Source organism: Corynebacterium tapiri, from assembly GCF_006334925.1.
GTDB lineage: Bacteria > Actinomycetota > Actinomycetes > Mycobacteriales > Mycobacteriaceae > Corynebacterium > Corynebacterium tapiri.
The window spans coordinates 167,867-219,648 of the sequence record NZ_VDHJ01000001.1 but is presented as its reverse complement, the minus strand read 5'-3'; the positions used below and the strand labels follow the sequence as shown (position 1 = coordinate 219,648).

The 51,782-nt window shown below is 61.7% G+C and carries 50 protein-coding genes and 1 tRNA gene (1 of these 51 cut by a window edge); 20 read left to right on the top strand and 31 right to left on the bottom strand.

The window, feature by feature from the left end; genetic code table 11:
• Both FHE74_RS01105 and FHE74_RS01100 read left to right on the top strand, forming a co-directional pair.
• The coding region (locus tag FHE74_RS01105; RefSeq protein WP_139464568.1) for a glycosyltransferase at positions 1–328 on the top strand (328 nt) is incomplete at its 5' end.
• 53 nt (positions 329–381) lie between these two features.
• Positions 382–1,800 carry a GH32 C-terminal domain-containing protein gene (locus tag FHE74_RS01100; RefSeq protein WP_139464567.1) on the top strand — a complete coding sequence of 473 codons (1,419 nt, stop codon included), beginning with the start codon at positions 382–384 and terminating at the stop codon, positions 1,798–1,800.
• Here the strand turns inward: FHE74_RS01100 and FHE74_RS01095 are convergent.
• Both FHE74_RS01095 and FHE74_RS01090 read right to left on the bottom strand, forming a co-directional pair.
• Complete coding sequence (locus FHE74_RS01095; RefSeq protein ID WP_139464566.1) at positions 1,797–2,657, bottom strand: methyltransferase domain-containing protein; 861 nt, start codon at positions 2,655–2,657, stop codon at positions 1,797–1,799. The two genes, FHE74_RS01100 and FHE74_RS01095, sit on opposite strands and share 4 nt — an antisense overlap.
• 67 nt (positions 2,658–2,724) lie before the next feature.
• A complete protein-coding gene (locus FHE74_RS01090; protein WP_139464565.1) occupies positions 2,725–2,892 on the bottom strand; it encodes a DUF3117 domain-containing protein in 168 nt (55 codons plus the stop codon).
• 107 nt (positions 2,893–2,999) lie between these two features.
• On the opposite strand from FHE74_RS01090, the gene FHE74_RS10600 reads away from it, so the two are divergent.
• Positions 3,000–3,161 (top strand): hypothetical protein, encoded by a 162-nt coding sequence (locus FHE74_RS10600; protein WP_180339638.1) that lies wholly within the window; start codon positions 3,000–3,002, stop codon positions 3,159–3,161.
• A 66-nt stretch (positions 3,162–3,227) separates the two neighbouring features.
• Here FHE74_RS10600 and FHE74_RS01080 read toward each other — a convergent pair whose 3' ends face one another.
• Together FHE74_RS01080 and dapE are read right to left on the bottom strand one after the other, a co-directional pair.
• A complete protein-coding gene (locus FHE74_RS01080; RefSeq protein WP_180339637.1) occupies positions 3,228–4,022 on the bottom strand; it encodes an LOG family protein in 795 nt (264 codons plus the stop codon).
• A gap of 34 nt (positions 4,023–4,056) precedes the next feature.
• Entirely contained in the window at positions 4,057–5,148 is a 1,092-nt protein-coding gene (gene dapE, locus FHE74_RS01075) for a succinyl-diaminopimelate desuccinylase (RefSeq protein WP_139464563.1), read from the bottom strand.
• 32 nt (positions 5,149–5,180) lie between these two features.
• Here dapE and FHE74_RS01070 point away from each other — a divergent pair, with 32 nt between their 5' ends.
• From FHE74_RS01070 to FHE74_RS10595, 6 genes are all read left to right on the top strand, one after another.
• Entirely contained in the window at positions 5,181–6,098 is a 918-nt protein-coding gene (locus FHE74_RS01070; protein WP_139464562.1) for a DapH/DapD/GlmU-related protein, read from the top strand.
• Between the two features lie 48 nt (positions 6,099–6,146).
• Positions 6,147–7,535: an amino acid permease gene (locus tag FHE74_RS01065; RefSeq protein ID WP_139464561.1), complete on the top strand. Its 1,389-nt coding sequence runs from the start codon at positions 6,147–6,149 to the stop codon at positions 7,533–7,535.
• Positions 7,536–7,551: 16 nt separating this feature from the next.
• Positions 7,552–8,523: a 2,3,4,5-tetrahydropyridine-2,6-dicarboxylate N-succinyltransferase gene (gene dapD / locus FHE74_RS01060; RefSeq protein ID WP_139464560.1), complete on the top strand. Its 972-nt coding sequence runs from the start codon at positions 7,552–7,554 to the stop codon at positions 8,521–8,523.
• Between the two features lie 325 nt (positions 8,524–8,848).
• Entirely contained in the window at positions 8,849–9,055 is a 207-nt protein-coding gene (locus FHE74_RS01055; protein WP_139464559.1) for a helix-turn-helix transcriptional regulator, read from the top strand.
• Positions 9,052–9,522: a hypothetical protein gene (locus tag FHE74_RS01050; RefSeq protein WP_139464558.1), complete on the top strand. Its 471-nt coding sequence runs from the start codon at positions 9,052–9,054 to the stop codon at positions 9,520–9,522. The genes FHE74_RS01055 and FHE74_RS01050 overlap by 4 nt, the downstream gene beginning before the upstream one ends.
• An 11-nt stretch (positions 9,523–9,533) precedes the next feature.
• Positions 9,534–9,686 carry a hypothetical protein gene (locus tag FHE74_RS10595; RefSeq protein ID WP_180339636.1) on the top strand — a complete coding sequence of 51 codons (153 nt, stop codon included), beginning with the start codon at positions 9,534–9,536 and terminating at the stop codon, positions 9,684–9,686.
• On the opposite strand, the gene FHE74_RS01045 is transcribed toward FHE74_RS10595, so the two are convergent.
• Genes FHE74_RS01045 through typA form a run of 8 tightly spaced genes read right to left on the bottom strand, consistent with a single transcriptional unit; the run spans position 9,683 to position 17,476 of the window.
• Positions 9,683–10,288, bottom strand: a complete 606-nt coding sequence (locus FHE74_RS01045) for a GtrA family protein (RefSeq protein WP_425456307.1) — start codon at positions 10,286–10,288, stop codon at positions 9,683–9,685. The two genes, FHE74_RS10595 and FHE74_RS01045, sit on opposite strands and share 4 nt — an antisense overlap.
• The gene (locus FHE74_RS01040; protein WP_139464557.1) at positions 10,285–11,160 is read right to left on the bottom strand and encodes a pseudouridine synthase; all 876 of its coding nucleotides are present in this window, start codon (positions 11,158–11,160) and stop codon (positions 10,285–10,287) included. The genes FHE74_RS01045 and FHE74_RS01040 overlap by 4 nt, the downstream gene beginning before the upstream one ends.
• A 3-nt stretch (positions 11,161–11,163) precedes the next feature.
• A complete protein-coding gene (gene dapC / locus FHE74_RS01035; protein ID WP_139464556.1) occupies positions 11,164–12,270 on the bottom strand; it encodes a succinyldiaminopimelate transaminase in 1,107 nt (368 codons plus the stop codon).
• A 1-nt stretch (position 12,271) separates the two neighbouring features.
• Positions 12,272–12,604 (bottom strand): ferredoxin, encoded by a 333-nt coding sequence (gene fdxA, locus FHE74_RS01030; RefSeq protein WP_139464555.1) that lies wholly within the window; start codon positions 12,602–12,604, stop codon positions 12,272–12,274.
• Positions 12,605–12,655: 51 nt separating this feature from the next.
• Positions 12,656–13,045 carry a hypothetical protein gene (locus FHE74_RS01025; protein ID WP_246049083.1) on the bottom strand — a complete coding sequence of 130 codons (390 nt, stop codon included), beginning with the start codon at positions 13,043–13,045 and terminating at the stop codon, positions 12,656–12,658.
• Positions 13,046–13,058: 13 nt separating this feature from the next.
• The gene (gene mshB, locus FHE74_RS01020) at positions 13,059–13,931 is read right to left on the bottom strand and encodes an N-acetyl-1-D-myo-inositol-2-amino-2-deoxy-alpha-D-glucopyranoside deacetylase (protein ID WP_139464554.1); all 873 of its coding nucleotides are present in this window, start codon (positions 13,929–13,931) and stop codon (positions 13,059–13,061) included.
• Positions 13,932–13,934: 3 nt separating this feature from the next.
• Entirely contained in the window at positions 13,935–15,545 is a 1,611-nt protein-coding gene (locus FHE74_RS01015; protein WP_180339635.1) for an ABC transporter family substrate-binding protein, read from the bottom strand.
• A gap of 11 nt (positions 15,546–15,556) precedes the next feature.
• Positions 15,557–17,476, bottom strand: a complete 1,920-nt coding sequence (gene typA, locus FHE74_RS01010; RefSeq protein WP_139464553.1) for a translational GTPase TypA — start codon at positions 17,474–17,476, stop codon at positions 15,557–15,559.
• 241 nt (positions 17,477–17,717) lie between these two features.
• On the opposite strand from typA, the gene FHE74_RS01005 reads away from it, so the two are divergent.
• Both FHE74_RS01005 and FHE74_RS01000 read left to right on the top strand, forming a co-directional pair.
• Positions 17,718–18,395 carry an Rv1157c family protein gene (locus FHE74_RS01005; protein WP_139464552.1) on the top strand — a complete coding sequence of 226 codons (678 nt, stop codon included), beginning with the start codon at positions 17,718–17,720 and terminating at the stop codon, positions 18,393–18,395.
• Positions 18,396–18,398: 3 nt separating this feature from the next.
• The gene (locus tag FHE74_RS01000) at positions 18,399–18,929 is read left to right on the top strand and encodes a ribonuclease FAU-1 family protein (protein WP_139464551.1); all 531 of its coding nucleotides are present in this window, start codon (positions 18,399–18,401) and stop codon (positions 18,927–18,929) included.
• Positions 18,930–18,973: 44 nt separating this feature from the next.
• Here the strand turns inward: FHE74_RS01000 and FHE74_RS00995 are convergent, their stop codons facing one another.
• The 8 genes from FHE74_RS00995 to FHE74_RS00960 form a co-directional block, all read right to left on the bottom strand.
• On the bottom strand, positions 18,974–20,617 hold the full coding sequence (locus FHE74_RS00995; protein ID WP_139464550.1) for a dipeptide ABC transporter ATP-binding protein: 1,644 nt from the start codon (positions 20,615–20,617) through the stop codon (positions 18,974–18,976).
• Positions 20,614–21,576 carry an ABC transporter permease gene (locus tag FHE74_RS00990; protein ID WP_139464549.1) on the bottom strand — a complete coding sequence of 321 codons (963 nt, stop codon included), beginning with the start codon at positions 21,574–21,576 and terminating at the stop codon, positions 20,614–20,616. Before FHE74_RS00990 ends, FHE74_RS00995 begins: the two co-directional genes overlap by 4 nt.
• Positions 21,569–22,495 (bottom strand): ABC transporter permease, encoded by a 927-nt coding sequence (locus tag FHE74_RS00985; protein WP_139464548.1) that lies wholly within the window; start codon positions 22,493–22,495, stop codon positions 21,569–21,571. Before FHE74_RS00985 ends, FHE74_RS00990 begins: the two co-directional genes overlap by 8 nt.
• Positions 22,496–22,624: 129 nt before the next feature.
• Positions 22,625–24,196, bottom strand: coding sequence for a peptide ABC transporter substrate-binding protein (locus tag FHE74_RS00980; RefSeq protein ID WP_139464547.1), 1,572 nt, complete (start codon positions 24,194–24,196; stop codon positions 22,625–22,627).
• A gap of 193 nt (positions 24,197–24,389) precedes the next feature.
• On the bottom strand, positions 24,390–24,875 hold the full coding sequence (locus FHE74_RS00975; RefSeq protein WP_139464546.1) for a nucleoside/nucleotide kinase family protein: 486 nt from the start codon (positions 24,873–24,875) through the stop codon (positions 24,390–24,392).
• Positions 24,875–25,633, bottom strand: coding sequence for an energy-coupling factor transporter transmembrane component T family protein (locus FHE74_RS00970; protein WP_139464545.1), 759 nt, complete (start codon positions 25,631–25,633; stop codon positions 24,875–24,877). Before FHE74_RS00970 ends, FHE74_RS00975 begins: the two co-directional genes overlap by 1 nt.
• Complete coding sequence (locus FHE74_RS00965) at positions 25,630–26,937, bottom strand: ABC transporter ATP-binding protein (protein ID WP_139464544.1); 1,308 nt, start codon at positions 26,935–26,937, stop codon at positions 25,630–25,632. Before FHE74_RS00965 ends, FHE74_RS00970 begins: the two co-directional genes overlap by 4 nt.
• Positions 26,938–27,528, bottom strand: coding sequence for an ECF transporter S component (locus FHE74_RS00960; RefSeq protein WP_139464543.1), 591 nt, complete (start codon positions 27,526–27,528; stop codon positions 26,938–26,940). It lies immediately after the preceding gene.
• Positions 27,529–27,880: 352 nt separating this feature from the next.
• On the opposite strand from FHE74_RS00960, the gene FHE74_RS00955 reads away from it, so the two are divergent.
• Entirely contained in the window at positions 27,881–28,861 is a 981-nt protein-coding gene (locus FHE74_RS00955) for a DUF808 domain-containing protein (RefSeq protein ID WP_139464542.1), read from the top strand.
• A 3-nt stretch (positions 28,862–28,864) separates the two neighbouring features.
• On the opposite strand, the gene zupT is transcribed toward FHE74_RS00955, so the two are convergent.
• The gene (gene zupT, locus FHE74_RS00950) at positions 28,865–29,659 is read right to left on the bottom strand and encodes a zinc transporter ZupT (RefSeq protein WP_139464541.1); all 795 of its coding nucleotides are present in this window, start codon (positions 29,657–29,659) and stop codon (positions 28,865–28,867) included.
• An 11-nt stretch (positions 29,660–29,670) separates the two neighbouring features.
• Positions 29,671–31,482, bottom strand: a complete 1,812-nt coding sequence (locus tag FHE74_RS00945; RefSeq protein WP_139464584.1) for a BCCT family transporter — start codon at positions 31,480–31,482, stop codon at positions 29,671–29,673.
• A 201-nt stretch (positions 31,483–31,683) separates the two neighbouring features.
• Between FHE74_RS00945 and FHE74_RS00940 the strand changes: the two genes are divergently transcribed.
• Together FHE74_RS00940 and FHE74_RS00935 are read left to right on the top strand one after the other, a co-directional pair.
• Positions 31,684–34,020: an ATP-binding cassette domain-containing protein gene (locus tag FHE74_RS00940; RefSeq protein ID WP_139464540.1), complete on the top strand. Its 2,337-nt coding sequence runs from the start codon at positions 31,684–31,686 to the stop codon at positions 34,018–34,020.
• A gap of 79 nt (positions 34,021–34,099) precedes the next feature.
• Complete coding sequence (locus FHE74_RS00935) at positions 34,100–34,798, top strand: hypothetical protein (RefSeq protein WP_139464539.1); 699 nt, start codon at positions 34,100–34,102, stop codon at positions 34,796–34,798.
• Here FHE74_RS00935 and selB read toward each other — a convergent pair.
• From selB to FHE74_RS00920, 3 genes are all read right to left on the bottom strand, one after another.
• Entirely contained in the window at positions 34,795–36,570 is a 1,776-nt protein-coding gene (gene selB, locus FHE74_RS00930) for a selenocysteine-specific translation elongation factor (protein WP_139464538.1), read from the bottom strand. The genes FHE74_RS00935 and selB overlap by 4 nt on opposite strands.
• The gene (selA, locus tag FHE74_RS00925; protein WP_139464537.1) at positions 36,567–37,859 is read right to left on the bottom strand and encodes an L-seryl-tRNA(Sec) selenium transferase; all 1,293 of its coding nucleotides are present in this window, start codon (positions 37,857–37,859) and stop codon (positions 36,567–36,569) included. The genes selB and selA overlap by 4 nt, the downstream gene beginning before the upstream one ends.
• Before the next feature lie 44 nt (positions 37,860–37,903).
• Positions 37,904–37,998, bottom strand: a tRNA-Sec gene (locus FHE74_RS00920).
• Between the two features lie 38 nt (positions 37,999–38,036).
• On the opposite strand from FHE74_RS00920, the gene selD reads away from it, so the two are divergent.
• From selD to FHE74_RS00900, 5 genes are all read left to right on the top strand, one after another.
• Positions 38,037–39,020: a selenide, water dikinase SelD gene (gene selD, locus FHE74_RS00915; protein ID WP_139464536.1), complete on the top strand. Its 984-nt coding sequence runs from the start codon at positions 38,037–38,039 to the stop codon at positions 39,018–39,020.
• A 128-nt stretch (positions 39,021–39,148) separates the two neighbouring features.
• Complete coding sequence (locus tag FHE74_RS00910) at positions 39,149–40,495, top strand: dicarboxylate/amino acid:cation symporter (protein ID WP_139464535.1); 1,347 nt, start codon at positions 39,149–39,151, stop codon at positions 40,493–40,495.
• A 111-nt stretch (positions 40,496–40,606) separates the two neighbouring features.
• A complete protein-coding gene (locus FHE74_RS10795) occupies positions 40,607–40,732 on the top strand; it encodes a hypothetical protein (RefSeq protein ID WP_281279379.1) in 126 nt (41 codons plus the stop codon).
• A 225-nt stretch (positions 40,733–40,957) separates the two neighbouring features.
• Positions 40,958–41,209, top strand: coding sequence for a hypothetical protein (locus FHE74_RS00905; protein ID WP_139464534.1), 252 nt, complete (start codon positions 40,958–40,960; stop codon positions 41,207–41,209).
• A 169-nt stretch (positions 41,210–41,378) separates the two neighbouring features.
• Entirely contained in the window at positions 41,379–42,623 is a 1,245-nt protein-coding gene (locus FHE74_RS00900; protein ID WP_139464533.1) for an NRAMP family divalent metal transporter, read from the top strand.
• On the opposite strand, the gene FHE74_RS00895 is transcribed toward FHE74_RS00900, so the two are convergent.
• The 5 genes from FHE74_RS00895 to FHE74_RS00875 form a co-directional block, all read right to left on the bottom strand.
• Positions 42,620–43,234, bottom strand: coding sequence for a GntR family transcriptional regulator (locus FHE74_RS00895; RefSeq protein ID WP_139464532.1), 615 nt, complete (start codon positions 43,232–43,234; stop codon positions 42,620–42,622). The genes FHE74_RS00900 and FHE74_RS00895 overlap by 4 nt on opposite strands.
• 24 nt (positions 43,235–43,258) lie before the next feature.
• Positions 43,259–44,986, bottom strand: a complete 1,728-nt coding sequence (locus FHE74_RS00890; protein ID WP_139464531.1) for an acetyl/propionyl/methylcrotonyl-CoA carboxylase subunit alpha — start codon at positions 44,984–44,986, stop codon at positions 43,259–43,261.
• Complete coding sequence (locus tag FHE74_RS00885) at positions 44,983–46,503, bottom strand: 5-oxoprolinase subunit B/C family protein (RefSeq protein WP_139464530.1); 1,521 nt, start codon at positions 46,501–46,503, stop codon at positions 44,983–44,985. The genes FHE74_RS00890 and FHE74_RS00885 overlap by 4 nt, the downstream gene beginning before the upstream one ends.
• Positions 46,500–47,258: a LamB/YcsF family protein gene (locus tag FHE74_RS00880; RefSeq protein WP_139464529.1), complete on the bottom strand. Its 759-nt coding sequence runs from the start codon at positions 47,256–47,258 to the stop codon at positions 46,500–46,502. The genes FHE74_RS00885 and FHE74_RS00880 overlap by 4 nt, the downstream gene beginning before the upstream one ends.
• A gap of 122 nt (positions 47,259–47,380) precedes the next feature.
• On the bottom strand, positions 47,381–48,142 hold the full coding sequence (locus tag FHE74_RS00875) for a creatininase (protein ID WP_139464528.1): 762 nt from the start codon (positions 48,140–48,142) through the stop codon (positions 47,381–47,383).
• Positions 48,143–48,203: 61 nt separating this feature from the next.
• Here FHE74_RS00875 and FHE74_RS00870 point away from each other — a divergent pair, with 61 nt between their 5' ends.
• Complete coding sequence (locus FHE74_RS00870; protein ID WP_139464527.1) at positions 48,204–48,950, top strand: spermidine synthase; 747 nt, start codon at positions 48,204–48,206, stop codon at positions 48,948–48,950.
• A gap of 3 nt (positions 48,951–48,953) precedes the next feature.
• Here the strand turns inward: FHE74_RS00870 and FHE74_RS00865 are convergent, their stop codons facing one another.
• On the bottom strand, positions 48,954–51,782 hold the 3' portion of the coding sequence (locus tag FHE74_RS00865) for a proline dehydrogenase family protein (RefSeq protein ID WP_139464526.1). Its footprint extends 513 nt past the window's final position; 2,829 of the gene's 3,342 nt are visible here — the last part of the coding sequence; its start codon lies beyond the right edge, outside the window — the gene reads right to left on this strand; it ends in the stop codon at positions 48,954–48,956.

Genomic DNA, 51,782 nt, shown 5'->3' with positions numbered 1-51,782 from the left:
GGCCGACGTATTCGTGTGCCCGTCCATCTATGAGCCCCTGGGCATCGTCAACCTTGAGGCAATGGCGTGTTCCACCGCAGTGGTTGCCTCGGACGTCGGCGGAATCCCCGAGGTGGTGGTCGATGGCGAGACCGGAACGCTCGTGCATTACGACGAAAACGACACCCGGGCGTTCGAAGCCGACCTCGCTGCCGCGGTTAACGCTATGGTGGCGGATCGTGAGCGTGCGGCCGCCTTCGGTCGCGCCGGCCGCGACCGCGCAGTGGACAAGTTCTCCTGGCTGGAGATCGCTCGCCAAACGGCCGATGTTTACCGCAGCCTGATCTAGTTTTCGACTCTTCTTTCCTATCGACTCCGAGACGCTAAAGGACGATTCACCCCATGCCAGTTCAGTATCGCCCCGAGCTCCATGTCACCGCTGAGACCGGTGTTCTCAACGCCCCCGCCGGCGTGGTTCGTGACGGTTCAACGTGGCACGTCTTCTACCAGTTCCAGCCCAAGGTTGACGCTCCCCCGCGCTGGGGTCATGTGGTCGCAGACGACGCACCGTTCTTCTTTAGCGAGTGCGACGACGTGCTCGCCCCGGCCGGAGGAGAAATCGCCGTGCGCGCAGGCTCCGTTCTGCCTAATGGGCAGGGCGCAGACCTCTACTTCACGTCGGTGACGTCTGCGGGAACAGCGGTAGAACTTGCCCGCATCGACGAGTTGGAGAGCTCGTGTTCGGTGTCCGACGAGCCCTCCACAATTGACTCTTCGTGCCGTCGCTTGTCGACGGTGGTTTCCGACCACGAGGGATGGACCAACTTCCGCTCCCCGTGCGTGGTCCGCGGATGGTCTGAGGTGGATAACCGGGAGGCCGGCCACGAGGGCTGGCTCATGCTGGCAGTGACCGGCGAGGTCGAGGATCCGACCCCGGTAATCCTCACGAGCCCTGACTCCCGTGATTGGACGGTCGTCGGCCCGCTGACCTTTGAGGGCGAGCACGGGCTGAGCTCGACGACGCATATGGTCGCCCCGCGTCTCCTGCGTCTGCGCGACGAAGTCGATGGGGTGATCTACGACGTTCTGCTGCTTACCCTCGAGCGCGACGGGGCCGATATTTCCGGCTACCTCGTGGGCCAGCTACATGGCTCCACTTTCTCGGTGACCACTGGCTTTACACAGATCGACCACGGCTACGACTTCACCCGTCCGCGCAACGTCTACTACTCCCCCGGCACGCTGCCGGATGAGCAGCGCTTGGACCAGGCTGTCATTTTTGGCCTGCTTAACCGGGCGGGCCGCGCTGACCAGCCGGCTGAGCACCTCTCACTGAAGGAGAGCGACTGGGCCAATGTCTTGTCCCTACCGCGTGTGCTGACTCTCCAGGGCGGGCTGATCTACCAGACCCCGTTCGCCGGCCTGCCAGAGGCGATCTCCCAGTCAACCCGCGCTCGCGGCTGGGTTGGCCTGTGCGAGATCCCCGCCGAATCGATGGTCGAGGTGGAGGTTCGCGACGAGGACGATCGGGTGTGCTTCACCGTTTGCCACGCCGGCTCCTCGCTCACCATCGATCGCTCGATGAACCCGTATCACGATGCCGAGGACAAGCCGACGAGCGTGTCCCTTCGCGAGGACGACTCGGACACCCTGTCCATCTTCGTCGACGGCTCTGTAGTGGAGGTCTTTGCCGACGGTGGCCAGGTGGCCATGGCATCACGCGTCTATATCAAGGGGTCCCCGAAATTTACGGTGACAACTACCGGTGAAGCCCACGTAGAGCGTGCTTACGAGCACACTCCGGGCAGCACTGGGATCTAGACCTTCACCCACTGCGTGAGGTGGGCACGCGCGGTGACCGTCATGGTCTCCGGCAGCTTCTCCACCCTCGCCGGTAGATCCTCGATGTGGCGCGCCGAGGGGCTCATTCCCACCTGAGCAGCGATGGCGGCCTTGTCCAGCGTCATGTCGAACTCGATCGGCGCCGGCTCACCTGCCATGGTCAGGTAGCCCTCGGCCTGCGTGCGCATGCGTTCCAGCTTGGAATCCTCCACCCCGATGATTCCCAACGGCTCGCGGAGCTGATCAAGGTGCCCGGACGACGGAGTCAGGGTGATAACCCGCCCGCCCGGCTTGAGCACACGCGCGAACTCGGCAGGGTTGCGCGGAGCAAACACCACAGAAATCACGTCCACGGAGGCATCCTGTACTGGGATTCCGGCCCAGATGTCAGCCACCACGGCCCCACAGCGCTGGTGCGATTTGGCCAGCAGCTTGGCTGCGGCGGTGGATACGTCGATGCCCACGCCGCGCGCGCCGGCAATGCGATCCAAAGTGTGGGCAAGGTAGTAACCAGTGCCCGCGCCTACCTCAAGGATGACAGGTGCGGCCTCGTCGGGGATTCCAGCTTCCTCCACGGCATCGAGAGCGGCATGGGAGACCGACTCAACAAAGGGCGCAAAATGCCCCGCGGACAGGAAGGTTTCGCGAGCGGCCACCATCTCGGCGCTGTCGCCGTCGTGATTCAACCCCTGCCCCGGGGCGAGAGTGACATAGCCCTGGCGGGCAACGTCGTAGCTGTGCCCGGTCTCAGAAACCAGGCGAGTGAAATTGTCAACCCCGCTGAGCGCGGAGCCGTCAGCGGGGTCGGCGAGGACGTCGATGACACTGGAAAGCATGCTCCCTAGCGTACCTAGTCATCCACAGCAAGCAGGTATTCAGTACCGGCGAGCAGAGGTCAGGTTGCTACTCGGCGGCCTCGGTGAGGAGGCGACCCAACTCGCCGGCCTCCTCCTTGGTCATCTCCACCACGAGACGCCCTCCGCCATCCGCGGGAATGCGGGTGACAATCTTCCGGTTCTCTTCGACGGCCTCCATCGGGCCGCTTCCGGTCCGCGGCTTCATTGCTGCCATGACTGGCTCCTCACAAGGTGGACAAAGTACTAACTCGCTCCATAATAGTCTTTTCCTGCTTTTGCCCGCGCCAGCTCCATGGTTAAGGCATCTATGACCGCGTCCACTTGATCAGGACGATAACCGCGCGGAACGAGCTCAAACTGCAGGTCATCGAGTCGGCGATCGAGCACGGCCGCCACATTGCGAGCTCGGTGATCCACGTGGTCATCGATGGGCCTAACTACCTCACCCCGACCCAAGAGGTGTCCGAAAAAGTAGGTCCCTAGGACCGTCAGCGCCACCAAGGCAATGACTAACAAGATCCACGAAATCACGGCCCGCTCCCAGTACTTTTAGTTTTCCACCTGGTCGGTGGTGGTGGGTTCTTTGAGCCGCCCGTCCGTCATCACGTGATGCCGGTGGACGATGTGATGAACGGCCTCCTCCACAGAGTCGGTCAGCAGGTACAGATCAGTGTCGACCTCGCTGATCAGCCCCTTGCCCAGCAGTTGGTCGTGCGCCCATTCAAGCAACCCGGAGTAGAAGTCGACCCCCAGCAGAACGATCGGGAAGTTAGTCACCTTCCCGGTCTGCACCATGCACAGAACTTCAAAGAGCTCGTCCATGGTCCCGAAACCACCAGGCAAAGTGACAAACGCTTGGGAGTACTTCAAAAACATCGTCTTGCGAGCAAAGAAGTACCGGAAGTTCAATCCCAGGTCGACCCACTTGTTCAGACTCTGCTCGTGCGGAAGCTCAATACCGAGCCCCACCGACAGGCCACCGGCTTCGGAAGCTCCCCGGTTGGCGGCCTCCATCAGCCCTGGTCCCCCGCCGGTGATCACGGCGTATCCGGCCTCGGTGAGAGCCGCTCCCAGCTTACGGCCCAAGGCATACTCCGGGGTGTTCTCCCCCAGCCGCGCGGAACCGAACACGGTGACAGCCTTGGGCAGGCCGGAAAGGGCGTCGAAACCCGAGACGAACTCGCCCTGGATACGCAGAATGCGCCAGGGGTCGGCGTGCTGCCAGTCGTGATCGGCCCCCAGCTCGAGCAAGCGCTGATCGTAGGTCGAGGCTTGCGCTCCCTCCGAGCGCATGAGCACGGGGCCGCGTAGCATCCGCGAGTTGGTTTCAGGTGTCTCAGTCATGGGGTCATTCTCCTAACGCACGCTTGTCGACGCTCTACTTCACCGGGGAAGTGCAGAAGCGGTAGAGAACGTCGGCAACCTGCGTGATCTGGTCAACCGGGCAGTGCTCCTCCGGCTTATGCGCCAATCCCGGATCACCGGGTCCGTAATTCACCGCAGGAATTGCCAGAGTAGAAAAGCGCGAGACATCCGTCCATCCGAACTTAGCGCGGAAGTTTCCCCCTACGGCGTCGAGAAGCGCCTGTGCTGCCGGCTTGTCCAGGCCCGGGCGCGCGCCGCCCACCGCGTCGTCGACTTCCACCGTCACGTGTTCACCATCCACCGCGAGGACCCCATAGAGGTGCTCCAGCGCCTCATCGAGAGTGCGGTCCGGAGCAAAGCGGAAATTCACCAACATCTCTGCCTCATCGGGCAGGGTGTTGGTGGCCACGCCAGCTTTCAGGCCCACCACGTTGAGTCCTTCGCGGTACTCGCAGCCTTCCACCGTGACAGTGCGTGGTTCATAGGACGCCACGCGGGTGAGTACCTCCGCCAGACGATGCGCTGCGTTGTCGCCCAGCCACGCGCGAGCGGAGTGGGCGCGCACGCCGTGCCCGGTGACCTTCACACGGATCGTTCCCTGGCAGCCTGCCTCGATGACTCCTCCGGAGGGCTCGCCGAGCAGCGCCAAATCACCCACCAGCCACTCGGGAGCCTCGCGTTCGAGGATTCCCAGGCCGTTGTACTCCGAGGAGACTTCCTCTCCCTCGTAACAAATCAGCGTTAGATCGCGCTTCAGATCAGGCGAATTGGCCAGGCGCGCGAAGGTGTGCAGATACACCGCCAGCCCGGACTTCATGTCTACCGAGCCACAGCCGTAGAGCATGTCGCCTTCCATGTGGTGCGGCACGTTATCAGCAATGGGGACGGTATCGACATGCCCGGCGAGGATGACCCGCGAGCCCAAGTCTCGCTGGGTTCGCGCCACCACCGTGTTGGAGACGCGCTTGACCTCTACGCCCTCCAGCTCGCGGAGTGCCTGCTCGATGGCATCTGCGATTCTGCTTTCGTGATGAGACGGGCTCGGGACGTCGACAAGCGCCGCAGTCAGCGCAACGGGATCGGAACTCAGTGCAAGCGAAGACATGATTTCACACTAGCGATAGAGTAAAGCCCGCTATGAGTACACGCGGAGCAGAGGCGATTGGACTCGCCAACATCGCCATGGACGGCACCGTTTTGGACACGTGGTACCCCGAGCCACGCCTGTGCGAGGCCGGCACATCCGGGACGCATCGACTCGGAGCGGCCGACCTGCCGCAGAGCCTGTATCGATTGGTGGGCATCGACGAGCAGCGCGGAGTGGAATACGTAGCGGTGCACACCACGATCGCAGACCTCGACGCCGAGCCCATCGATGTACACGATGTCTATCTCCGCCTGCACCTGCTCTCCCACCGCATGGTCAAGCCTTTAGAGGTCAACCTCGACTCCGCGATGGATCACCTCAACACTGTCGCCTGGACCAACAAGGGGCCGTGCAAGCCCGACAACTTCGAATACTTGCGCACCCACCTGCGCTCCCGGGGCCTCATTCACGTCTATGGAATCTCCAAGATTCCACGGATGGTCGACTACGTCGTCCCCGCTGACGTCTCCATTTCCGAGGCCGACCGCGTTGCTCTAGGTGCCTACCTCGCGCCGGGCACCACGGTGACGCGGGAAGGATACGTGTCCTTCAACGCGGGAACGCTGGGCCCGTGCCGCCTCGAAGGACGCCTGAGTTCCGGCGCCGTCGTGGGCACCGGGTGCGACATCGGACCATCTGCCACTATCACCTCGCCCACCGACGAGCAGGGCAATCGCCCGCCCACGATCATCGGCAAGAACTGCCACATGGGGGTGGGCTCTGGTGTGGTGGGAGTTTCGCTTGGCGACGATTGCCTCCTCGGCCCGGCCATCGTCCTCGAAGCAAACACCCAGCTTGTCGACCCAGCGGATGGGCGCACACTGACCGGCGCGGAGATTTCCGGTCGTTCCCACATGGTCGTTGCAATGGAAGCGGGTTACTCCGTGCCCACTGTCCGCCAGCGCTAGACCCCCTACCTGCCATGTTATTGGTATAGGCCAGTAGACTCGGCGGCTATGACCTCCTCAACCACGCTGGGTAATGGGCTTAAGACCCGCCACCTGACCATGATGGGTTTGGGATCCGCCATTGGTGCCGGACTGTTCCTCGGCACCGGTGTGGGTATCCAAGCCGCTGGGCCGGCCGTCCTCATCGCGTATCTCCTCGCGGGTGTGCTCGTCGTGCTCGTGATGCAGATGCTCGGTGAGCTGGCAAGTGCCCGCCCCTCCTCGGGTTCCTTCTCCACCTATGCCCGCCAGGCTTTCGGCCACTGGGCTGGATTCCTCATGGGCTGGCTGTATTGGTTCATGCTCACCATGGTCATGGGCGCGGAGATGACCGGCGCTAGTGCAATCATGGCCTCCTGGTTTGGGGTTGCCCCCTGGATTCCGGCACTCGTGTGCGTGGTGTTCTTTGCCATCGTCAACTTCGCGGCCGTGAAGGGCTTTGGCGAGTTTGAGTTCTGGTTCGCCTTTATCAAGGTCGCCGTGATCACACTGTTCCTCGTCATTGGCGTGGCCCTGATCTTCGGGCTCGTTCCGGGCACCGAATTCGTTGGGCTGAACAACCTGAAGGAAACGGGATTCGCACCCAACGGCATCACCGGCATTGCCACCGGATTGCTGGCCGTCGCCTTCGCCTTCGGCGGCATCGAGCTGGTCACCATCGCCGCGGCTGAGTCCGAGGACCCCGCGCAGGCTATCGCTACGGCCGTGCGCAGCGTGATCGTGCGCATCTCCGTGTTCTACCTCGGTTCGGTAGCAGTCATTGCCACCCTTCTGCCCTACGAGGAGATCTCGGGCGCCGAGTCCGCTGCTGAATCGCCCTTCACCCGCGTCCTGGAAATGGCTAACATCCCGGGCGTTGTGGGCTTCATGGAGGCCGTCATCGTGCTGGCGCTGTTGTCCGCATTTAATGCGCAGATCTACGCCACCTCCCGCCTCATTCATAACCTGGCACAGCAGGGCGATGCCCCACGAATCCTGACCAAGACCTCGCACGCGAACGTGCCTGTCAATGCAGTGGTCCTGTCGATGATTTTCGCTTTCCTCTCCGTCGCGCTGCAGTGGTGGAACCCGGAGGGCCTGCTGAACTTCCTGCTTAATGCCGTGGGCGGCTGCCTGATCGTGATTTGGTTGATGGTGGTATTCAGCTACCTCAAACTGCATCCAGAGCTCGAGCGCAATGGTGAGCTGTCGTCGGTACGTATGTGGGCCTACCCCGTTGGCGCATGGGTAACGCTGGCCGGACTGTTCGGTTTGATCGTTCTGATGCTCTTTGACGAGGCGGCTCGCTCGCAGCTGATCTCCGTTGCTGTGATTGTTGGGGTTATTGTGGTTTTGTCGTTTCTCACGCGGCGCAGGACGACACGTGACACCACAACGACCGAAGAATCGTCTCGCTAGGAGCTAATTTTCAATTATGACCACTGCATTTGCTCGCGGAATCGCCACCGTCACGCATGACGGCACCGTCCTCGACGTGTGGTACCCCTCCCCGGTTCTCGACCACCAGGTCAGTGCCGCAGGTACCGAACGCCTGGAAGAAACGCCTCAGCAATTCGCTTCTCTGGTCGGCCCGGACGAGGAGCGCGGTGTTGCACGGATCGCAGTAGCAACGTCGATCGCTTCGCTCGACGACGCCCCGCTGGACACCTACGACGCATACCTGCGCCTCCACCTGCTCTCCCACCGACTCGTTCGTCCGCACGGCCTCAACCTGGACGGCATCTTTGGCAAGCTCGCCAACGTGGTGTGGACCAACTATGGCCCCTGCCCCGTCGCCGACTTCCAGATGATCCGCGGCCGCTTGTCCTCCCGCGGCCCGGTCACCGTCTACTCGGTGGACAAGTTCCCGCGCATGGTCGACTACGTAGTCCCCACCGGTGTGCGCATCGGCGATGCCGACCGCGTTCGCCTGGGAGCCCACCTGGCCGAGGGCACGACCGTCATGCATGAAGGCTTCGTGAACTTCAACGCCGGCACCTTGGGCAACTCCATGGTCGAGGGCCGCATCTCCGCCGGCGTCGTCGTCGGAGACGGTTCCGACATCGGTGGCGGCGCCTCCATCATGGGCACCCTGTCCGGTGGCGGCAAGGAAACCATTTCCATCGGCGAGCGCTGCCTGCTGGGCGCTAACTCCGGAGTGGGTATTTCGCTTGGCGACGATTGCGTCGTCGAAGCCGGCCTGTACGTCACCGCCGGCTCCAAGGTGGCTGTGTTCGGTGCCGTTGCCCGCGCAGCAGGAGTCGAGGAAGGCTCCACGGTCAAGGCCGCTCAGCTGTCCGGGGCCTCGGGCGTGCTCCTGCGTCGCAACTCCGTCAGTGGCCAGGTTGAGGCCACCGAGTGGAAGGCCGAGGCCGTCGAGCTCAACGCGGAGCTGCACGCAAACTAACTCCTCCTAGGGCTTGATCCAGGGGCCTGATTCCAACGTCGAGTTGGGGTCAGGCCCTTTTGTTGTAGCTATGCGATTACTGACGACCGGAAGGGCGGGGTGGCGTTTCCGGTCGACAGCAAAACCGAATTAGTTACGCGCGACCTGGGGTTTTAGGTGTAGCAACCCGTTTTACTGACGACCGGAAGAACGGGGTGGGGCTTCCGGTCGACAGCAAATGTGAAACCCCAACTTTTGACACAATGTAAAGTCGGGTTTACATTTAGTCATGCAACCGCGACATGGTGAAAAGTAAAGCCGTCGCAAAGCAAAGGAAAGGACCCGCATGGAAAACATGGTCCGGAAGTTTCGCCGCTGGGAGGAACTCTCCCAGGCGGAGTTGGCTCAGCAGGCGGGGGTCTCGAGGCAAACGATCTCCAACATCGAAAAGGGCGACTACTCCCCGAGCGTGTATCTCGCCCTAGCGATCTGCAGGGCCCTGGGCAAAACCGTTGAAGAAGTCTTTGGAACCGATGAGGAGAACGAACAATGAACTACCTGGACTCAATCGTGAAGCGTTACGACGCCGCCGTCGACGACGAGCGTGAGCGCCAGCTGCTCCACCAGTCATCCACGGTGTATGTGCGTGTACACGCGTTTGCCACAATGGCGACCTTTGCGATCATGTGCTGGATCTTGCCTGACGCGTATTCCGCCGCTGCCTTGCTCCTACTCCTACCAATCATCGTCGCCGAACTCGCCGGGGTTTTCTGGCTGCGCAAGCGCATGCCCTATCCAGGCCCACTGAAGGTCCTGCCCATTGAATGGGCCACCTGTGCGGCCTTCATCCTCATTGCGGTGGTCGGCTACATGGTCCGCTCAAATGCGGGCTCTCCGGATTGGAGTGTGGGCCTGGGCGCAGTAGTTGGAGCTATAGCGGCGGCATTGTTCGTCCCCCGCTTCGCCAAAAGAATGCGCCGCCGTGATCAGCGCCGAGTCGACGCCTCGCTGGATGAGTAAACTAGGGCGCCATGACGAGCATTGCCCTTCCCCTAGCCGCCATCGCCCTAGGAGCGATCTACGCTGCCGGGCTTCCGAATTGGGTGGCCCTACTGGTCATCATCGCTGCGGCGGCCGTGGTTGTGGGCCTGGACGACCGCAGCTCCGCGCAGCAGAACTCCTAAGCCTCTGACCGGGGCGTCGGCTCCACCATGTCTACGATGGCCGCGGTCTTGGGCTTCCGAAAAGCCCACAGCTTGTTGATCATAAAGTTGACAGGCATCGCCACCACGATCGAGATGGCTGCCGCCCAATAGAAGCGCGTGCGCAGGCCGCTGGAATCGTCAAGGTAGGCCGGAAGGGCCAGCGGCGAGGTGGGATTCATCAGTAAGGTTGCCACAATCTGGGAGACTGCCAGCGAGACCAAGCCCGAGGCCAGGAAGGGCAGGAAGCCGCGCAACCAGGAGCGCTTGGGCACTCCGCGGAAGGTCCACATGCGGTTCAGCTGGTAGTTCCAGGTGTTGGCCACCAGGAACGCGATGACCATGAACACGTGGTACCAGCGGATATTGAACTGCGTCCCAAACAGATTGCTGAAGACGTCGTGTTCCAGAATCCCCCAGCCGTGTTCAGCAATCTTCTTGCTGAGGTACACGACGGCGAGGTTGACGATGGTGCCCGAGCCACCGACCACACCAAACATGATGAACTGGCGCATGCCATTGAGGAGTCGCTCGGCATCGTAACGCCGGGCCGCGGACGAGCCGCCGACACGGGGCTGGGTCATTCGAGCCTCTCAGTTGAAGCGTGTGCAGGTAACAGATAAATCCTAGCGGGCAGCCCCCGCGGACTCCGAAACGATCGCCGCTCACCACTGAACGGATCCAAAAACTCCAACCCGGCAGCAACGAGATGCAGTGGCAAAGTCGCTGAGGAAACCGCATGACCGTATACCGGGTCTCCCACGATTGGTGCTCCCAGCCAAGCCGCCACAACCCGCAGCTGATGAGTAAATCCAGTTAGCGGAGAAAACTCCACGACGTCCGTCTCGACTTGGCGCGCAATGGTCACCGTCATTCGCCCCGTTGGATTGACCTCTACCCGGCCGCCCGGGTGCTTGAGCAGCGGCAGCCGAATCTCATTCCATCCCGCGCGCAGACGCGGCCAGCCCGAAACTCGGGCATAGTACGTCTTGTGCACCCGCTTATTGGCAAAGAGCTGTTGATAATCCCCGCGAGTCTGCGATTCGCGCGAACACAGCAATAAGCCAGCGGTAAGCACGTCCAGGCGATGCAACACGGTAATGTCCTCCCCCTCGCGCGCCCGCAATCGGGTTTGCACGGTGTTGGCCACCAGCCGCCCATTGGGGGTCGCGGGGAGGAAATGAGGCTTATCGACGACCATGATCCGCTCATCGCGAAAAATCACCTGATAGTCGAGGTCCACCGGCGTTTCCGCATCCACGTGCGGAAACGTCCACGCAGGCACTGCACCCGGCAGGGTCATACCGCTCGGTAAGAGCTCCCCCGGAATGAATGGGCTATCGCCGGCGCGTGCGGCAAAATACTCGCCCTCCGGAACCCGGTCACGCAAAACTACCCGCCGGGCTACAACGCCCCGGCGGGCAGGAGGTCGCCCATCCGGGCGTGGGAAGTTCACAGGCTAGGCGGATGCAAGACGACGGCAGGCCGCCTCGATGCGCTCATCAGTTCCGGTCAGCGCAACACGCACGTATTCTTCACCGCGCGGGCCGTAGAAGTCACCGGGAGCGACCAGGATGCCCAGGCCAGCCAACCAGTCGAGCGTCTCCCGGCAGGGCTCCCCGCGGGTGGCCCAGAGGTATAGTCCGGCGTGGGATTCGTCGATACGCATCCCTGCCTCGGACAGTGCCCGCATGAGCTGAGCGCGTCGAGAAGCGTAGCGCAGCCTCTGGGCTTGCTCCTGTTCGTCGTCGTTGAGGGCGGCGACCATAGCGTGCTGTACAGGCGCCGGCATCATGAGACCGGCGTGCTTGCGCACCTGCAGCAGCTCCTGGATCAGGGACTCGTCACCCGCCAGGAAGCCGGCTCGGTAACCGGCCAGGTTCGATGACTTGGACAACGAGTGAATGACCAGCAGGTTGGTCATGTCACCATCGGTGACGCGGGGGTCGAGCAGTGAGATCGGCGGGTTCTCATCGTCCCAGCCAAGCCCGATGTAGCACTCGTCGGCAGCAATGATCACGTTGCGTTCGCGGGCAAACTGGACCACCTTGCGCAGGTGATCGATGCCCAGCACCTTGCCGGTCGGATTGGACGGCGAGTTGATGAACATCAGGTCGGGGCTCGAGGGCCCGAGCTGCAACAGCGAGTCCGCGCGCTGCACGCTGGCTCCGGCCAGCCTGGCGGCGACCTCGTAGGTCGGGTAAGCCACCTCGGGGATGACTACCTTTCCCGAAACGCCCAACAGGGTGGGCAACCAGGCAATGGCTTCCTTCGTGCCCACCACCGGGAGCACAGACTTTTCCGTCAACCCTGACACACCATAGCGACGCTCCAACCACGCCACGATGGAGTCACGCAGCTCCGGCGTACCCATGGTCTGCGGGTAACCAGAGATGTTCGAGGACTCCGCAAGCGCTAGCTGGATGGACGGAGCAACGTCATCGACCGGCGTACCGACCGACAGGTTGACGATCCCGTCCGGGTGCGCCTCCGCCTTAGCCTTCGCGTCCTTGAGGGAATCCCAAGGAAAATCCGGCAAACGTGTGCTCAGAGGTTGACGTGCCATGTTATTCCCCAGAGTCCTGGTTCTGCGGGGGCAGGCCCGCGATCATCGGGTGGTCGAAGTCCTGCGGGCCCAGCTTGGCAGCTCCACCCGGCGAGCCGAGGTCATCGAAGAAGGCCGCATTGGCCTCGTTGTAATCCCACCACTCGTCCGGGACATCGTCCTCGTAGAAGATTGCCTCCACCGGGCAGGCGGGCTCGCACGCGCCGCAGTCCACGCACTCGTCGGGGTGGATGTAGAGCATGCGCTTGCCCTCGTAGATGCAGTCGACCGGGCACTCCTCAACGCAGGCGCGGTCGAGAACGTCCACGCAGGGCTGCGCGATGGTGTACGTCATATCTCTTTTAACTCCTCAGCAAAATCCCAAAAGTCTCTATACTGCAGTATGTCACTGCGGGCGAATCAGCGGCCACATGCCTCCCGCGATCCCCGCCATGAGCAGCACAACTACCCGCATATTAGTGCCCAGCAATTGGTTACCCGTCACCGCCGGCCACATGAGAAGGATGAAGAAGCCTACGCACCACACAATCAGGGGAACCGCCGCCAGTACCGGGCGCTCAGACCACAGCCGCGCTGTGCGTGTGAGAACCATATTGAATCCGAACGCAACCGGGATGGTCCAGGGAAATGGCAGGGCCACCTGGCCCACATGCAGCCAGGTCCCCAGGTAGACCACCTCGAGGATCAACGAGGCGATAGCACCAACGCCTAGCCACGAAAGCCCACTGATGAGCTCACCGGTGGAGAACTCTGAGCGATAGATGGGACTCGACACTTCCTGAATCCCCCTAGAGGCCAGCGAAAAGGTCCGTGCCACTGACGGGCAAGCCTACCCCTGAGCGGTAGTGCTCCCGCCGCAGCAATGGCTGGGCGATGAGGTTGGACAGCGCAAACACCGTGTGGCCATCGGAGGCGTGACCGTAAGCAGCCTGCGGATTGGTGGCAGACACGCTGCCATCGGCCAGCCACAGTTGGGTAGCGTGTGCCCGCATCGCGGCCGACTTGGCGTAGTAGTCCTGATCGCTCAAGTCAATAACTGCGTCAAAGCCATCCACCGCGGCGATCTCCTGGTCCTGCGCCACGCGCCAGCCAGCGGGAATCTTGTCGATCGCAGCAAGCGCCTCATCCATCTCTGCCCGATCCGCGCAGGCCCACACCACTCGGGGAACGTCCACGATCTCGGCGGCCGCGTGCGTGATTCGGTGGGCCTGAATGTGGTCCGGGTGACCGTAACCCCCATCCGGGCCGTAGGTGATTACGACCTCGGGGCGAATCCGGCGGAAAACCTCGACCAGGCATTCAATGGCCTCATCGGTGCGCCGTACGAAGGCCCGCGGGTTGTCGTGAGCAGGCGAGCCAACCATGCCGGAGTCGCGGAAACGCCCGGCAGCACCCAGGAATTCTCCGCGCACCCCCAGGTGCCCCAACGCCTGAGTAAGCTCCGCGATGCGGAACCCGCCAAGCTGATCGGCGTGGTCTGCGACCAGTTCACCGAACGGGGCTCCGATCACCTCGCCTTCCTCACCCAGGGTGCACGTCACCACAGTGACGTCTGCCCCGCGGCGAGCAAGCTGAGCTAAGGTGCCGCCGGTGAAGATCGACTCATCATCCGGATGGGCGTGCACTGCCACGACTCGGCGGCCGACCAGGTCTCTGACCATTACTTATCTCTCCTTAATTGACCAGCTACCGGCTGAAGACAGGCCTTCTGCCCACTGATTGAGGTCCGGGCTAGGGCCAATGATGCCTTCTCCAAGAACCACGACCCTACGCTCAGTCATTAGTGGGAGCGTCAGGGCCTGAGCAGCATTCAACCCGCGCACCACGTCGTTGGCCTCGCTCTGTCCCCGAGCACCGGACAGAATGCTGGCGCTCAGCTCTTCAGCGTCTGGTGCACAGTAGCCGGTGAGGTTAGACAAGCGCACGTGTTGGGTCTGACCAGTGGCCACGGGCGGGCATTGATAGCGGCTGGCGAGGTCTTGCGCGCTGGAATCGTCCACATCCCAGGACACGTAGGCGTCTAGGTTGCCGCCGGGCAGCTCGCGGCGCGCAGCCGTTGGCACGTCGGTGGCAACGGCCTCCGCCTTGATTCCCTGGCGGGTGAGCGAGTCAGTAATCGCCCGTACCGCGCTCGTGCCTTGCTCATCGGCAGGATCAGCGCCGATGCGTAGCGGCGATTCCTGTGTGGTCTTGCGCAGGTCCTCGATTGCCGCAAAGGGCTGGTAGCTCACTTGCGGAGGGACGACCACGTCACTGCTGCGGCCAGCGGCCTGCCGGGCGATCAAGGAGACGTCGAGAAGCGAGAACAACGCGTTTCGACGTTCGGGTGTGCTCAAAGCTTCCGATGCCACGTTGACGTCGAGGTTGAGTCGGCGGGGAGTGTCCACCACCTGGGTTTGCGCCCCGGGAAGGAGGCGATAGGCCTCGGCGGAGGTCTCTGCGGGCGTGACATCAAGGAACGAGATCTGTCCGTTGCGCAGCTGGTCCACGCCCTCCGTCACGGAGGTGACGAAGTTCAGGCGCAGCACATCGTACTTGGCGGGATCCTTGCCCCAGAAGCGATCGTTGCGATGCAACAGGATCATGCCGCGCGAGCGGTCCACCGATTGCACCATGAAACGCCCGGCCGAGGCCGGCAGTTCGCTGTAGAACGTCGTGGCGAAGGCCTTCCCCTCCGGTTCCGCAAGGTGCGAGGGAAGCAGATGGGTAAACAGCTCACGCCACGATTCGACGCGTTGTGAGAAATCGACCGTAATCACCCGCCCACCCTCGGCTTGGTCTACCGCCGAAATCGCGCGGTAACCGGATGGATCGACCACGCCCGGCGTGCTGGTCATGGCCTGCCACAGGTACAGAAAATCTGCCCCGGTAATGGGCGTTCCGTCGGACCACTGGGCTTCCGGGCGCAGCTCGTAGCGCACTGTTTGCACCACGTTTGCGGAGCTCGGTGGCACCTCCACCGCCGAGACCAACAGGTCCTCGTTGAGCTCACCATTACGGAACGCGCTGGGCAGAGTGAGATCCGCAATCGCGTCCACCACCGCCTGGTTATCAGCGATGAGATGCGGGTTGAGTCCGTTGCGTAGCGGGTCGATCCCGACCGAGACCTGCGTGCGCGAGGAGGTCGGAGTGGTCGTGGGAACGGGCGAGCTTGACGTTGTCGGGGCCTCCGGCTCCACGGTGGGTGGAGGGCCGGGGTTAGCCATGCAGGCAGAAACAAGCAGGCCCGCAGTGGCCAGCACTGCGGGCAGTCGCCATCCGGGACGTACCGTCATACGGAGAGATGTTACTTGTTGAGGTTCTTCGCGCGAGAGCGGGCACGGCCACGCTCGGTAGCGGACAAGATGACCTTGCGCACGCGCAGCATCTCCGGGGTGACCTCAACGCACTCGTCGGCACCACAGAACTCGATGGCCTCGTCGAGGCTGAGCACGTGAGCCTTAGCCAGGGTGACGGTGGCGTCGGCGGTGGCCGAACGCATGTTGGTCAGCTTCTTTTCCTTGGTGATGTTGACGTCCATGTCCTCATCACGGTTGTTGCGTCCCACGACCATGCCCTCGTAGGCCTCGGTTCCGGGCTCAACGAAGAAGCTGCCGCGATCAGCCAGCTGGGTCAGAGCATAAGCGGTGATCTGGCCGGAGCGGTCTGCCACCAGCGAGCCCTGCGCGCGATCCTTGATCTCGCCGGCCCAGGGGCGCAGGCCGATGGAGAAGGAGTTGGCAATGCCTGCGCCGCGCGTCTCAGTCAGGAAGGTGGTGCGGAAGCCGATCAGGCCACGGGCCGGGATCTCGAATTCCATGCGGACCCAACCGCCAGCAGCGTTGGCCATCGAGACCATCTGCCCCTTGCGGTTTGCCATCAGCTGCGTAACGGCACCCTGGTGCTCACCCGGGGTGTCGATGACCATGTGCTCGTACGGCTCGTGGATCTTGCCGTCGATCTCCTGGGTAACCACCTGCGGCTTGCCCACGGTGAGCTCGAAGCCCTCGCGGCGCATCGTCTCGATGAGGACGGACAGAGCCATTTCGCCTCGGCCCTGCACCTCCCAGGCGTCGGGGCGCTCGGTCGGCAGAACGCGCAGGGACACGTTACCGATGAGCTCCTGGTCCAGACGTGCCTTGACCATGCGGGCGGTCAGCTTGTCGCCGCCACCGCGACCAGCCATCGGGGAGGTATTCACACCGATGGTCATGGAGATTGCCGGCTCATCGACGGTGATGCGCGGCAGGGCCTCCGGGTTCTCGGGGTCTGCCAGCGTGTCGCCGATCATGATCTCGTCAATACCGGAGATAGCGGCGATGTCACCAGCCACGACGGTCTCATCCGTGGACTTACGCTCCATGCCCTCGGTCTTGAGCAGCTCGGCAATCTTGACGTTCTTGACGTGCTGGTTGCCGTCGGCGTCGTAGTGGATCCAGGCGACGTGCTGGCCCTTCTTCAGGGTGCCCTTGTGGATGCGCACCAGGCCGATACGACCCAGGAAGGAGGAGGAGTCCAGGTTAGTCACGTGTGCCTGCAGCGGGGCGTCCACGTCAGCAGAGGGCTCCGGCAGAACGTCGTAGATCACGTCGAACAGGGCCTGCAGGTCCTCGGCCTCCGGCGCGTTGCCATCGCCCGGGTTCTCGGTCGAGGCCTTGCCCTCGCGGCCGGAGGCGTAGAGCACGGGAAGCTCGAGCAACTGCTCGGCGGCCTCGGCAGCCTCGGGGTCCTCCAGAGCGGAGGCCAGCTCCAGGAGGAGGTCCTGGGATTCCTCGACAACCTCGTCGATACGTGCGTCCGGGCGATCGGTCTTGTTCACACAGATGATCACCGGCATCTTGGCAGCCAGCGCCTTGGACAGAACGAAGCGGGTCTGTGGGAGCGGGCCTTCGGAGGCGTCGACAAGCAACACCACACCGTCGACCATGGACAGGCCGCGCTCGACCTCACCGCCGAAGTCGGCGTGGCCGGGGGTGTCGATGACGTTGATCACCAGATCGGCGCCGTCCTTGCCCTTGCCCTTACGGCGAATGGAGGTGTTCTTAGCAAGGATGGTGATGCCCTTCTCGCGCTCCAGGTCACCAGAGTCCATGACGCGATCGGCAACCTCGCCGTGGTCGCCGAAGGCGCCCGATTGCTCGAGCATGCCGTTGACCAGGGTGGTTTTACCGTGGTCAACGTGTGCAACGATGGCAACGTTACGGAACTCGGGGTGGGATTGGCTCACGAAAGGCGCTCCTTAATACAAAGCGGGAAAGAAAAGGCGGCACCACACGCGCCGCGTCGTGCCTTACAGTACCCTGCTTCGCTTCTCGACGCTCATTGCAGCCTGGTGACCTCGACAAAACCCCTGATATGTGTACCCTCTTCTAGTCAACTGCTTGCAAATGTTACAGCTGTGACTATTGTTACCGCTGGGAAACTTGTAGCACTTTGCTGATTGATATTGAGAAAGGCACCCTACTGCCGTGAATCGACCACGCTTTACCCGCCGGCTCATCGTCGGTGCCGTCGCGCTGCTCAGCACGGCAATGGCCCCTGCTGCCCAGGCAGCCCCTGTCATTCCGGCGGGCCTGTCGTCCCAGTACGTGGACGAACTCGGCCGCCCCACCCCGGAGTTGGCCGCCAAGGTCACCGCGATTGCCAACCTCCCGTGGATGCCACCGGAGATCTCTAACGCGTTGAAGTCCGGCCTGGCATTTACGACTGGTCAGACCAAGGGCGAAGGCGCTCCCCTGCCCCAAAACGGCCCCCACTTCCAGCAGTTCGTATGGCCAACCGTTTCCGGTGGCTGCATTGGCGGAACTGGCGACTCCGTAGCCAGCGCAATCGCCGTTCCTGGCCCGGCCTCGATCCCGGCACCGGGTGCCCGCGAGGACCAGACCGCGTTTGTCTTTACAGCCCTGGGCACTCCGTCTGCCGCCCCCAACCAGGGCCAGATGCATGTGCATTGGATCAACCTGGACACTCTGAAGTTCGGGTCTACCCCGCTGCACAACAACGGCATCAACCCCGAGGGCCCTGCCACGATCTCTGGAACCGCCGACACCGGAAATGGCACCGTGCTCGCCGTCACCACCGGTCGGATCAACACCAAGGAACGCGCCTGCGACTTCCTGCCTACCGGCATTCTCTTCGAAAGCTAACCCATGGATCTGCACCCTGTGAAGGTGGAAACTTTTGACGTTTCCCGGCACATCAACGTTGACCCCAAAGGGTTCGACCGGGCAGTAGATACCTTCCAGGAAACAGACTTTGGCCTATACATGGCCCGTGGCGCTAACCATCCGAGGTTTGGCTACCTCGAGTCTTGGCTCCTTCCGAGCCTTGGCCTGCGCGCCAACATCTTCCACTTCCGCGAGGGTGTGGAAGAGGAGCAGGACTTCTACATAGACGTCGCAGACATCACCCGGCAGGGCTCGGTCTGGACCACCCGCGATCTTTACGTAGACCTGGTCTCCCTGAGCGGCCACCCCATCGAGGTGCTTGACGTGGACGAGCTGTCGGCCGCCTGTTCTGCCGGCCTCATCACACCCGAGGAAACTGAGCGTGCCATTAACATCACGCTCAAGGCTGTGGAAGGCATAACCCGCTTCCAAGACGAACCGATGGCCTGGCTAGCCTCCCAGGGCATCAATCTGACCTGGGCGGACAAGGTGGAGCTCACACCTGTGAGCTAGCTGAAGGTGGGCGGGTGAGCGCCCTGCCTTCAGCGGGGGCAGAACTAGCTACCCAACTGAAGCCCCAGGCCCGGAACCGAGTCAATGAGGTTGCGGGTGTATTCATCGCGAGCGCCGGAGAAGATCTCATCTGCGCTCCCGTGCTCAACTACCTCGCCCTTGCGCATCACCACAACGTTGTCTGCAGTTTGGCGAACGACCGCCAAGTCGTGGGTGATGAACAGGTAGGTCAGCCCCAACTGCTTCTGCAGGTCAGTCAGCAAGGTGAGAATCTGATCCTGGACAAGTACGTCGAGGGCCGATACTGCCTCGTCAAGCACCAGAATTTCAGGATCCAGCGCCATGGCGCGTGCGATGGCGATGCGTTGACGCTGGCCTCCTGAAAGCTCATTGGGATACCGTCGCATGGCCGATCGCGGCATCGCCACCATATCCAGGAGCTCTGCCACCCGCTGCTCGCGCTGCTTCTTAGAACCAACCTTGTGCAATTTCAGCGGCTCTTCAATACAGCGGAAAATCGAGTACATCGGGTCCAAGGATCCGTACGGGTTCTGGAAGACCACTTGCATAGTGCGCCGCAGGTCGAAAAGCTCTTTCGCTCCGAGTCTGGAAATGTCACGACCATTGACCTCAACGGTTCCGCTCGTCGGATCCAGAAGTTTGAGCACCATGTTCGCCACGGTTGACTTGCCCGAGCCGGATTCCCCCACCAGAGCAGTGGTCGTCCCTCGTAGGACATTGAACGAGACGTCATTGACGGCTTTGAGCAACTTCTTATCGCCTCGCTGACCCCGGACGTCGAACTCCTTTACCAGGTTCTTCACCCGGATCACCGGAGTGTCCTCTGAAGACGCATCGACGGGGCGTCCAGCCTCCTGAGCGGAGTGAATCCGCGCCGAAGCCAGCGAGGGAGCAGCGTTAACCAGGCGTTTGGTGTACGGGTGCTGAGGGTTACGCAGTACCTGGGCACTTGGACCGGATTCCACTACTCGGCCACGGTGCATGACCACCAGGTGTTGCGCACGCTCGGCGGCCAGCCCAAGGTCATGTGTAATGAAGAGGACTGCCGTTCCAAGATCCGCAGTTAGAGAATCCAAGTGATCCAGGATGCGCTTTTGCACCGTCACATCAAGTGCACTCGTAGGCTCATCCGCGATCAGCAACTTGGGCCGCGCGGATAATCCGATAGCGATGAGGGCGCGCTGACGCATTCCTCCGGAGTACTCATGTGGGTACTGCTTAGAGCGTCGTTCAGCGTCATCCAACCCAGCTTCCTCCAAGAGCTGGACCACGCGATGGTGGCGATCCGAACCGTCCACCACGTTGTTGGCCTTGAGCGACTCCTCCACCTGTGTGCCGATCCGCCACACCGGGTTGAGGTTGCTCATCGGGTCCTGGGGAACCAGTCCGATCTGTGCTCCGCGCAGTTCCTGCCACTGCTTTTCGTTCAGCGAGGTGATATCGCGCCCGTCAAAGCGAATCGTTCCAGAGGTCACCTTGCCGGTGCCGGGCAAGAGCCCCAATACAGACATAGCCGTGGTGGACTTACCCGATCCAGACTCACCCACAATGGCTACCGACTGGCCTGGGTAAACTGTAAGGTTCACCCCTCGGGCTGCCTCCACTACTCCGGTTGTGGAGCTGAACGAAATGTTGACGTCTTTGAGTTCAAGTAGCGGCTGATTCATCGCTTCCTCGCCTTCGGATCGAGAGCGTCGCGGACCACATCACCCATAAGGATGAAGCTGAGCACTGTCAGTGCCAGGGCGATCGCGGGGTAGAACAAGACCATCGGACGGGTACGCAGGCTAGCCTGAGCGGCAGAGATGTCGTGCCCCCACGAAACAACTGTGGGAGGCAATCCGATGCCCAGGAAGGACAGCGTCGCCTCAGCGACAATGAAAGAACCCAGAGCCACAGTGGCGTAGACGATGATCGGTGCTGCAGCGTTGGGCAAGATGTGGCTTGTGAGAATCCGCAGCTTAGATGCGCCAACCGCCCTGGCAGCGGTGACGAACTCTTCGTTCTTCACGCTCATGACCGCACCACGAGTGATGCGAGCAATCTGGGTCCAACCGAACAAGGCGAGCACCAAGACGACGGTGTAGATGGTGCGATATTCCTTAAACATCTGCATCACGACGATGGCAGCCAGCACCAACGGGATAGCGAAGAAAATATCAGTGATGCGAGACAAGATGGCGTCCACAATCCCGCCGAAGAATCCAGCAATCGCTCCGAAGATAGATCCGATGAGCACAACGGCCAACGTGGTCAAAACACCAACGGCAACCGAGGCGCGGGCACCATAAATCGTGCGCGCATAGATGTCGCATCCTTGGCGATCAAATCCGAACGGGTGCCCGGACTCTGGCATACCTAAGGAATTGCTCAAAACGCATTCGCGCGGATCGACCGAAGTGAACAGGAAGGGGAAGGCCGCCACGAGAAGTGCTAGCGCAATGAGCACAGAGGCGAGCCAAAACATGGGGCGTCGGCGCAGGTATACCCAGGCTTCTCCCCATTGAGATCGCGGAGCAGACTCATCAGCTACAGCGTCAACCGCGCCCAGCCCAGTCTCATCGGTGTCAGCCACAAAGTAGTCCTGCCCCGGGCGGGGTTTTTCAATTGAACCAGGTTTATGCATAGCGAATCCTCGGATCGAGCACGGCGTAGATCAGATCAACAATGAGATTGGCAACGATGTAGACCACAACCAGCACTGTGGTGAAGGACACGACCGTGGTCGGCTCGCCCTTGATGATTGCCTGATAAATCGAGCCTCCGACACCGTTAATGCCAAAAATGCCCTCGGTGACGATCGCACCCCCCATCAACGCGCCAAGATCCGCGCCCAGAAAAGTAACCACAGGGATGAGTGAGTTTCGCAGAACGTGGCGGCTCATCACTGCAGAACCGGACAAACCCTTGGCACGAGCAGTGCGCACGTAGTCTGCCCGCAGATTCTCGCTGACCGACTGACGCGTAAGGCGCAACACGTATGCGAAAGACAGCGCACCCAAAACAATCGCTGGCATGAGGAGAGCCACAAAGGATTCATTGCGGCCCACCGTCGGAGGAAGCAGCCCCCACTTGACGCCCACGGTGAACTGAAGGACGAACCCGATGACGAAGGAGGGAACTGCAATGACAATGAGGGACACAACCAGAACAGTGGAGTCAAAGATTCCTCCGCGGCGGATTCCGGCGATCACGCCGAAGATGACTCCGAACACTGCCTCGAAAATTAGCGCCATGATGGCCAGTTTGATGGTGACCGGAAAGGCGTTGGCCATGACCTGGCTTACCGGCTGGCCCGAGAAGGTGGTGCCAAAGTCCAGGGTGAGGATTCCCTTGAGGTAGAGCAGGTACTGAACCAGGAAGGGCTTGTCCAAGTTGTACTCCGCCGTGATGCGTTCACGGGCGGCATCAGTAAGTCCGCGGTCACCGCCGAGGGCTTCAACCGGGTCTCCGGGCATCAAAAAGACAAGCGCGTACAGCAACAGAGTGGCCCCGAGAAACACGGGAATCATCTGCAGGATGCGCCGCCCTATATATCGCAACATGGGGAAACTCCCACTTTCCTAAAACACAATGGATCGTTGTCTGGCATGAACGCACCGAAGCGACCCTCTCACTCGTCAGCATTCAAGCAACGAGTAGGAGCGTCGCGTTCAGCGAATCACCCGCGTTGATTACTTCTTGGTGATCTCGTAGTACACCGGGGTGGACTTCCAGGAGAAGGTCACATTGTCCACCTGATCGCTGTAGCCAGCGGTTACGTTCGAGTACCACAGCGGAATGGCCGGAAGGTCCTTCATCAGGATTTCTTGTGCCTGGTTATAGATCGGCTTAGCCGCCTCCGGGCTCTCAGCACCCAGCGCGTCACGCATCAACTGATCGAACTGCGGGTTGGAGTAGTCACCATCGTTGGATCCTGCGCCCGTGACGTACAGCGGGCCAAGGAAGTTACCCAGCGAGGGGTAGTCAGCCTGCCAGCCGGTACGGAAACCGCTGGGGACAGCACGATTCTTCACATCGTCACGCAGGGACTTGAAGTCGGGGTACGGATTACCCACTGCCTCAATCCCCAGGGTGTTGCGGATGGAGTTGGTCGTCGCATCAACCCACGCCTGGTGGCCACCATCGGAGTTGTAGGCAATGGAGAACTCTCCAGACCACGGGGAAATCTCATCCGCCTTGGCCCACAGCTCCTTGGCCTTCTCCGGGTTGTACTTGAGCACCTCTGCTCCATTGAGGGAGTCAGAATGTCCCGGAATGACCGGCGAGGTGAAATCGGTTGCGGGAGTGCGGGTTCCGTCGAAGATCTGCTGCGTGATCTCGTCGCGGTTAACGGCCATGGAGAGGGCTTGACGACGCAGGTTGCCCTCTTCTCCGCTGAAGTGCTTGGCATTCTGCGGAATCGTGAAGGACTGGAAGACGGCAGCCGGTTGGTTAACCGAGCGACCTGCCAGCTCCTGCTCGTATGTGCTGAAAGCAGAATCTGGGATGGAGTCCAAAACGTCGAGGTTGCCAGAAAGCAGATCTGCGTACGCGGCATCTGTTTCTGGGGTGAATACGAAGTCGACACCCTCGTTCTGCGGTGCGCGATCACCCTTGTACTGGTCGTTCGGAACGACCAGAGCATTGGAATTGTGGTTCCACTCTTCAAGCTTGTACGGGCCATTTCCGATGGGATTCTCGCCATAAGCTGCGAGATCCTGGTAGGCGGACTCGTGCATGGGGTAGAACGCGGAGTATCCCAGGCGATCCGGGAAATCAGCCTCAGGCTGATTCAGCTCAATTGTGAACGTGCGATCATCGATGACCTTGAGGCCTTCCATCGATTCTGCGCCTTCCTTGTATCCCTTGATGGATTCAAAGAAGTACGAGCTGAGCATGGACTCCTTGACTGCGTTGTTCCACGCATCCACGAAGTTTGCCGACGTCACCGGCGAACCGTCGGAGAAGGTCTGACCCTCCTTAAGCTTCACGGTGAACGTCTTGGAGTCTTGCGACTCAATGGACTCCGCGACCTCATTGTGCGCTTCACCATCTGCGTCGTAGTAAACCAGGCCGGAGTAGATCAGATCGACAATTCGCCCGCCGCCCGTCTCGTTGGTGTTAGCAGGAACAAGCGGGTTTTGAGGCTCACTGCCCCAAGCGGCGATGTAATTACCGCTAGCAGAGCCCGAATCCGAGCAGGCGACGAGACCAAGCGCGAGAGTGCCTGAAGCAGCGAGCGCCACAGCCTTGGTGTACTTCATAGTGGGTAAACGTCCTTTCCGTTCCGTGATCTGGAGCACGAAATTTCACATAACTATAAGGTGTGACCCAGACTACGTAAAGAAAGTTGGAAGGATTGGTTCACCGAAGCCTTAGTCCAATCTCCCGAATTAAGACTTCTAGCTGGTCTTTTAAAACCCTAGCCATGCACGGCCAAAGCCTTTCGGGGGTATATCAAGGGGTAACTCTTACCAACCTATCGACAGGCAGGTTTCCCTCTGTCGCATAAAATTCATCCTCTTGGGAGGCCCACTGTTCCCAGAATTCTGCAAAGAATGGGTCCCTTTCCAACGCGCGAGTTCTGCGTAAGTCGGCATCCGCTTCCAAGCGGTACGTGAGCACTCGGTCCGCCACCGCATGCGCCGCTGCGATATTGGCGCGACTGACTGCACCGACTCCCTCAATGATGTAGTCCGCCTGAGGGTCCAGCGGCACCCAGCGCCCGGGACGATCATTGTGCCAATCCCATTCGGTGTATCCCGGGCGCGTGGGGTGCAAAACATCCCGTGCCACCATGTGCGACCCGGCTGCCAGCCCACCCCACCCCGGATACCAAGAGTCGAGGTGGAGCATTTCGATTCCCTTGGCTCTGCCTAACTTATTGGCAAAGGTCGTTTTACCTGCGCCGGAGCGTCCGTCGATAAGCGTGATCGTGCGCATCACACCACCCCAAAGAAGCGCACGTACCCCAGAAGGGCAGCCACCACCACGGCGCCGATGCCGACTGCCGCACACACCGCGATCACCACGTAGTCGCGGGTGAATAGCTGTGATTTTCGTGCCCACGTACGCCTGCGCGGCCCTCCGAAACCGCGAGCTTCCATGGCAGTTGAGAGTTTGCCGGCGCGGCGAAGCGCTCCAACCAGCACTCCGAAGGCCAGGGAGAAGTAGTACCGCGGACCGCGATGATCGCTGAGACCTCGCGCGCGCCGGGCTTGGGCTAGCGAGTTGAGGTCGTCACGCAATAAGCCAACAAGCCGGAATGCCGCTACGCTGGCGACGACGAATCGTTGGGGCAACCGCAGAACCTGCGCCAAACCGTCACCGACGTCGGTGGGGTCGACATTGGCGCTTAAGACCATGACTGGCAAGCCAATGGCGATCACGCGCACCAGAATTGCCAGGGCCAAGGACAGCGAGTTGTCGGTGACGTGAAAGACCCCGAACTCCAGGTAGCTGCGGCCTTCAGGCGCCCCAAAGAGCGCCATGGAAATCGCAGCCAGCGGAGCCGCGATGAGGATGGGTACCGAGCGCTTAGCCAATCGCCACCACCCCACTCCACACAAAGGGGCCATGAGCACGGTGAAGGCCAACACGATTACAGCAGAAACCACATCCACGCTGACGAGCAAGGGCGTGGTCAATACCATGAGCGCCAAGATCCGCGTTACAGGATTGACGGTAGCGAGCAGGTTCATAGGGTGATCTCCTGCTGTCCGAGTGCGCGGCGGTAGAGCTCGTCGTGGGTAATGGAGACGACTGTGACGCCCTTGTCTGTGAGTTCGCGGATGAGATTGACCAGCTCGAGGAAGCTGTAGTCGTCCTGCCCAAAGGTCGGCTCGTCGAGCAACACCACCTCTGGAGCACTCACCAAGGCAGATGCCACACTGAGGCGTCTCTTTTGGCCTCCCGACAAAGTGAAGGGGTTGGCATCACGCAGGTGATCGAGACGCAGGCGGACCAAAAGCTCCTCCACGCGTTCTGGGGCGTTATGAGGACCGGCGAGTTCCTCGGCCACCGTGCGATAAGCGAATTGGTGCTCTGGGTCCTGGAACACGTGACCAATCCGCTGCGCCAGAGCGCTTGAGCGCCAGCGATGCGCCGGGCCGCTCATTCCGCGCCGCAGCTGTTCGGAATAGTCGATCGTGCCGCTGCGAGGCGCAATGAGACCACCGATGGTGGCTAGCAGCGTCGATTTTCCGCTGCCATTCGGTCCCGTCAGCGTGGTAGATGAACCGGCGGGCAGTTCGAATGACGCCGCATGCCCAAACTTTGGCACCACCGTGTCTGCCCACACCACGGGTTCGCTTCCGGCAGCTAAAGGCTGCGCGGGAGAAACCTGCGGCGGATCCGGCAAGCGATCGAGCGGATGAATACCGTGCTGGTCAAGGTGATACAGCGTGGGGTTGAGGCTTAGCCAGTGATGAGCACGGTGCTCGGCAATCACGACGGCAGCACCAGTCTCTCGGACAACGCGTCCAACGGCCTCGACAATCGCTTGCCTACCCTGCGGGTCGAGATTGGCGGTCGGTTCGTCCAGCAGGATCACCGAGGGCTCCATGGCGAGCACCCCGGCCAGCGCCAGGCGTTGCTTCTGGCCCCCAGAAAGATGCTGGGTGGGATGATCAAGCGGCAGGTCAAGACCGACGATTTCGAGGCTGCGCCGCACCCGTGGCCAAATCTCATCCGGGTCTACCCCCAGATTTTCTGCCCCAAAGGCGACATCGTCGCCAACTCGCGAGGAGATCACCTGCGAATCGGGGTCTTGGAGTACCAGGCCAACTGTGCCGTCGATAAGCACACTGCCCTGCAACTCCCCATCCTCGGCATCTCCGAGCACACCAGCCAACGCGTGCAGGAGCGTAGATTTTCCGGCGCCGGTATCACCGGTGAGCAGGACGATCTCCCCCGGGGCTACCTCAAATGAGACATCGCTGAGGGCGGGATCCTTCCTGCTGGCATGGCGGTATCCCAGGCGCTCGACGGAGACAGCTGGATTCATTTAGACGCGCTGCTGACGCCCGGCGGCGAAGCGGTCCAAGACCCCGGCGCGCGCGAGGGCACGAACCAGAACCCAGCCAAGAATGCCGGCCAGGATAGCTCCGGAAATAACCAGGCAGACCAGGTAGATGAGGTTAAACTGCAGCGTCTTGGCCAGGTTTCCGGACATAAACAGCTCGAGCACGAAGGCACCTACTGCGGAGCCGATGCCGGCTAAAACTGCAGTGGGTAGGCCAAAGCGTCGATAGGCGAAGAGCAAGAAGATGAGCTCCGCGCCCAGGCCCTGAGCGAGCCCGGAGTAAATCGTGGTGATGCCCCACTGGTTTCCGAGTAGCGCCGAGACAATGGCGGCCACAACCTCGACGAAGATGGCAGCACCTGGCTTGCGGATGACCAGGCCACCGAGTACACCGCCGAGCAGCCACACACCGGCCACCAGGCCGCCGAGGCCAGGCGTAAGAGTATCCAGGGCTGTGAATCCCGCATACCCCAAGATGTTCCAGACCCAGAAGATCAGGCCGCAGGCAACACCCAGGACAGAAGCAGTGACAATGTCAATGACGCGCCACGCTGAACGATTTTTTGAGTTCATGACTAGAACAGACCCTTCCTATCGCCGGTGCTAACCGGATCAGGTTCGACGGTTTGTCGCTGCTGACGGAACAAGCGCGAGCACTTGAGGCAAGCGCGTTTCCCGATGAGCGACATCTCAGCTCCGGTTTAGCCCGGAGCACCCGTGGTTGATGTATGCAAAAGACGTAATCGTCTGTGTGAAAGTCTAACTTGCTGGGAGCACAATCAGCGACCGGGTGCCCTCACTAGGCTGCCGCAGCCTCAGGTACGCGATACGTCACTGCGCTGTCGCCCCTCGCACATCCTCGTAGGTATTCCCAGTGCACTACGATCATCATGGAAAGAAGTATGTATAGGAAAGGTTTTGCCCTATGGCTGGCGGTTTGCTCGCCCTTTTTGATGATGTTGCGCTGATTGCGCGCACGGCCGCAGCGAATATGGACGACGTGGCCGCGTTGACCGGCAAAACCACCGCCAAGTCCGCCGGCGTGGTCATTGACGACGCCGCCGTGACCCCGGGGTACCTCGAGGGGGCAAGCCCGCAGCGTGAGCTGCCGATGATCTGGCGCATCACCAAGGGGTCGCTGATCAACAAGCTGGTCATCATCCTGCCTATCGCCCTTCTCCTCTCGTGGCTCGCACCCTGGGCTCTCATGCCGATCCTCATGATCGGTGGTACCTACTTGTGCTACGAGGGCGCACACAAGGTCATCCACGCCATCCTGCACAAGCTCGGAAAGGGGCATGAGGAAAAAGCCACGCCCGTGGCAGATGCTGGCCCCGATGCAGAGGACAAGCTGGTCAAGTCGGCCATCCGCACGGACCTGATCCTCTCTGCCGAGATCATGGTGATCTCGCTGAACTCCGTGATCGAGGAAACCTTTGCCATGCGCCTAGCGGTGCTGGTGATCGTGGCGATTGTGATCACGCTCGCTGTCTACGGCGCCGTGGCCCTGTTGGTCAAGCTCGATGACATTGGGCTGGGAATGGTCAAGCGCGGGCGCGCCGCCGGCTTTGGCCGGGGCCTGGTCAAGGCTATGCCGATCGTCCTGAATGCGATCTCGATCATCGGTACCTTCGCCATGCTGTGGGTCGGCGGCCACATCATTACCAAGGGTCTGGCCGACACCGGCCTGTGGCACTGGCCGTACGAGACCGCCCACCACTTTGCCGAAGCTGCTGGCGGCGGATTCCTGGGCTGGGCGGCTGATACCGCCTTTTCGCTGGTGGTAGGCGCGATCTGGGGAACGATTGTTTACTTCCTGGTGGAGGCCGTCAAGGCTGTGCTTCCGGGCAAGAAGTCCGACGGCGAGCACGTATCGGGCCAGCCCCACACCGCGGCTAAGAGCTAGGATCTAGCCCAACAATTCCAGAGAGAGCGCCATGACGCCCATCCCGGCGATAAGCCCGTAGATGGCCACATGGTGCTTTCCTGTTTTCACGGCCGTGGGCAAGAGCTCATCCAGGCAGATGTACACCATGATGCCGGCCACCGCGGCGAACGAGACTCCCAGCGCGGCGGGCCCCATCACCGGCATGAGGAACAAGAAACCGACCGCAGCACCCGCCGGTTCGGCAATTCCCGAGACCGTGGCCCACAACAACCCCTTCGCTCGGGAGCCGGTGGCATCACGCACCGGGACGGCCACAGCGATTCCCTCTGGAATGTTGTGGATAGCAATGGCCACCACCACAGGTATCGCCACCGAGGGGTTCGCCAGTGCCGCGGTGAAGGTGGCAAAACCCTCCGGAAAATTGTGGATGGCAAGTGCCACCGCCGTCATTGCGCCCGCCTTCATCATCATTGCTTGACGACGCTTCTGCTCAGTACTTCCCGGTTCGTGAGGGTTGATGGCCTCTGGAACGAGCTTGTCGATAACCGCGATCACAGCGATGCCGGCAAAGAACACGCCCGTGGCGAGCCAAGAACCACGCGATTGGCCGAACGCCTCACCGAGCTCTGCCCGCCCCTCAGGCAAGATTTCCACGAAAGAGACGTACAGCATCACACCCGCGGAGAAACCCAAGGAACCAGCCAGGAATCCCGTTCCCGGGGAACGACGCAGGACGGCAACGACCCCTCCTAATCCCGTAGCCAAACCAGCAACCAGGGTGAGGGCGAAAGCAAGCAGGACCTGTTGAGTCAGCACGAAATCACATGCTATTCGACGTATCGATTGGTCTCGTAATCAAAATCGACCGGGTTTCCGTCCTCGTCTGTGCGTTGATACCACTGGGTGTTTTCTTCGGCAGCAGAGTCAAAGTCAGCTCCGGCCGCCAGTTCATGATCGGCTGGAGTTTCGGCCACGCTGAGTCGGAAGTTATCGCCATAGGACTGCACACCTTCTCGCACTGCATTCGCCACAGCCTGGCGCTCGAAGTCGCCACGGATAACGAAAGGGTCGTTGCGCAGTTCCCTCACGAGCGCAACGCACATCCCCACAATGATCACCGCAAAGGGCAGCGCTGTCACAGTGATGAAGTTTTGCAGACCCTGAAGGGCGTTCTGTCCGCCAGCCAAAAGAATCACGACCGCGATGCCTGCCATACACAGCGCCCAGAAAGCGGTGATGAGACGGTTCGGGGTGGGGTTTCCCTGCTGGCTGAGCTGAGAGTTCACCAGTGAAGCAGAGTCGGCGGTGGTGATAAAAAAGACGGCCAACATGACCATCACCAGGGGTGCGATGATGTGAGCTCCGGGCAACTGGTCCAAAACAACGAAAAAGATCTGTTCCGGAGCGGGCAACGACGCCGCCGTGTTGTCGGGAGCTACCGAACTGTGCGCTCGCTGAAGCCAGATCGAGGTCCCACCCAGGATGGTGAAGGCGGTGACGATGATGGCCGAAGGAATAAACAGCACACCAAAGATAAATTGCCGGATGGTCCGCCCACGGGAAATCTTGGCGGTAAACACGCCCACAAAGGGTGCCCAGGAGACCCACCACGCCCAGTAGAAGGTGGTCCAGGTGGAGAGGTACTTCTGCATCGCCTCTCCCTCCCCCATGTTCGCGGACAACATGTCGGGCATCTGCCCCACGTACTCGATGATGACCGCGGGCAGCATGTTGGCCAGAAACGCGGTCGGCCCCACTACGAAGAAGAACACGGCGATGAATACCGCCAGTACCAGATTGATGTTGGATAGCCAGCGGATGCCGCGAGCCACACCGGAAACCGCGGAGATGATCGTGCCGATGGTCAGCAGGACGATAATTCCCAATGCCAAGGCATTGCCCTCGGCAGACCAGCTAGATACCACTTCCACCCCGGCCGCGATCTGAAGTGCCCCAATGCCCAGTGACGCGGCTGTGCCGAACAACGTGGCGATGATCGCCAGGCCGTCGATAAGCCTGCACTGCCACGAATCCGGCCGTGCGCCTCCCATCAGCGGCGCCAGGATAGAGCTCATGAGCGGGACCCGCCCGCGGCGGTAGGACACGTACGCGACGGCCAGGCCAACCACAGCGTAAATCGCCCAAGCCCCGATTCCCCAGTGCAACGCACTCTGTGCCAGTGCGCCCAGGACGGCCTCGTCGCTGGCAGGTTCGTACGCTCCCGGCCGCGGGGAAAGGTAATGGCTCATCGGCTCATACGGACCAAAGAAAATGATGCCAATTCCGATGCCCGCTCCAAAGAGCATGGCTACCCACGAAATGGTCGAATACTCTGCCTCCTCCCCGTCCAAACCCAACGGAATCTTCCCGTAACGCGAAACTGCAAGACCAAGCAGGAAAAACATCAGCCCCGCAGCCAGGGTGGTAAAGATCCACCCCAGGTTCAGCATCACCCAGTTCAGGGCGATCGTGGAATAGTCAAAGACTTGCATGGGACGCAGCACACCCCACGCCACAAACGCGATGATCAACAATCCGACGACACCGAGGATGGGTTTGTCCACTCGGTAGCGAACCTTCTGGTCCTCAATGGACACACCGGGAACCAGCGCCGGATGGATCTGGTGGGGATAGCGCATAGCGGACACGAAGTCTCGTGTGCCGCGGCGGACCCTTTCCCCGGCGCGCCATTGCACGGCATCGGGTTGGCGGCCCTCTTCAGGCACAGCCGAATACGGGCGAGAACCCATAAACCTCATCCTCTACGCATAACGATCTTTTGATACTCGGCCTAGGCTACGACAGCGCTGCGCTCCGCGCGGCGTTTATGCTGATATGTCATGAACCCAACTGATCCGCACGAGGCCATTCGTTTGCGCGGAGCTCGCGTGAACAACCTGCAGGCTGTCGACGTGGACATCCCTAAGCGCCAGCTAACGGTACTGACCGGCGTATCCGGCTCCGGAAAGTCTTCACTCGCCTTCGACACGATCGCTGCCGAGTCCCAGCGCCTGATCAACGAAACGTATTCCACCTTCGTACAGGGATTTATGCCCTCACTCGCCCGCCCCGACTACGACGAGCTCTCCGGGCTTACCGCGGCCATTGTGGTGGATCAGTCCCCTATGGGGTCGAACCCGCGCTCCACGGTGGGGACGGCCACGGACGCGGTGGGCCCGATGCGTGTGCTCTTTTCTCGTATTGCCGAACCCAGCGTGGGCGGCCCCGGCGCGTATTCCTTCAATGTGCCCAGTGTGTCCGGCGGGGGCGCGATCCAGGTGGGCAATAAGAAGAAGGTGGTCAAGCAGTACCGCCGCACAGGAGGAATGTGCCCCAACTGTGAGGGGCGCGGGCAGGTCTCCGATGTTGTCTTGAGCGAGCTCGTGGATGAGGATCTCTCGCTTGCCGACGGCGCCCTGCGCATCCCCGGTTACAAAACAGGCGGATGGAATTATCGCCTGTACGCGGAATCCGGATTGGTTGACCCGGAGAAGAAAATCCGGGATTACACCAAGGAAGAACACCACAACTTGTTCTTCCACGAGGAAAAGCGGATGAAAATCGCTGGCATCAACATGTCCTACGAGGGTTTGGTGCCACGCCTGCAAAAGTCCATGCTGGCTAAGGAGCGCGCCAGCATGCAAAAGCACATCGGCGAGTTTGTCGACCGCGCAGTCCGCTTTATCACCTGCCCGGAGTGCGACGGCACACGTCTTGCAGAGCACGCGCGGACCTCAACGATTGAGGGGAAGTCGATTGCTGACCTGTGCACGATGGAAGTCGGTGACCTGGTTGAGTGGTTCTCCCAGCTGCGGCACTCCGGTGCCCAGGAGCTTATCGATTCCATCCGGGCTGTCCTGCAGTCTTTTGTGGCGGTGGGGTTGGACTACCTCACGCTAGATCGGCCTACGTCGTCACTCTCGGGTGGTGAGGCGCAGCGCGCCAAGATGATCCGCCACCTGGGGTCCGCGCTCACCGACGCCACCTACGTGTTCGACGAGCCTTCCGCCGGGCTGCACCCGGAGGACATTGGCCGCGTCAATGACTTGCTGGAGCAGTTGCGCGACAAGTCCAATACCGTGATCGTCGTCGAGCACAATCCCGCCACGATCATGCGCGCCGACCACGTCATCGATGTAGGCCCGGGAGCTGGATCTGCGGGCGGGCACGTGGTCTTCGAAGGAACACCGCAGGATCTTGCCGTCTCCGACACGGTTACCGGCCGGCACCTGGCAGATCGCACCCCACTGAAGTCTGAGGTCCGCACTCCCCAGGGGCACCTCGAGGTGCACGACGCCACACGCAACAACCTGCAGTCTGTAAACGTGCAGGTCCCCCTCGGTGTGCTGACCGCCATCACGGGCGTAGCTGGCTCAGGCAAGTCCTCCCTGGTGGCAGAGCTTGCCGAGTCTAACCCGGACCTCGTAGTCGTCGACCAATCCCCTATCGCCGGGTCTCGCCGTTCCAATCCCGCGACCTACACCGGTGCGCTGGACTCCATCCGCAAGGCCTTTGCCAAGGCCACGGGCACCAAGCCCGCGCTGTTTTCCGCCAACTCCGAGGGCGCATGCCCGCAATGCAAGGGTGCCGGAGTGGTCTACGTCGATCTCGGCTTCATGCAGGGTGCTGACACCCTGTGTGAGGTGTGCGAGGGACGACGTTTCGACGCAGCAGTCCTCGAATACACCTTTGGTGATTACTCCATCGCGGATGTTTTGGATATGCCCGCTTCCCAGGCTGCCGAGTTCTTTGCCGCCAAGGAGACCAAGGTGCCCGCCGCCGCAAAAATCTGCAACCGGCTGGTACAGGTGGGACTGGGCTACATCACCCTGGGCCAGCCGCTCTCGACGCTCTCGGGTGGCGAGCGCCAACGCCTCAAGCTCGCCGCGCGCATGGGAGAAAAAGCCCAGACGATCATCCTCGACGAACCCACCACGGGGCTGCACCTGGCAGACACGGAGGTTATTCTTTCGCTACTCGACGCCCTGGTTGACGCCGGGACCAGCGTCATCGTGATCGAACACAACCTGGCGGTGATCGCCCATGCCGACCACGTGATCGACATGGGACCCGGCGCCGGCTCCCAGGGTGGGCAGGTCGTTTTCGCGGGCACTCCTGCTGAACTGGCGGCAGCGGACACCACCACCGGGCGCCACCTGGCCGCCTATAAGGACTGAGTGCCGTCAGGCTAATCTGACAATCATGCGCTTGGAGCCCTATCCCCTCACACGAAAAGCACTGGGATCGTGCGGACTAGTGAGCGTCAGCGCGATCTCGCACGCCAATGCCTGGGCGTGCGCCCCGCTCGGCAGCGAGGAGGCTCCCTGGCTGCGCGTTGAGGTCACGCTGCAGCGATCCGCCCAGGACGTGCACGTCATTGGGCCAGCCGGGTTCCTGGGTATTCTGCCTCCGGAGAAAGCCCAGCGCTTTCCCGACCTTGAGCGTGTATTCTCCTCCGGCCGGGCACCCACCACAACGGCAATTCTGATGCCCAGGCCCGGTCGCTCGGGTCTGGTCGATGTCGACCTTGAACTCGCTCCTGCACCCTTTATCGTGCCGGCGGGAGCTCTTCCTGCAGGCACGAAGGTCTTTGCCCAGGGCGAGGGCCAGCCGGTCACCAGCCAGCTGAGCTTTTCCACCCCGTGCCAGATCCTAGTGTTGTTGGATCTGGTGGGCAGCCACGTCGGCATCACCTATAACGGGCGGGTTCTCGGCGGAATCGACGATCCTCCCGCAAAGCTGCAAGCCGCACTGGCTGCTGGGCCGGTGGCCTCCCGCGCTTTCGTGGCTAATGGACTCTGCGCCCTGGATATTGACCCGTTCTATCAGGTGGAGGACTATTCGCCACTTTCCATTCCGGCAGCACCCGTCCTGGCGCGCGCGCCTCAAGCCGCCGAGCCGATTGCCACGGTGATCCCCACGCAACTGGAGCCAGCGCGCGGATCCTTGGCTTAGCGCAACCGCCGCTGGGAACCGTCGAGTCGCTGTGTCACCCCGGTGCGATCAAGGTGCTCCAAGAGAGGGATAACCACCCGGCGCGTGAGCCCCATCGCTTGTCGGGCCTGAGAGGTGGTGAAGGGCTGCTCGATCCCTCGCAAGGCCTTCGCCGCAGCAGCCGGTGCCTCAACCGACACGACGATGTCACCCAGGCGCAGCAACCGCCCGGCGCGTTCGGCGGCGGCCAACGCCTGTGCGCTCAACCCGAATCCAGCCAGCTCCTTAGCCTCCGGGCTCCACAACGGTTCCTTCTGCCAGCGCTGCTCTAGGCGGGCTACGGCCTCCTCGTGTTCGCCAAGGTTGACTTTCTGTCCCGGACGCCGCAACACTCCGTCCGTCTCTTCCACCTTGGCGGCAGCGACCACCAGGGCAAACAGGTCTGCACCCGGCAGGTTCAGTACGCCAAGAGCGGCCCCGCGCGTCAACCCTGGAGAAAGTGGATCCCGCTCCCGCTGCGCGTCGATCGCTTTGAGCAGCTCGTCTTTCCAGCGCATGACGGCTGGGGCGTGAACGTACCACCCGCGGAACTCCACGCACCCTGCCGGAGCCTTCTCAGCCAGGGGAAATCCCATGGATCGCAGGTCCTGAATGGGCATGGCCTCCCGGCGGGAGACCTCCGCGGCCACGCTTCCTCCCACCGGAAGTTGGCCCAAATCCTTGTCTCGCTGGGTAGCGGCACCTCGCTGGGTCAGTTCCGGGGGATCAACGTCCATGACGCTGATGCCGGCGTACATGCTTCGTTGACCTGGCTTGCGCAGCACCATCCGCTCTCCCACTCGTGCGGGAATGGGCCTGGCCAGTGCCAAACGCAGGTGGTTTGGCCCGAAGTAGCGCACACGCGCCATGATTTCTGCGGTGCCCATGTGAACAACGACCTCCTGCGGTGGGCGCTGGCTGAGGGCATCTCGGTGAACCCGGACGTCGAGAAGCGAACTCCACCAGAATTCGTCTTCGGCGGTCAGAACGTCGCCGCGGCCGATGGCGCTGGTATCGATGTCGCGCAGGTTCAGCGCAACGCGCGCCGCCGGGCCGACCTCAGCGACTCCGTGTTCCTGAGATTGCAGGGAGCGGACTTGCACCTGACGCTCTCCGCACCGGAACCGATCACCAGCGTGGATGGTTCCCGCAGTAAGCGTGCCGGTGACGACGGTCCCGGCCCCGGTGATGTGGAAGCTACGGTCGATCCACAAGCGCACTGGGGAACTAGCATCGGGAGCTGGGGCTGATTCGAGCACAGACTCCAGCGTTTCTCGCAGTGCGTCGAGCCCCTCCTGGGTGCGGGCAGATACCTCGACAATGGGGGCGTTTTCCAGGCTGGTTCCGCGCAGCTTGTCCACGATGTCGGCGCGAGTCCGGGCCCGCTGAGATGCGTCCGCCAGATCGCAGCGTGTCATGGCAATGACTCCGTACTCCAGGCCAAATCCGTCCACTGCGGCCAGGTGATCGGCCGTCTGCTCGCGCCACCCCTCGTCGGCGGCCACGATGAGCATGACGGCGGGGGCCGGCCCGACTCCGGCCAGCATGTTGCCCAGGAATTTTTCATGCCCGGGCACGTCTACGAATGCCACAGACTTTCCAGACGGCAGTGTGGACCAGGCGAATCCCAGGTCAATGGTGAGCCCGCGGCGCTGCTCTTCTTCCCAGCGATCCGGCTCAATGCCGGTCAGCGCGCGCACGAGGAGGGACTTGCCGTGATCCACATGCCCCGCTGTGGCGACGACGTAGTTCATGCCTGCTCCTTCCATGCCGCCACTAACGCGGCGCCAAGAGCGGCCTCATCCGCTGGCTCTATGCAGCGCGGATCGACAAGGCAGGCGCCATCCTTAACTCGCGCGAGAACCGGCACATCTCCCGCTCGCAAACGAGCGGCAACGTATTCGGGCAAACGCAGGGCGTAGCCCTTGAGGCGCAGGCCAGGCGCTCCCCCGCCACCGACACGCCCGTCGTGCTCAACAATCTCGCACTCCAGTGGCAATTGCTCAGCAAGCCTCCGGCAGCGTTGGTAGAGCTCATCGGGTTCAGCGTGGAGGAATCGCTCGACGGGCGTGTTACCGCCGGCAACGGTGGCCTCCAGCGCTGCGAGGCGAATCTTGTCAATGCGCACCGCACGCGCCAGGGGGTGGCGGGCGCACGCTGCGATGGCCTCCTTCTTGCCCAATATGATCCCGGCCTGGGGGCCACCGAGGAGCTTGTCCCCGGAGGCCAGGACGACATCGGCGCCGTCGGCAAGCGCCTCAGAGATTGGGGGCTCTGCAGGCATGAGAGCATCGGGGCGCAGCAGACCCGAACCCACGTCGACGATGAGGGCGGCTCCCCGCTGTTCGGCAAGATCGGCAAGCTCTGCAACGCTCGCCTCTGCGGTAAAGCCCTCGACGCGGTAGTTCGACGGGTGGACTTTCAAAAATGCTCCAGGTGCCGCCGCATAATCAGAAAGGTGTGTGCGGTTGGTGGCGCCGACCTCAACAAGCTCCACCCGCGCAGATTCGATGAGCTCCGGCAGACGGAAGCCGGCGCCGATTTCGATGAGCTCTCCGCGGGAAATAACTACTCTTCCGTGGTGATTGAGCGCCGCGCAGGTAAGCACCAGGGCGGCAGCCGCATTGTTCACCACGAGCGCGGCCTCTGCCTCCGGGCAGGCATCGAGTAGTGCATCCAGCGCACCTGCACCCCGGCGCGACGAGCGTTGACCACTTTCCAGCTCCAGCTCTACGTCGGTATATCCGGCGGCCTGCTCGATGGCGCAGCGCGCGGCATGCGATAGAGGCGCGCGCCCCAAGTTGGTGTGTACAACGACTCCTGTGGCGTTGAGCACCGGGTGTAGCGAAGTAGGAGTGTGGGGAAGCTGTGCGCGGACGTGATCGAGGACGTCCTCTGGAGCAATCTCTCCTGCCCGGGCTTTGGCCTGGACTTGCTGGACCAGGGCCTTTTTGGCTGTCGCAGACAAGGAAGCGTCCCGCACCGCGGGGTGATTGAGCAGATCGTCGGTACGCGGAATGCGTCGGCGCGGATCAGTAGTCATTTTCTCTAACGTCCTCACCGTGCGTCATCGAGAGGGAAAGTTTGTGGCGGAGACGGACGGGAATCGAACCCGCCAAGCCAAGATGCTCGGCTTCACCGGTTTTGAAGACCGGGGCGCCCACCAGGACACGTACGCCTCCACGGCGAGACGTTAGCACGCCGGATTATCGTGGAGGTCATGAGTGATCAGCGTTTGACCCAGTACGCACGCGGTGGCGGATGCGCATGCAAGATCCCTCCGGGGGAACTCGAGGATGCGGTCCGGGGGCTGGTTGGCACCGCGGACGACTCTGTTCTCGTGGGGCTTGACGACGGAGACGACGCCTCCGCCATCCGCATCAGCGGTGATACCGCAATCATTTCGACCGCGGACTTCTTCACCCCCGTCGTAGATGATGCGTACGACTGGGGTCGCATTGCCGCCGCCAATGCGCTCAGCGACATCTATGCCATGGGTGGTCGCCCGCTGACCGCCCTGAACTTGGTGGGGTGGCCGCGCGAGCTCCTCGACATGTCGATCATGCGCGAGGTGTTGCGAGGCGGCATGGATATTGCGTCTGCGGCCGGTATTTCGGTGACCGGTGGCCATTCCATCGACTCCCCAGAGCCCATCTTCGGCATGGCTGCCACCGGTATCGCGCGTCCCGATCGTCTCATGCGCAACGACGCTGCCCAGGCAGGGCTGCCACTGACGCTCACCAAGCCTCTGGGTGTTGGGGTGCTCAATAACCGCCACAAGGCTACGGGCGAGACGTTTGCTGAGGCCATCTCCACTATGACCGCTTTGAACAAAGAAGCCTCTGCAGCTGCTGTCGAGTCTGGTGCCCGGGCGGCCACCGACGTCACTGGATTCGGTTTGCTAGGACACTTGTTCAAGATGATGCGTGCTTCAGGAACCAGCGCGGTGATCGATTCCGCCGCGGTACCGCTGCTCGAGGACGCCGTCACCTCAGTCAAGGAGGGTTACATCCCCGGCGGATCCCGCCGAAACCTCGATTGGGTTCGCCCCCACCTGCACGCTGACGGCATCAGCGAGGAGATGTTGATCTTGCTTGCCGACGCCCAGACGTCCGGTGGGCTCCTCGTCGTCGGGGAAGTTCCGGGTTATCCCGTGATCGGAGAGGTCGTTGCCGGCGCTAGCGGGTCAGTGCACGTGAAGTAGACAAGTTGGTCTACTAACTTGCAATTTCAATCTTAAAGGAGTTAGGTCTAAGGGGTTCATAACGTCCGACTAAGCATCTTTCAGACACTTAGACCGCTTAGTCTACGATTTGCGAAAGTTACTCCCCCATGAGTTCTGCAACCCCCACCCCGACCGCTACGTCGCGGTCCTCCCGCCTGCCCGGCTGGCTTACCGGTTTTGGTGCCCAGGTCATCGCCGGCCTCATCATTGGCCTCATCCTGGGCCTGGTGGCCCGCCAGATGGATAGCGATTGGCTTGCCGGAGCCCTGACCTGGGTCGGCGGCACCTACGTCAAGCTACTCAAGCTCTTAATTCCGCCGCTTATCTTTACCGCGGTGGTGACCTCAGTAGCCAACCTCCGCAAGTTGGCCGGAGCCGCCGCCCTCGCTATTTCCACCTTGGTGTGGTTCGCCATCACCGCACTGGCCTCAGTGATTGTGGGCATCCTGGTCGCCCTGGTCGTGCGCCCGGGCGTTGGCTCCACGGTTGACCCGGCGCAAGCTTCGGATCCATCCACAATGGGCTCGTGGATGGGCTTTATCAACTCGGTAATCCCCGCCAACTTCCTCGGCCTGGGTGCATCCCTATCCGACGGTGAAGTCTCCGTCAGCTTCAACGTGCTGCAGATCCTGGCACTCTCCCTCGCAATCGGCGTAGCCGCAGTAAAGGCAGGCAAGGCTGCGGAGCCCTTCCTCGGTTTCGCCGAATCGCTCTTGTCGGTCATCCAGGTCGTCCTGTGGTGGATCATCCGGCTCGCTCCGATCGGTACGGCGGCCCTGATCGGCAAAGCCGTGTCCACCTACGGCTGGGAGGCTCTCGGCCAGCTGGGCCAGTTCGTGCTGGCCATGTACATCGGCCTAGCAATCGTTGCGTTTGTTATTTACCCGCTCGTTTTGAAGTTCAACGGCATCTCCGTCACCGGCTTCTTCCGCCGCGTGTGGCCGGTGGCCAACCTGGGCTTTTTCACCCGCTCCTCGATGGGAGTTATGCCGGTCAACCAGCGCACTGTGGAAAACTCCATGGGTGTTCCGCGCGAGTACGCCTCGTTTGTCATGCCGTTGGCCGCAACCAGCAAGATGGATGGTTGCGCGTCGGTCTACCCCGCCGTGGCGGCAATCTTCGTCGCCCAGTTTTATGGCGTAGACCTGGGATTCACCCACTACCTGCTCATCATCATGGTCTCGGTGCTAGGCTCCGCCGCCACCGCTGGCACAACGGGCGCCACGGTAATGCTCACCCTGACGCTGTCCACCCTTGGACTACCGCTGGCTGGTGTGGGTCTGCTGTTGGCCACCGAGCCGATCATTGATATGGGGCGCACTGCAGTCAATGTGATTGGCCAGGCACTCGTCGCGTCTGTCGTCGCCAAGCGCAATAATATTCTCGATCAGAACGTGTGGGACCACGGCCTGCAAGCGAACTCTGCAGCAACTCCGATCCGCGTAAATTCTTAGTGAATTCTCTCCGGTACTGAGCCTCCTAGAGGATCATTCGCCCCCTGTGCTTTTGCGCCGGGGGCGGTACTATTTCCTCACCATCTCTCAACCACGTGAGGAGCAACCCCCATGGCGACTTTGTCTTCCCTGTTCAGCTTGAGTTCTGCAGCTTTTAGCATCTGGCGCGGCGCACAGACGGTCGTAGAAGCAGGGGGCATCGACATCATTCTGGATGCCCTGCCTAAGGTCTTCTAATTTTCACCCCGCCCCAGGCGAAGCCCCGCACCGCTTTTGCAATTGGTGCGGGTTTTACCTTTTCGCCACCAAAAATCCATATTCACAGGATTTTTTACAATTCACGACCCATAAGTAGATTGCCTGGACCACAATCCTGGTACATTATGTGCCCATACAGTTTTTCGGGCAGCTTGCTCAAAGATTGTGCCTATTCTTTTAACAACGTTCTTTAAGGAGCGCGTCATGACCGCCGTCACCACCATCACCACCATCGTGTCCATCATCTCCGCCATCATCGGTGGCCTGACCGCCATCGACAAGGGCTCCTCCCTGATCGGCAACGAGGATGGCATCAAGGGCACCATCTACGATCTGTCTTCCGCTCTCGAGGACTCCCAGGGCTCCTCCTCGGAGGACGGCGAGAAGGCTCAGGGTTCCTCCTCCAAGTCCACCGAGAAGACCGAGACCGCTGCTCCCGAGGCTGCTACCAAGTAAGCTCCTCGCGCACGAGCGCTCAGCCCTACCCCAAAGGGGTAGGGCATTTTTCATGCCCCGGCCACAGGATTTACCCCCATTACCCCCTATATGACGCGGAATTGTTCAACGATTTATAGACTAACGCCCAAAAATATGGCCCACATCACTCACGAAAGACTCCCCCGACATGGATAACACCACCTCTGGCAAGCCCGCCGGGTCTAGCTCCGTGAACGCCGCGTCCGTCTTAGGCAGCAGCCGCTCGGTGGTACTCGGTGCCCTCTTCCTTATGGCAACCAGCGCGATCGGTCCCGGGTTTCTTACCCAGACCTCAGTCTTCACCGCGCAACTGGGGGCAGCGTTTGCCTTTGCCATTCTGATCTCGATCCTCGTCGACATCGCCATTCAGCTCAACGTGTGGCGGGTACTCGGTGTCACTGGTTTACGCGCCAACGAGCTAGGAAACCGCATCCTGCCCGGACTCGGCTGGCTCATTGGCGCCTTCGTCTTTGTAGGCGGGGCCGTGTTCAATATCGGCAACATCGCCGGAACCGGGTTGGGTACCAACGCCATGCTCGGCATCGATCCTAAGATCGGCGGCGCGCTGTCTGCAGTGATTGCCATCTTTGTGTTCCTCTCCAAGAAGGCCGGTGTGGCACTCGATCGCATTGTGGTGGCACTCGGCGCGATCATGATCCTGCTCATGCTCTACGTAGCCATCGTCTCCGCACCTCCTGTTGGCGAGGCATTAAAGCAGACAGTCCTGCCGGATCGCGTGGACTTTTTGATCATCACCACGCTCATTGGTGGCACCGTGGGCGGTTACATCACCTTCGCTGGTGCCCACCGCATGATCGACTCCGGCCTGACCGGCCCAGAACACGCCGGAGAGGTCACACGCGCCTCGATCCTCGGCATCATCGTCACGGGCGTTATGCGTAGCCTGCTCTTCTTGGCCATCCTGGGCGTGGTGGCCGGGGGTGTAACCCTGGCCAAAGACAACACCGCTGCGGACGCCTTCTACCACGCAGCCGGAGAGATTGGCCTGCGCATGTTCGGTGTCGTGCTGTGGGCGGCAGGGCTGACCAGCGTGATCGGCGCCTCCTACACCTCAATCTCGTTTATCACTACCCAAAACACCCCAGCCCGTCTGCGCAATCTATACACCGTGGCGTTTATCGCGGTGTGTACCGTTGCCTACCTAGTCCTTAATCAGGCACCTCAGGCTCTGCTCATCTTCGCCGGCGCGTTCAACGGGCTGATCCTGCCGATAGGCTTCGCCATGATCCTGTGGGTCATCGTTCGGCGCCGGGATTTGTTGCAGGGGTATCGCTACCCCACGTGGCTGATCGCGCTCGGATTCCTGGTGTGGTTACTGACCATCTTCCTGGGCGTGCGTTCTTTGGGAAGTCTCGGCGCCTTGTGGGGTTAACGCTGCCGCGACAACGTCCGCAACGTTTCTCGTAGTTGCTTCTCTAATTCTCCCGCTGCCCCGTCCCGTTGGCCCTCGGCCACGAGGCGGGCAATTTTTGCATTGTGCTCGACATACTCGACGTGAAAGTCCGGAGTTATGACCAGCTCGTCGAGAAACGCCAGGCGCATCGTTGCCAACAAGCGAGACATCAACTCGTTGAGCCAGCGGGAGTCGTGAGCAGCCACGATGTGTCGGTGAAACTCCTGGTTGGCGAGCGCTACGGCAGCAAGGTCACCAGTTTCGGCCGACTCCTGGGCGGAGTTGACGACGTTTCGTAGGAAGCGGGCGTCGAGAAGCGATCCAAAGCGTAGACCAGCAGGTTCGATGCTGAGGCGAGCACGGTAAACGTCCTGAATGTCCTCCACGCTTGGTGATGCCACAAAGACTCCCCGATTGCGCTCGCGCCGTACCAACCGTTCCTCTGCCAGCATGGCGAAGGCTTCACGCAGGGTATTACGCGAAACCCCGAGGGACTCGGCCAAGACGACCTCATTGAGCTTGGCCCCCGGTAGAAATTCGCCTTCCGAAATCAGCCGGCGCAGGGTGTGGGCAGTGGAACGGGCGCGCATAGAGCCTGATGCTAGCGCGGTGGCCTACTGAATTTCAGCGATAACCTGGCCGCGTTGGATGGCGTCTCCAGGCTCAATGCGGTGGTGCAGCCGGCCGGCAACCTTGGCTTTCACCGACGACTCCATCTTCATCGCTTCCACGACAGCGACTTCCTGCCCCTCGGCTACGTCTTCTCCTTCGGCAATGCTGTAGCTCACCAAGGAACCGGTCAAGGGCGACACCACGTCGCCGTCTCTAGGCTCATGCGCGCTCTCCTCCGCCGGCATGCCCTTGGCGCCATCGTTGAGGGAGGAAAACAAACTCTGCGGCAAGCCAAGAGTGTGCAGTTTGCCATCGATGTCCACGCTAATGTGCACGCGTTCGTCGTAGGCGCGCTCGATGTCGTCGTAACCCAGGTCTTTGCCTGGCACGTATTCCTTGTCTACCCAGTTGGTGTACACCTGCAGCGTCTCACCGTTGAAGGCGGAATTGCGCACGATGTCCTTGTGGAACGGAAGGACCGTCCGTACCCCGGTGATGGTCAGCTCATCGAGGGCGTCCTTGGCGCGGGCCAGAGCACCGGCGCGGTCGGGACCCCACACGATGATCTTGGCCATCAACGAGTCATATGTTCCCGGAATGACAGAGCCGGAGACCACCCCGGAGTCAGTACGCACGCCTGGGCCTGTGGGAGCCGCGAATTCGGCGACTTTACCCGGCGACGGCGCAAAGCCATGCGCCACATCTTCGGCGTTGATGCGAAACTCAAAGGCGTGCCCGGTCGTTGCTGGATCCTCAGCAAAGGAGATTTCCTGTCCGTCAGCGATGCGGAACTGCTCGGCAACGATATCTACCCCGGTCACCGCCTCGGTGACAGGATGTTCGACCTGAACGCGGGTGTTGACTTCCAGGAAGGACACCGTGCCGTCCTCGCTCACGATGTACTCGACCGTTCCCGCGGACTCGTAACCTGCCGCGCGACATATTTCCCGTGAGCCCTCAATGATCGCCCGCTCCTGTTCCGGGGTCAGAAAGGGAGCCGGGGCCTCCTCAATGAGCTTTTGATAGCGTCGCTGGACAGAACAGTCACGGGTGGACAGCACCCGCACATTGCCGTGGCGATCCGCCAGTACCTGGGCCTCCACGTGGCGCGGGCGCACGAGAAACTTCTCTACAAAGCACTCTCCACGCCCAAAGGCTTCCACGGCCTCGCGCCCGGCGGACAGAAACGCCTGCTCGATCTGCTCCCGTTCCCACACCACCTTGATGCCGCGGCCACCGCCGCCATAGGCCGCCTTGATGGCGATCGGCAATCCGTGCTGGTCCGCGAAATCCCGCGCTTGCTCCCAGTTATCGATCGGATCCGGCGTTCCCGGTGCCAGCGGAGCACCCACCTGCTGCGCCAGCGCACGTGCGGAGAGCTTGTCCCCTAGCTGCTCGATGACCTCGGGTGACGGGCCCACCCACGTCAACCCTGCATCGCTGACTTTGCGCGCGAAGTCGGCGTTTTCGGAGAGGAATCCATAGCCCGGATGGATGCAATCTGCGCCTGACCGTCGTGCCACAGACACGAGTTTTTCCTGGTCAAGATAGGTGTCCGCAGGCTTTACCCCCTCGAGAAGGTAGGCCTCATCTGCAAGCCGGGCGTGCAGGCTTTCGGCGTCGTTCTCGGCATACACCGCGATCGTGCGCATTCCCAAGCTACGGGCAGCGCGTATGATGCGGACGGCGATTTCACCCCGGTTGGCGATCAATACGGATTTTAAGTTCATAGCTTGAGTTCTCCTGAGGTATCGGAGTCAATGAGTTCACAGCGGAAAGCATCGCCAGGGCGAAGTTGGGCAGCCGCGTCCAGGTCTTCTGCGATAACAACGGCAGCAACGGGATAACCACCGGTGACGGGGTGGTCGCGTAAGAAGATCACCGGGTTGCCATCGCCGGGAATTTGGATGCTTCCGGCGACTACGCCCTCGCTGGGCAGCTCCTTATGAATCGCGCGCTCTAAGGAACGGCCGGCCAATCGCACCCCCACGCGGTTTGACGCTGGCGTGACTGTCCATTGGCGGGAGCACAACGCTTCTGCTCCGCCGACGATCCAGTCTGCGCGTGGACCAGCGATACAGCGCAGTACCGTGCAGGAGCGGGAGGGGTTGGCCACGGCATTGGCGGTATGCGCGATGTCGTCCGCCGCTGCGATCTGGCTGCCCGCCGTCAGCGGTGCTGGCCCCAGCCCAGAAAGCACATCGGTGCTTCGACTTCCCAGTTGCAGCGGGGCATCCACTCCCCCGCGCAGGGCTATGTAGGAGCGCAATCCGCCTGCGGGTTCAATCGCCACCACATCACCAGCTTTCACAACGAGCGGGGTGCCCAGGGAGGCGTCTTTATTGTTGAGCAGGACTCTTCCGCCGCCGGTCACCGCCAAACAGGCTTCCTTTTCCACGCGCAAGTTCATGCCCCCGACGTTCTCGATCGTGGCTGCCCGCGCCCAATTGCCGACTGCTTCGTTCGCCGCCCGGTGGGCTTCCCGATCCGCTGCCCCCGATTCAGTCACTCCCACATGTCCATGGCCTGCACGCCCAAGGTCTTGAATCAAGCTTTGCGCGCCAGCGTCCTCGATAGTCAGGATGGGGTCATTCACAATGGAGGAAGCAGAGCTTGTTTCTGTCTCCGTTCGCTTGTCGACGCTGCGGTAGCGCACCACATCGCCCGGCCCCACCAGCGCAGGAGGCTGGCGATCGCTGTCCCACATTGGGGTCAATGCTGTACCGATAAGCCGCCATCCCCCTGGGGAGGTGCGCGGATACACCGCGGAAAACGCTCCTGCCAATCCGACCGCTCCGGATGGAACTGCTGTGCGTGGCGACGAGCGCCGGGCAACTTCAAGACCATCTCCGTGAGAGGGCACGCAGTATGTAAACCCGGGGGCGAACCCACCGAATGCTCCGGTGAACTCGGTGGAGGTATGCCAGTCGATGAGTTCTTCGCGGCTCATCCCGAGCTCCTGGGCGACCTCATCCAGGTCCTCGCCGTCGTAGACGACATCGATTGTGACCTCTCGGGGTTGTGTTCGCTCGGTTTCGCGCGGGGCAAATGAGTCGAGTACCTGGCGCGCCGCCTCCACGTTGGCTGCTGAATCGAACGTCAGCAGGATCGTTTGAGCCGCCGCGACCGCTTCGACGGTCCCTGGGAGGGGGTCAGCAATCAGCGCGGCGTGCCAGCGCATGACAGTGGCGAGATCCGGCAGTTCAACAAGTAGGCCCCGGTTACCGGCGCGGTGAATACGTGTCATAGAACGCTCCGGATGCTCACGTCTTCGCGTTGTAGTGCGGCCACCACTGCCTCGGTCAATTGCACCGACGAGGGCGAATCCCCATGTACGCACACCGATTGCGCGCCCACGTGCAGCACTGATCCGTCGATAGCCACGATCGAACCGTCCTCAGCAATGCGTCGCACACGCTCAGCGACCGCCTCAGGATCGGTGAGCAACGCCCCAGGCGTTCCGCGCTTCACCAGCGAGCCATCGGGGTTGTACCCGCGATCGGCGAAGGCTTCGGCGATCACACTCAGACCGGCATGCTCAGCGACCTCCACAGCGACTCCCCCGGGAAGCAGCATGACGGCCAACTCGCGGTTGAAAGCGGCGATGCCATCGATGACGGCCTGAGCCTGGGCTCGGTGGTGGACTATGGCGTTATACAGCGCACCATGAGGCTTGACGTAACGCACGTCAGTTCCGTGTGCCCGGGCAAAGGCATCGAGCGCACCAATTTGATACAGCACCTCATCCGCCAACTCCGCCGGGTCATAGTCCATGAATCGGCGACCAAAACCGGCAGGGTCGTTGTAGGCCACGTGCGCCCCAATGGCCACACCTTGCTGCTCGGCGGTCTTCACCGTTGAGCTCATGGTGCGCGCGTCCCCGGCATGAAAACCGCAGGCGATGTTGGCCGAGGACACTAGCTGGAGCATCGCCTGATCGTCGGCGACAGGGTTGCCGGCTGTCGATTCGCCGAGATCGGCGTTGAGGTCGATGGTTGCCACGGGGGCTCCTCTCTCCGATGTCGCGGGGTAGCGGTGCTACGGATTGTTGAACAATCCCGATCATTTGAGGGAGAGAGTACCCCGGCGTCATCCGCGTGTGAAGCGGGTTACACCCGCGGGGGTCAGTGGCCCACGTCTAATCCCCATTCCTTTCGGCACAGCTGAGCGACCCCGTCGACAGCTGCGTCGGCAATGCGCTGTCCTTTGGCTGCGCTAGCGCCACGGGCACTCGCCAGACCACCATGTGCGGGAATGTCACCGGGCTTAAGGGGAATGCGGATGTAGTTAGGCGCATGAAAGCCCTCGTCACCTGGCAGTGCATCCTCGTGTACCGATTCGGGATCCAAGTGCATCATGAGGGAGGTTTCGGTTAGCGCTGCGTGCTCCAATTCCCAACCAGGAAACGGGCCATCGTCGAAAACGTCGCTGAGAACCTCAGCATCCACGCAGTCCCACCATGCCGTGGTTACCAACGAAACCTGCGAAGGGAACCGTTCCCCTACGAGGTACATCGCCTCCATGATCGCGGCGGTGTTCTCGTAGTGGGCATTCAAGATCAGGACCTTGGTGCAACCATCGGCAACAAGCTCGGTCAAAATGTCCTGGATAAGGACGGTAAGCGTGTTCAACCGCAAATCCAGCGTGCCAGGAAAGGTTGAGCCGCCACCCGAGTACGGCGCCGAGCGGTACCCGTACGCCAGGGTGGGCAGAACTAGCGCGTCCAATTCTTTCCCGACGCGCTCGGCCAGTTTGGTCGCGATCACCGAGTCGGTGCCCAGCGGAAGGTGCGGTCCGTGTTGCTCGAAAGATCCCACCGGAAGGATGACAACGCGCTCTACCCGATCCGCGAATTCCTGCCACGTCAAGTTTGCCGCCGCTACCATCCGTGCTTTTCTCCCCACTACTGTGACATGCTGACTTGCATGCAATTGTAAGCTGCCTCGCATGGGCAAAGGGAAGCCACGGGCACCGCGACGCGAGATCACCGGTACGTTTCCCATCACTACCGGGACTGCCCGTATCAGCGCAGACACAGAGCGCGACGGCGGTTATCTCCTGGAGATCAACAACGTCCCCTCGTCGTACGTCGTCATGGATGCCCCGCGCGTGCTCACCTTTGATTACATGCAGTGGATCGCGCGGATTTGTTCTTCCCGCCCTACGCCAGAACACACCGTTCACCTAGGAGGGGCGGCCTGCTGCCTACCCCGCTACTTCGCAGATATCTGGCCTGCGGCTCGCCACACCGTCGTAGAAATCGACGGTGAACTTGCCCGCTTAGTGGAGGACGCCTTTACACTGCCTCCTCGCACCTCCATGGTCATCAAAGAAGCTCGCACCGCCGCTCACGGTCTTGCACCTCAGGACGCCGACATTCTGGTGCGTGATGTCTTCGCTGGCCCCACGGTTCCCCGGCATCTGACCACCGTGGAGTTCTACTCCGCTGCCCACGCTGCTCTGCGGCCCGGAGGGTTGTACGTGGCAAACCTTGGAGACAAGGAGGGCCTGCCCGAAACTAGGGCCGAGATGGCGGGCCTCAAGGAGGTGTTTGCTCACGTCGGCGCGTTCGCTGAACCTGATGTTCTCGCAGGCCGCGCCTACGGCAACGTGGTCATCGCAGCCAGCGATGACCCGCTACCAGAATTCCTCAACCCGCTGCCCCACCTGAGTGGAGCAGCGCGGCACGACTAGCGCCTAGTCCAGATGCGCGACCGTGCGCAGCACGCCGAAGCGGTGCGAGGTCACCGAAACGGCCTGCTCCAGGAGCTGGTGCAGCAGTTCGCGGCGGCCGTCGGCAAGCACTGGCGAATCGAGGATGACGGATCCTGACTCCGCAGCAGCGCGGTACACCTCGTCTGCGACCGATCCCAAAGTCCGCACCCGCTGGCCCGGTGTCTGCGAGAGCGTGCGGGAGAACTCCTCGTCGCTGAGCGTGGTTACTCCCGGAATGTCCAGGGCGCTGGTGACCTCGAGCTCGCAGCCGGTGAGCATCGCCCCCATGCGCAAGCGCAGCAGGTCGCGCTGGCTCCAACCTTGGCCAAGGCGGACATGAAGCGCACCCAGTAGCGGGCGGTAGCGGAAGATATTGCGCTCACTGGCCAGAGCGGTTCGATCGTGCTCGCGACCGAACTCCTGGTCCCAGGCCTGAGCGTCGCGCTCGGCAGCTCGGCGCAGCCACAGAGCATCCGCCGCATCGAGCTCGCTCTCGGCCTTGCGCAAGAAGCGCTCGATGTCCGGGCGCAGGCTGACGTTGATGGGCTGCAGCTCGCCATCGCTCCAGGTACCCAGTTGCGCCACGTAATTGGGACCGCCGGCCTTAGCGCCTTGACCGATGACCGAGTTCTTCCATCCGCCGAAGGATTGGCGCTGCACGATAGCTCCGGTGATCCCGCGGTTGACGTACGCATTGCCCACCTCGACCTTGTCGATCCAGTGGGCAAGGGCATCGTCGTCAAGCGAGTGAATACCCCCGGTCAGGCCAAAGCCAGTGGAGTTCTGCCACTCGATGGCCTCGTCGAGGTCGCGGGCGTGCATCAGCCCCAAGACCGGGCCGAAGCACTCATTGCAGTGATACCACGATCCCGGCTTCACGCCGGTGCGGATACCTGGGCTGAACAGGAGGCCTTCCTCATCGAGTTGGCGAGGTTCAAGTAGCCAGGATTCGCCCTCGTCGAGCTGGGTAAGCCCGCGGCGCAGCTTCTCGCCTGGCGCCTCAATAAGCCCGTTCATTCGCGTTGACAGATCCGTGCCGTAGCCGACCTTGAGGGTTTTCGCAGCATCGACAAGCTGGGTAAGGAAGCGTTTCGACGTCCCCATGGAACCAACCAGGATGACCAGCGAAGCCGCCGAACACTTCTGCCCAGCGTGACCGAAGGCGCTGGCGATGACGTCAGCCACGGCCAAGTCCGGATCAGCCGCCGGGGTAACAATGATGGCGTTCTTGCCCGAAGTCTCGGCATTGATCTTGAGCTCGGGATCCCACGAACGGAACAGCGCTGCCGTGTCCGAGGCTCCGGTGAGAATCACGCTGTCCGCGCCGGTGACCACGGCCTTGCCGGCCTCTGACTCATCGGCGTTGATCAGCTGGAGGACGGATTCGTCGATTCCGTGCTTGCGCAGGCCGCGATGGATGGCGGCCACCGCAACCTCTGCACATCGCACCACCTGCGGAGCCGGCTTGATCACCACGGCCGAACCCGCGGCCAGGGCCGCAGTCATGCCGCCAACCGGGATGGCGACCGGGAAGTTCCACGGCGGAACGACGGAGACCAGCTCATGCGGAGTGAAGCGCTCGTCGAGCTCCCGGGCGCGAGCGGCGTAGTAGACCGCAAAGTCGATGGCCTCGGAGACCTCCGGGTCGGACTGGTCAACGGTCTTACCGGCCTCCTGCGCCATAACGCTCACCAGGTCACCGCGGGCATCTGCCAGCTCATCGGCGATCGTTTCCAGCACCTCTGCCCGGATATCACCAGAAAGTTGCGCCCACGCACGACCAGCAGCCCGAGCAGAGTCAATTGCGCTCTTGACCTGGGCAGGATCGCTAATCTCTGGGCTCTCCACCGCACCCGGATCGCGCTGTAGAGCTTCGATGGCCCACTGGCGGTTGGGCTCCAGCGACGGGTCAGTGTCCGGCTCGTTGCGGAAGCTGGTACGCGGGGCCTGGCGGCCAGTCTCTTCGAGCCTGTTTTGCTGGCGGCGCGGTTCAGCGCTCACCGCAGCCGCCTCGCGGATAGCCTGCCGGAATCGTGCCTCCTGGTCTGTGATGGCAGCATCACCCGGCGCGAACAGCGCATGCAGGAAGTTCTCCTCTGCTGCATTTTCTTCCAATCGGCGCACCAAGTAGCTCACTGCGACGTCGAAGTCCTCATCACGCACGACCGGGGTGTAAAGGATGAGGGAACCAAACGCCTCGTGGACTACCTTGGCCTGGCCCGGGCTCATGCCCTGCAGCATCTCTGCATCAACCTGGCGCAGTACGCCCCGCTCTTGGGCAATCTGATAGGCGCAGGCCAGGGTGAAGGTGTTGTGGCTAGCCACGCCCACACGCAGCACGTCAGCGTTCTCTTCGGTGAGGACCAGATCCAGCAGCCGCAGGTAATTCGCATCCACTTCAGCCTTGGTGGCGTACGGCGCCTGAGCCCAGCCGTGGACCTCGGCATCCACGCGCTCCATCGACAGGTTTGCTCCCTTAACGATGCGCACCTTGATCGGGGCTCCCCCGCGCCGCTTGCGCTCGTGCGCGAAGTCGATGAGCTTGTGCATCGCTGCCACGCTGTCTGGCAGATAGGCCTGAAGCACGATGCCAGCGTGGTAGCCCAGGAACTCGTCCTCGCTCATCAGCTCCGTGAACAGGCGCAGCGTCAGATCAAGGTCCTTGTACTCCTCCATATCGAGGTTGACAAAGGTCACCGGGTCGCTGTCCCGGCCGGCGCGATACAGGGGGCGCAGGGCCTCCTTAAGCCGTTCGAGGGAGCCTTCTTCGTCATAGTGGTTGAGCTGGGCGCACAGGCTAGAGGCCTTGAC

Coding starts and splice junctions, on each gene's coding strand:
- FHE74_RS01100 (WP_139464567.1), top strand. CDS start 382: ATGCCAGTTCAGTATCGCCCCGAGCTCCATGTCACCGCTGAGACCGGT.
- FHE74_RS01095 (WP_139464566.1), bottom strand. CDS start 2,657: ATGCTTTCCAGTGTCATCGACGTCCTCGCCGACCCCGCTGACGGCTCC.
- FHE74_RS01090 (WP_139464565.1), bottom strand. CDS start 2,892: ATGGCAGCAATGAAGCCGCGGACCGGAAGCGGCCCGATGGAGGCCGTC.
- FHE74_RS01080 (WP_180339637.1), bottom strand. CDS start 4,022: ATGACTGAGACACCTGAAACCAACTCGCGGATGCTACGCGGCCCCGTG.
- dapE (WP_139464563.1), bottom strand. CDS start 5,148: ATGTCTTCGCTTGCACTGAGTTCCGATCCCGTTGCGCTGACTGCGGCG.
- FHE74_RS01070 (WP_139464562.1), top strand. CDS start 5,181: ATGAGTACACGCGGAGCAGAGGCGATTGGACTCGCCAACATCGCCATG.
- FHE74_RS01065 (WP_139464561.1), top strand. CDS start 6,147: ATGACCTCCTCAACCACGCTGGGTAATGGGCTTAAGACCCGCCACCTG.
- dapD (WP_139464560.1), top strand. CDS start 7,552: ATGACCACTGCATTTGCTCGCGGAATCGCCACCGTCACGCATGACGGC.
- FHE74_RS01055 (WP_139464559.1), top strand. CDS start 8,849: ATGGAAAACATGGTCCGGAAGTTTCGCCGCTGGGAGGAACTCTCCCAG.
- FHE74_RS01050 (WP_139464558.1), top strand. CDS start 9,052: ATGAACTACCTGGACTCAATCGTGAAGCGTTACGACGCCGCCGTCGAC.
- FHE74_RS10595 (WP_180339636.1), top strand. CDS start 9,534: ATGACGAGCATTGCCCTTCCCCTAGCCGCCATCGCCCTAGGAGCGATC.
- FHE74_RS01045 (WP_425456307.1), bottom strand. CDS start 10,288: ATGACCCAGCCCCGTGTCGGCGGCTCGTCCGCGGCCCGGCGTTACGAT.
- dapC (WP_139464556.1), bottom strand. CDS start 12,270: ATGGCACGTCAACCTCTGAGCACACGTTTGCCGGATTTTCCTTGGGAT.
- fdxA (WP_139464555.1), bottom strand. CDS start 12,604: ATGACGTACACCATCGCGCAGCCCTGCGTGGACGTTCTCGACCGCGCC.
- mshB (WP_139464554.1), bottom strand. CDS start 13,931: ATGGTCAGAGACCTGGTCGGCCGCCGAGTCGTGGCAGTGCACGCCCAT.
- FHE74_RS01015 (WP_180339635.1), bottom strand. CDS start 15,545: ATGACGGTACGTCCCGGATGGCGACTGCCCGCAGTGCTGGCCACTGCG.
- FHE74_RS01000 (WP_139464551.1), top strand. CDS start 18,399: ATGGATCTGCACCCTGTGAAGGTGGAAACTTTTGACGTTTCCCGGCAC.
- FHE74_RS00995 (WP_139464550.1), bottom strand. CDS start 20,617: ATGAATCAGCCGCTACTTGAACTCAAAGACGTCAACATTTCGTTCAGC.
- FHE74_RS00990 (WP_139464549.1), bottom strand. CDS start 21,576: ATGCATAAACCTGGTTCAATTGAAAAACCCCGCCCGGGGCAGGACTAC.
- FHE74_RS00985 (WP_139464548.1), bottom strand. CDS start 22,495: ATGTTGCGATATATAGGGCGGCGCATCCTGCAGATGATTCCCGTGTTT.
- FHE74_RS00980 (WP_139464547.1), bottom strand. CDS start 24,196: ATGAAGTACACCAAGGCTGTGGCGCTCGCTGCTTCAGGCACTCTCGCG.
- FHE74_RS00975 (WP_139464546.1), bottom strand. CDS start 24,875: ATGCGCACGATCACGCTTATCGACGGACGCTCCGGCGCAGGTAAAACG.
- FHE74_RS00970 (WP_139464545.1), bottom strand. CDS start 25,633: ATGAACCTGCTCGCTACCGTCAATCCTGTAACGCGGATCTTGGCGCTC.
- FHE74_RS00965 (WP_139464544.1), bottom strand. CDS start 26,937: ATGAATCCAGCTGTCTCCGTCGAGCGCCTGGGATACCGCCATGCCAGC.
- FHE74_RS00960 (WP_139464543.1), bottom strand. CDS start 27,528: ATGAACTCAAAAAATCGTTCAGCGTGGCGCGTCATTGACATTGTCACT.
- FHE74_RS00955 (WP_139464542.1), top strand. CDS start 27,881: ATGGCTGGCGGTTTGCTCGCCCTTTTTGATGATGTTGCGCTGATTGCG.
- FHE74_RS00945 (WP_139464584.1), bottom strand. CDS start 31,482: ATGCGCTATCCCCACCAGATCCATCCGGCGCTGGTTCCCGGTGTGTCC.
- FHE74_RS00940 (WP_139464540.1), top strand. CDS start 31,684: ATGAACCCAACTGATCCGCACGAGGCCATTCGTTTGCGCGGAGCTCGC.
- selB (WP_139464538.1), bottom strand. CDS start 36,570: ATGAACTACGTCGTCGCCACAGCGGGGCATGTGGATCACGGCAAGTCC.
- selA (WP_139464537.1), bottom strand. CDS start 37,859: ATGACTACTGATCCGCGCCGACGCATTCCGCGTACCGACGATCTGCTC.
- selD (WP_139464536.1), top strand. CDS start 38,037: ATGAGTGATCAGCGTTTGACCCAGTACGCACGCGGTGGCGGATGCGCA.
- FHE74_RS00910 (WP_139464535.1), top strand. CDS start 39,149: ATGAGTTCTGCAACCCCCACCCCGACCGCTACGTCGCGGTCCTCCCGC.
- FHE74_RS10795 (WP_281279379.1), top strand. CDS start 40,607: ATGGCGACTTTGTCTTCCCTGTTCAGCTTGAGTTCTGCAGCTTTTAGC.
- FHE74_RS00905 (WP_139464534.1), top strand. CDS start 40,958: ATGACCGCCGTCACCACCATCACCACCATCGTGTCCATCATCTCCGCC.
- FHE74_RS00900 (WP_139464533.1), top strand. CDS start 41,379: ATGGATAACACCACCTCTGGCAAGCCCGCCGGGTCTAGCTCCGTGAAC.
- FHE74_RS00895 (WP_139464532.1), bottom strand. CDS start 43,234: ATGCGCGCCCGTTCCACTGCCCACACCCTGCGCCGGCTGATTTCGGAA.
- FHE74_RS00890 (WP_139464531.1), bottom strand. CDS start 44,986: ATGAACTTAAAATCCGTATTGATCGCCAACCGGGGTGAAATCGCCGTC.
- FHE74_RS00885 (WP_139464530.1), bottom strand. CDS start 46,503: ATGACACGTATTCACCGCGCCGGTAACCGGGGCCTACTTGTTGAACTG.
- FHE74_RS00875 (WP_139464528.1), bottom strand. CDS start 48,142: ATGGTAGCGGCGGCAAACTTGACGTGGCAGGAATTCGCGGATCGGGTA.
- FHE74_RS00870 (WP_139464527.1), top strand. CDS start 48,204: ATGGGCAAAGGGAAGCCACGGGCACCGCGACGCGAGATCACCGGTACG.